The organism is Pseudarthrobacter kochi, from assembly GCF_055412805.1.
In genome coordinates, this window is the sequence record NZ_JBVAYV010000013.1 from 1 (window position 1) to 56,439 (window position 56,439).

The 56,439-nt window shown below is 67.8% G+C and carries 54 protein-coding genes and 2 pseudogenes (1 of these 56 only partly in view); 35 read left to right on the top strand and 21 right to left on the bottom strand.

What is annotated here, in order from left to right:
- Both ACZY0Y_RS08600 and ACZY0Y_RS08605 read right to left on the bottom strand, forming a co-directional pair.
- Positions 1-388: pseudogene (locus ACZY0Y_RS08600) on the bottom strand (HNH endonuclease signature motif containing protein); the annotation flags it as partial.
- A 138-nt stretch (positions 389-526) separates the two neighbouring features.
- Complete coding sequence (locus ACZY0Y_RS08605; RefSeq protein WP_463957457.1) at positions 527-1,864, bottom strand: uracil-xanthine permease family protein; 1,338 nt, start codon at positions 1,862-1,864, stop codon at positions 527-529.
- Between the two features lie 215 nt (positions 1,865-2,079).
- Between ACZY0Y_RS08605 and ACZY0Y_RS08610 the strand changes: the two genes are divergently transcribed.
- Positions 2,080-2,685 (top strand): malonic semialdehyde reductase, encoded by a 606-nt coding sequence (locus ACZY0Y_RS08610; RefSeq protein WP_160668482.1) that lies wholly within the window; start codon positions 2,080-2,082, stop codon positions 2,683-2,685.
- A 323-nt stretch (positions 2,686-3,008) separates the two neighbouring features.
- A complete protein-coding gene (locus ACZY0Y_RS08615; protein WP_463957459.1) occupies positions 3,009-4,169 on the top strand; it encodes a GGDEF domain-containing protein in 1,161 nt (386 codons plus the stop codon).
- 9 nt (positions 4,170-4,178) lie between these two features.
- Here ACZY0Y_RS08615 and pgm read toward each other — a convergent pair whose 3' ends face one another.
- The gene (gene pgm, locus ACZY0Y_RS08620; protein ID WP_463882924.1) at positions 4,179-5,852 is read right to left on the bottom strand and encodes a phosphoglucomutase (alpha-D-glucose-1,6-bisphosphate-dependent); all 1,674 of its coding nucleotides are present in this window, start codon (positions 5,850-5,852) and stop codon (positions 4,179-4,181) included.
- Positions 5,853-5,978: 126 nt separating this feature from the next.
- Here pgm and ACZY0Y_RS08625 point away from each other — a divergent pair, with 126 nt between their 5' ends.
- Positions 5,979-6,524 (top strand): DUF4190 domain-containing protein, encoded by a 546-nt coding sequence (locus ACZY0Y_RS08625; protein WP_463957461.1) that lies wholly within the window; start codon positions 5,979-5,981, stop codon positions 6,522-6,524.
- 1 nt (position 6,525) lies between these two features.
- On the opposite strand, the gene ACZY0Y_RS08630 is transcribed toward ACZY0Y_RS08625, so the two are convergent.
- The 4 genes from ACZY0Y_RS08630 to ACZY0Y_RS08645 form a co-directional block, all read right to left on the bottom strand.
- Positions 6,526-7,371, bottom strand: coding sequence for an aminoglycoside phosphotransferase/kinase family protein (locus ACZY0Y_RS08630; RefSeq protein WP_463957463.1), 846 nt, complete (start codon positions 7,369-7,371; stop codon positions 6,526-6,528).
- 4 nt (positions 7,372-7,375) lie between these two features.
- The gene (locus ACZY0Y_RS08635; protein ID WP_463882928.1) at positions 7,376-8,845 is read right to left on the bottom strand and encodes a peptide MFS transporter; all 1,470 of its coding nucleotides are present in this window, start codon (positions 8,843-8,845) and stop codon (positions 7,376-7,378) included.
- 58 nt (positions 8,846-8,903) lie between these two features.
- Positions 8,904-10,061: an alcohol dehydrogenase catalytic domain-containing protein gene (locus tag ACZY0Y_RS08640; protein WP_463957529.1), complete on the bottom strand. Its 1,158-nt coding sequence runs from the start codon at positions 10,059-10,061 to the stop codon at positions 8,904-8,906.
- Positions 10,062-10,166: 105 nt separating this feature from the next.
- Positions 10,167-11,612 carry an amidase gene (locus ACZY0Y_RS08645; protein WP_463957464.1) on the bottom strand — a complete coding sequence of 482 codons (1,446 nt, stop codon included), beginning with the start codon at positions 11,610-11,612 and terminating at the stop codon, positions 10,167-10,169.
- Positions 11,613-12,092: 480 nt separating this feature from the next.
- Here ACZY0Y_RS08645 and ACZY0Y_RS08650 point away from each other — a divergent pair, with 480 nt between their 5' ends.
- The 3 genes from ACZY0Y_RS08650 (at position 12,093) to ACZY0Y_RS08660 (ending at position 13,745) form a co-directional block, all read left to right on the top strand.
- Positions 12,093-12,419: a rhodanese-like domain-containing protein gene (locus ACZY0Y_RS08650; protein WP_463882931.1), complete on the top strand. Its 327-nt coding sequence runs from the start codon at positions 12,093-12,095 to the stop codon at positions 12,417-12,419.
- Positions 12,420-12,437: 18 nt separating this feature from the next.
- The gene (gene pheA, locus ACZY0Y_RS08655) at positions 12,438-13,418 is read left to right on the top strand and encodes a prephenate dehydratase (protein WP_463957466.1); all 981 of its coding nucleotides are present in this window, start codon (positions 12,438-12,440) and stop codon (positions 13,416-13,418) included.
- A 93-nt stretch (positions 13,419-13,511) separates the two neighbouring features.
- On the top strand, positions 13,512-13,745 hold the full coding sequence (locus tag ACZY0Y_RS08660) for a hypothetical protein (RefSeq protein ID WP_463882933.1): 234 nt from the start codon (positions 13,512-13,514) through the stop codon (positions 13,743-13,745).
- On the opposite strand, the gene ACZY0Y_RS08665 is transcribed toward ACZY0Y_RS08660, so the two are convergent.
- Positions 13,742-14,806, bottom strand: coding sequence for a diacylglycerol/lipid kinase family protein (locus ACZY0Y_RS08665; protein WP_463957468.1), 1,065 nt, complete (start codon positions 14,804-14,806; stop codon positions 13,742-13,744). The two genes, ACZY0Y_RS08660 and ACZY0Y_RS08665, sit on opposite strands and share 4 nt — an antisense overlap.
- A gap of 89 nt (positions 14,807-14,895) precedes the next feature.
- On the opposite strand from ACZY0Y_RS08665, the gene serS reads away from it, so the two are divergent.
- On the top strand, positions 14,896-16,176 hold the full coding sequence (gene serS / locus ACZY0Y_RS08670) for a serine--tRNA ligase (RefSeq protein ID WP_463882935.1): 1,281 nt from the start codon (positions 14,896-14,898) through the stop codon (positions 16,174-16,176).
- A gap of 100 nt (positions 16,177-16,276) precedes the next feature.
- Positions 16,277-17,149: an HAD family hydrolase gene (locus ACZY0Y_RS08675; RefSeq protein WP_463957470.1), complete on the top strand. Its 873-nt coding sequence runs from the start codon at positions 16,277-16,279 to the stop codon at positions 17,147-17,149.
- Positions 17,150-17,167: 18 nt separating this feature from the next.
- On the opposite strand, the gene ACZY0Y_RS08680 is transcribed toward ACZY0Y_RS08675, so the two are convergent.
- The 4 genes and pseudogenes from ACZY0Y_RS08680 to ACZY0Y_RS08695 form a co-directional block, all read right to left on the bottom strand.
- Positions 17,168-17,767 (bottom strand): MarR family transcriptional regulator, encoded by a 600-nt coding sequence (locus tag ACZY0Y_RS08680; protein ID WP_463957472.1) that lies wholly within the window; start codon positions 17,765-17,767, stop codon positions 17,168-17,170.
- 190 nt (positions 17,768-17,957) lie between these two features.
- Positions 17,958-18,302, bottom strand: a pseudogene (locus tag ACZY0Y_RS08685) (DUF429 domain-containing protein); the annotation flags it as partial.
- Between the two features lie 53 nt (positions 18,303-18,355).
- Positions 18,356-19,681: a carboxylesterase family protein gene (locus tag ACZY0Y_RS08690; protein ID WP_463957474.1), complete on the bottom strand. Its 1,326-nt coding sequence runs from the start codon at positions 19,679-19,681 to the stop codon at positions 18,356-18,358.
- 135 nt (positions 19,682-19,816) lie between these two features.
- Positions 19,817-20,305, bottom strand: coding sequence for an inorganic diphosphatase (locus tag ACZY0Y_RS08695; RefSeq protein ID WP_024366620.1), 489 nt, complete (start codon positions 20,303-20,305; stop codon positions 19,817-19,819).
- 154 nt (positions 20,306-20,459) lie between these two features.
- Between ACZY0Y_RS08695 and dacB the strand changes: the two genes are divergently transcribed.
- The 14 genes from dacB (at position 20,460) to panC (ending at position 34,202) form a co-directional block, all read left to right on the top strand.
- A complete protein-coding gene (dacB, locus tag ACZY0Y_RS08700; RefSeq protein WP_463957475.1) occupies positions 20,460-21,956 on the top strand; it encodes a D-alanyl-D-alanine carboxypeptidase/D-alanyl-D-alanine endopeptidase in 1,497 nt (498 codons plus the stop codon).
- A 143-nt stretch (positions 21,957-22,099) separates the two neighbouring features.
- The gene (locus ACZY0Y_RS08705; RefSeq protein ID WP_463957477.1) at positions 22,100-23,212 is read left to right on the top strand and encodes a zinc-dependent metalloprotease; all 1,113 of its coding nucleotides are present in this window, start codon (positions 22,100-22,102) and stop codon (positions 23,210-23,212) included.
- Between the two features lie 110 nt (positions 23,213-23,322).
- Positions 23,323-24,360, top strand: coding sequence for a tRNA lysidine(34) synthetase TilS (gene tilS, locus ACZY0Y_RS08710; RefSeq protein WP_463882944.1), 1,038 nt, complete (start codon positions 23,323-23,325; stop codon positions 24,358-24,360).
- A 29-nt stretch (positions 24,361-24,389) separates the two neighbouring features.
- Positions 24,390-24,941: a hypoxanthine phosphoribosyltransferase gene (gene hpt, locus ACZY0Y_RS08715; RefSeq protein ID WP_463882946.1), complete on the top strand. Its 552-nt coding sequence runs from the start codon at positions 24,390-24,392 to the stop codon at positions 24,939-24,941.
- Positions 24,942-25,167: 226 nt separating this feature from the next.
- On the top strand, positions 25,168-27,234 hold the full coding sequence (gene ftsH, locus ACZY0Y_RS08720) for an ATP-dependent zinc metalloprotease FtsH (protein WP_463882947.1): 2,067 nt from the start codon (positions 25,168-25,170) through the stop codon (positions 27,232-27,234).
- 9 nt (positions 27,235-27,243) lie between these two features.
- Complete coding sequence (gene folE / locus ACZY0Y_RS08725) at positions 27,244-27,882, top strand: GTP cyclohydrolase I FolE (RefSeq protein ID WP_463882948.1); 639 nt, start codon at positions 27,244-27,246, stop codon at positions 27,880-27,882.
- Between the two features lie 11 nt (positions 27,883-27,893).
- Positions 27,894-28,868, top strand: coding sequence for a dihydropteroate synthase (gene folP, locus ACZY0Y_RS08730; RefSeq protein ID WP_463957479.1), 975 nt, complete (start codon positions 27,894-27,896; stop codon positions 28,866-28,868).
- The gene (gene folB, locus ACZY0Y_RS08735) at positions 28,850-29,218 is read left to right on the top strand and encodes a dihydroneopterin aldolase (RefSeq protein ID WP_463882952.1); all 369 of its coding nucleotides are present in this window, start codon (positions 28,850-28,852) and stop codon (positions 29,216-29,218) included. The genes folP and folB overlap by 19 nt, the downstream gene beginning before the upstream one ends.
- Entirely contained in the window at positions 29,215-29,742 is a 528-nt protein-coding gene (gene folK, locus ACZY0Y_RS08740; RefSeq protein WP_463957481.1) for a 2-amino-4-hydroxy-6-hydroxymethyldihydropteridine diphosphokinase, read from the top strand. Before folB ends, folK begins: the two co-directional genes overlap by 4 nt.
- Positions 29,742-30,263, top strand: a complete 522-nt coding sequence (locus ACZY0Y_RS08745) for a DUF3180 domain-containing protein (protein ID WP_463957531.1) — start codon at positions 29,742-29,744, stop codon at positions 30,261-30,263. The genes folK and ACZY0Y_RS08745 overlap by 1 nt, the downstream gene beginning before the upstream one ends.
- Positions 30,244-30,756, top strand: a complete 513-nt coding sequence (locus ACZY0Y_RS08750; RefSeq protein ID WP_463957482.1) for a PH domain-containing protein — start codon at positions 30,244-30,246, stop codon at positions 30,754-30,756. The genes ACZY0Y_RS08745 and ACZY0Y_RS08750 overlap by 20 nt, the downstream gene beginning before the upstream one ends.
- A gap of 96 nt (positions 30,757-30,852) precedes the next feature.
- Entirely contained in the window at positions 30,853-32,403 is a 1,551-nt protein-coding gene (locus ACZY0Y_RS08755; RefSeq protein ID WP_463957532.1) for a PH domain-containing protein, read from the top strand.
- Entirely contained in the window at positions 32,396-33,301 is a 906-nt protein-coding gene (locus tag ACZY0Y_RS08760; RefSeq protein ID WP_463957484.1) for a Rossmann-like and DUF2520 domain-containing protein, read from the top strand. The genes ACZY0Y_RS08755 and ACZY0Y_RS08760 overlap by 8 nt, the downstream gene beginning before the upstream one ends.
- A 1-nt stretch (position 33,302) precedes the next feature.
- Complete coding sequence (gene panC / locus ACZY0Y_RS08765; RefSeq protein ID WP_463882959.1) at positions 33,303-34,202, top strand: pantoate--beta-alanine ligase; 900 nt, start codon at positions 33,303-33,305, stop codon at positions 34,200-34,202.
- Between the two features lie 39 nt (positions 34,203-34,241).
- On the opposite strand, the gene ACZY0Y_RS08770 is transcribed toward panC, so the two are convergent.
- Positions 34,242-34,697 (bottom strand): SRPBCC family protein, encoded by a 456-nt coding sequence (locus tag ACZY0Y_RS08770; protein ID WP_463957486.1) that lies wholly within the window; start codon positions 34,695-34,697, stop codon positions 34,242-34,244.
- Positions 34,698-34,902: 205 nt separating this feature from the next.
- Between ACZY0Y_RS08770 and ACZY0Y_RS08775 the strand changes: the two genes are divergently transcribed.
- Entirely contained in the window at positions 34,903-36,369 is a 1,467-nt protein-coding gene (locus ACZY0Y_RS08775) for a DHA2 family efflux MFS transporter permease subunit (protein WP_463957488.1), read from the top strand.
- On the opposite strand, the gene ACZY0Y_RS08780 is transcribed toward ACZY0Y_RS08775, so the two are convergent.
- From ACZY0Y_RS08780 to ACZY0Y_RS08795, 4 genes are all read right to left on the bottom strand, one after another.
- The gene (locus ACZY0Y_RS08780; RefSeq protein WP_160668432.1) at positions 36,366-37,199 is read right to left on the bottom strand and encodes an alpha/beta fold hydrolase; all 834 of its coding nucleotides are present in this window, start codon (positions 37,197-37,199) and stop codon (positions 36,366-36,368) included. The two genes, ACZY0Y_RS08775 and ACZY0Y_RS08780, sit on opposite strands and share 4 nt — an antisense overlap.
- Before the next feature lie 63 nt (positions 37,200-37,262).
- Positions 37,263-37,889 carry a thymidine kinase gene (locus tag ACZY0Y_RS08785; RefSeq protein WP_463882965.1) on the bottom strand — a complete coding sequence of 209 codons (627 nt, stop codon included), beginning with the start codon at positions 37,887-37,889 and terminating at the stop codon, positions 37,263-37,265.
- Between the two features lie 173 nt (positions 37,890-38,062).
- Positions 38,063-38,260 (bottom strand): alpha/beta fold hydrolase, encoded by a 198-nt coding sequence (locus tag ACZY0Y_RS08790; RefSeq protein ID WP_463957490.1) that lies wholly within the window; start codon positions 38,258-38,260, stop codon positions 38,063-38,065.
- Between the two features lie 304 nt (positions 38,261-38,564).
- Positions 38,565-38,846 carry an alpha/beta fold hydrolase gene (locus ACZY0Y_RS08795; RefSeq protein ID WP_463957492.1) on the bottom strand — a complete coding sequence of 94 codons (282 nt, stop codon included), beginning with the start codon at positions 38,844-38,846 and terminating at the stop codon, positions 38,565-38,567.
- Between the two features lie 76 nt (positions 38,847-38,922).
- Between ACZY0Y_RS08795 and lysS the strand changes: the two genes are divergently transcribed.
- From lysS to dhaM, 9 genes are all read left to right on the top strand, one after another.
- Positions 38,923-40,455, top strand: coding sequence for a lysine--tRNA ligase (lysS, locus tag ACZY0Y_RS08800; protein ID WP_463882970.1), 1,533 nt, complete (start codon positions 38,923-38,925; stop codon positions 40,453-40,455).
- 2 nt (positions 40,456-40,457) lie between these two features.
- On the top strand, positions 40,458-40,646 hold the full coding sequence (locus tag ACZY0Y_RS08805) for a hypothetical protein (RefSeq protein ID WP_160668425.1): 189 nt from the start codon (positions 40,458-40,460) through the stop codon (positions 40,644-40,646).
- 137 nt (positions 40,647-40,783) lie between these two features.
- Positions 40,784-41,110, top strand: coding sequence for a histone-like nucleoid-structuring protein Lsr2 (locus ACZY0Y_RS08810; protein WP_024365541.1), 327 nt, complete (start codon positions 40,784-40,786; stop codon positions 41,108-41,110).
- 410 nt (positions 41,111-41,520) lie between these two features.
- Positions 41,521-44,013 carry an ATP-dependent Clp protease ATP-binding subunit gene (locus ACZY0Y_RS08815; RefSeq protein ID WP_024365543.1) on the top strand — a complete coding sequence of 831 codons (2,493 nt, stop codon included), beginning with the start codon at positions 41,521-41,523 and terminating at the stop codon, positions 44,011-44,013.
- Between the two features lie 176 nt (positions 44,014-44,189).
- Complete coding sequence (locus ACZY0Y_RS08820) at positions 44,190-46,319, top strand: S9 family peptidase (protein ID WP_463957494.1); 2,130 nt, start codon at positions 44,190-44,192, stop codon at positions 46,317-46,319.
- An 82-nt stretch (positions 46,320-46,401) separates the two neighbouring features.
- Positions 46,402-46,911 (top strand): amino-acid N-acetyltransferase, encoded by a 510-nt coding sequence (locus ACZY0Y_RS08825; protein WP_463957496.1) that lies wholly within the window; start codon positions 46,402-46,404, stop codon positions 46,909-46,911.
- A 546-nt stretch (positions 46,912-47,457) separates the two neighbouring features.
- Positions 47,458-48,459, top strand: coding sequence for a dihydroxyacetone kinase subunit DhaK (dhaK, locus tag ACZY0Y_RS08830; protein WP_463957498.1), 1,002 nt, complete (start codon positions 47,458-47,460; stop codon positions 48,457-48,459).
- A 1-nt stretch (position 48,460) separates the two neighbouring features.
- Complete coding sequence (gene dhaL, locus ACZY0Y_RS08835; RefSeq protein WP_463882978.1) at positions 48,461-49,087, top strand: dihydroxyacetone kinase subunit DhaL; 627 nt, start codon at positions 48,461-48,463, stop codon at positions 49,085-49,087.
- Positions 49,084-49,758, top strand: a complete 675-nt coding sequence (gene dhaM / locus ACZY0Y_RS08840; RefSeq protein WP_463882979.1) for a dihydroxyacetone kinase phosphoryl donor subunit DhaM — start codon at positions 49,084-49,086, stop codon at positions 49,756-49,758. Before dhaL ends, dhaM begins: the two co-directional genes overlap by 4 nt.
- Before the next feature lie 9 nt (positions 49,759-49,767).
- Here dhaM and ACZY0Y_RS08845 read toward each other — a convergent pair whose 3' ends face one another.
- From ACZY0Y_RS08845 to ACZY0Y_RS08855, 3 genes are all read right to left on the bottom strand, one after another.
- Entirely contained in the window at positions 49,768-50,460 is a 693-nt protein-coding gene (locus tag ACZY0Y_RS08845; protein WP_463882981.1) for a hypothetical protein, read from the bottom strand.
- Between the two features lie 24 nt (positions 50,461-50,484).
- A complete protein-coding gene (locus tag ACZY0Y_RS08850; protein WP_463957500.1) occupies positions 50,485-50,982 on the bottom strand; it encodes a hypothetical protein in 498 nt (165 codons plus the stop codon).
- 65 nt (positions 50,983-51,047) lie between these two features.
- On the bottom strand, positions 51,048-51,992 hold the full coding sequence (locus ACZY0Y_RS08855) for an iron-sulfur binding domain-containing protein (RefSeq protein WP_463957534.1): 945 nt from the start codon (positions 51,990-51,992) through the stop codon (positions 51,048-51,050).
- 138 nt (positions 51,993-52,130) lie between these two features.
- On the opposite strand from ACZY0Y_RS08855, the gene ACZY0Y_RS08860 reads away from it, so the two are divergent.
- Positions 52,131-52,862 carry a hypothetical protein gene (locus ACZY0Y_RS08860; protein WP_463882986.1) on the top strand — a complete coding sequence of 244 codons (732 nt, stop codon included), beginning with the start codon at positions 52,131-52,133 and terminating at the stop codon, positions 52,860-52,862.
- 69 nt (positions 52,863-52,931) lie between these two features.
- Here the strand turns inward: ACZY0Y_RS08860 and disA are convergent, their stop codons facing one another.
- Positions 52,932-54,008 (bottom strand): DNA integrity scanning diadenylate cyclase DisA, encoded by a 1,077-nt coding sequence (gene disA / locus ACZY0Y_RS08865; protein WP_463882988.1) that lies wholly within the window; start codon positions 54,006-54,008, stop codon positions 52,932-52,934.
- Positions 54,009-54,470: 462 nt separating this feature from the next.
- On the opposite strand from disA, the gene ACZY0Y_RS08870 reads away from it, so the two are divergent.
- Both ACZY0Y_RS08870 and ACZY0Y_RS08875 read left to right on the top strand, forming a co-directional pair.
- The gene (locus ACZY0Y_RS08870) at positions 54,471-56,084 is read left to right on the top strand and encodes a peptide chain release factor 3 (RefSeq protein WP_463882990.1); all 1,614 of its coding nucleotides are present in this window, start codon (positions 54,471-54,473) and stop codon (positions 56,082-56,084) included.
- Positions 56,085-56,290: 206 nt separating this feature from the next.
- Positions 56,291-56,439 carry the 5' portion of a protein kinase domain-containing protein gene (locus tag ACZY0Y_RS08875; protein WP_463957502.1) on the top strand. The gene runs 1,210 nt beyond the window's last position, so the window shows 149 of its 1,359 coding nt (coding positions 1-149); the start codon lies at positions 56,291-56,293; the stop codon falls past the right edge of the window.

The window sequence follows — 56,439 nt, forward strand, 5'->3', positions numbered from 1 at the left end:
CGCTCACCGTCAGGACACACGCGACCTCCGCCGTCACCGCCATCTCCTGGCACTTAGCGTCATGCGGTGCCACCGCCGGGGCCGCCATGGCATCGGTGGCCCGCAGATAGGTCGCGCCCAGCCGCACCTTTAACGACGCGGCCCGCGCCTCCCACCGGGCGACCTCTGCCAGCCCGTCCAGGCAATCATCGGCCAGCTCCCGCAACGGATCGTCCCCCAACGGACCAGCACCCCGGCCGACACCGGCCACGGACGGACCCCCGCGATCAGTGCCCGAGGGATCCTCGTGATCAGCGCCGACAGCGGTAACGGAGTCCATCGCTGCGGCAAACGTCGTGACAGCCGCCAGAGCCTCCCAGCCCTCCGCAATCCAGCCCGAACCTTCCATAAACCCAGAATATCGAGGGTCCGCGACAACCAGTCGACCGGAAACAGGCTATGTGGATAACTCGACCGCGGAGTTTGCGGAGGCCTGTCTCAGCGCCGGCAAAAGCATCCCCAGTAAGTCCAGCGGACGGATTTAGCCTTAGCGGCGTTTTTTCGTGGCGCGCGTCACGGCGGACGTGGCCGCGGCTGCGACGCCTTCCGTTTCCGGCTCGGCAACGGTGCCCCGGGCCTTCGCGATCGCCTTCATGCCGTGGTAGATCACCAGGGCCGCGGCGGAGCCGAGGGCGATGCCGGTGAACTTCAGGTCGCCGATGGTCCAGGTGTAGTCGGCGATGCCGACAATAAGCGCGACGGCGGCCGTTGTCAGGTTGATCGGGTTGGAGAAGTTCACCTTGTTCTGCACCCAGATCTTGACGCCCAGGACGCCGATCATGCCGTAGAGCATCGTCGCCGCGCCGCCCAGCACGCCGGCCGGGACGGTGGCGATGAGTTCGCCGAACTTCGGCGAGAAGCTCAGCACCACGGCGAAGACACCGGCCACCCAGTAGGCCGCCGTCGAATAGACCTTGGTGGCAGCCATGACGCCGATGTTTTCCGCGTAGGTGGTGGTGCCGGAGCCGCCGCCCAGGCCGGCAAGCACCGTGGCCGCACCGTCGGCCATCAACGCGCGCCCGGAGACGCCGTCGAGGTTCTGGCCGGTCATGGCTGACACGGATTTCACGTGGCCGATATTCTCCGCCACGAGCACCAGAACCACCGGCACGAAGAGGCCAACGACGCCGAGGTGGAATTCGGGGGTCTGGAAGAACGGCAGCCCCACCCAGGCGGCGGAGCCCATCTTGGAGAAGTCCACCTCGCCGCGGATCATCGCCACGAAGTAGCCAAGCACGACCCCGACCAGGATGCTCAGCCGGCCCAGGATGCCGCGGAAGAAGACGCTGACCACGATGATCGTGGCCAGAGTGATGAGGGCGGTGATCGGGGCCGCGTCGAAGTTGTTCTTCGCTGCGGGGGCGAGGTTGAGGCCGATCAGCCCCACGATGGCGCCCGTGACGATGGGCGGCATCAGCCGGTTGATCCAACCGGCGCCGAACTTCTGCACCACCGCACCGATGATCGCCAGCCCGACGCCGGCCAGCACTACGCCGCCGAGGGCGCCGGCGACGCCGTACTGCTGCTGCGAGGCCATGATCGGCGCGATGAACGCGAAGCTGGATCCAAGGTAGCTCGGCACCTGGCCCTTGGTGATGACCAGGAACAGGAGGGTTCCGATGCCGGAGAAGAAAAGGGTGGTGGCCGGCGGCATGCCCGTGATGATGGGGACCAGGAAGGTCGCGCCGAACATGGCGACAACGTGCTGCATTCCGATGCCAATGGTCAGCGGCCACGCAAGACGCTCATCCGGCTTCACGACCTCGCCCGGGCGGATCGATTTGCCGTTGCCGTGGAGCTTCCATTTGGTTCCGAGCATGCTCATTGCCGGGGGCCTTTCAGAGAATGTGTGGCGGGCGGGAAGGAATCTTCCGGAGCAACTTTACCGCGCCGGTGTTTCCGGCATGCTTCGCGGGCGGCGCCCCTGTGCCGGACGTCACGGGGCGTTACGGGAAGCAGGGGACACAAGTTGAAGTTGCAACCATAGACAGTAACGAGTGGCCGCCGCCCCGGCGGGTACGCCCAGCGAAAGGGATGCTCATGACCATCGCCCATGACGAAGCAGTAATCGACGCCGCCGCAGTGGACGCCATCTTTGCCGAGGCCCGCACCGCCAACACCTTCACGGGCGAGGTCACCGACGAGCAGGCCCGGGCCATCTACGAACTCACCAAGTTCGGCCCCACCGCGTTCAACTCGCAGCCGCTGCGCGTGACCTACGTCCGGTCCGCGGAAGCCCGCGCCACCCTGGTCGAAACCCTCGCCAACGGCAACCGCGCAAAAACCGCCTCCGCACCGCTCGTCGCCGTCCTCAGCTACGACACATCCTGGCAGGAACAGTGGGATAACTTCCTGCCCGGCTACAACGCGCCCAAAGCCATGTACGACGCCGCCCCGGACCTCGCCGCGGCCACCGGCAACAACAACGCCCACCTGCAGGCCGGCTACTTCATCCTCGCCGTCCGCTCCCTCGGCTTTTCCGCCGGACCCATGACGGGTGCGGATTTCACCGCGATCGATCAGGCATTCTTCCCCGACGGCAGCCAGAAGAGCTTCCTCGTGGTCAACATCGGCCGGCCCGCTGCCGACGCCTGGGGTGCGGCGAAGCCGAAGTTCGCCTACGAGGACGTCGTCCGCACGGTCTAACGGCATTGCTTCGCTGACACGGAGGTGCCTCCGGCGCCATTTTCACGCGGAGGTGCCTCCGGCGCCATGGGGGACAGGCCGGAGGCACTCGGGACGCAATTCTGCGGTTGAGCGCACGGCCGCATCCGGGGCCGCTTCCCAGTTTAGTCCGCTTTGAGGCCGTAAACACAGGGGCCGCGGGCTTCGACCGGGCCTGTCCCGGCCCGGGACTCGTATTCGAGACCGTGGTCACACTTTCTGCCGCGGGGTGCGATACTAAGGTCACCTGCGGCGCGTAGTCGACGCAATTCGGGCTATTGCGAGCGGACCTGGGGGGCCACTACATGATGCTTGACACCGCAACCCTGCGGGTCGCTTTGGCGGTGGTCGACCTGACCCTGCTGCTGCTTTTCTATTTCATCACTTTCCGCCGGACGCGGTCGGCCTACAGCGGCTGGTGGTGCCTGGCACTGCTGCTGTTCCTGTCCGGCAATGCGGCCTACCTGCTGGACGGCACGCCACACCAGGTCTGGTCCAACCCGCTCGGAAACGTGTTTCTCGTGGCGGGCGCGGCGAGCATCTGGGCGGGAGCCCGTTCGCTGCGGACCACGGTTCCCAAGATCTGGTACCTCGCCGCCGGGCCCGGCATCACCGCCGTGGCATCGGTGCTGGACCAGCCGGCCACCAATGTGTGGTCCGGCGGCCCGGCCTATCTTGGGTTCATGGGCCTCCTGATCGGGCTCGGCTGCCGGGAACTGTTCCTGCTGGACCGGCACTTCTCGCGCGTGCACCTGACGTTGGCCGTTGGCTCCGGCATCCTGGCCGCCTTCTATCTGGGCCGATTTGCCGCCTTTGTTCTCGAAGGGCGCGACGGGCCCGTGTTCCTGACCGTCTTTGGATCCGTCACGATGACGGTCTTCTCCGCCGTGATCATGGTGGTGGCGTCCTTCACGATGGCGGAGCTGAGCTACGAGCAACAGACCCAGGACCTCCGCGCCCGGGCCACGGTGGACGGGCTGACGGGGCTGCTGAACCGTGCGGCCTTCCTGGACCTCGCCGAGGACGAACTGTGCCGCCTCAGCCGGGCCAGGGCCGCGGCGTCGCTGATCCTGGCGGATCTGGACCACTTTAAGGCCATCAACGACGAGTCCGGCCACTCGGCCGGCGACGCCGCTCTGCAGGCGTTCGCGGACGCCTGCACGTCCACGGTTCGCTCCAGTGACCTCGTCGGCCGCTACGGCGGCGAGGAATTCATCATCCTCCTGCCGGGCGTGACACCCGAACGGGCCGGGGAAATCGCCGCCGACATCAGTGCGAAGCTGCAGGCCTCGGCGTCGTCGGTGATCCCGCGCCTGCCTACCTCCAGCTATGGCATCGCCTCGACGGCGCCCGGCCGCGTGGACCTGGACGCCATGATCGCCTCCGCGGACGCTGCCCTCTACCGCGCCAAGACCCTGGGCCGGGACCGTTCCGTGCTCGCAGGGGTCGAGGAAGACCCGGCCTGAGCGTGGCCGCTAGGAAATGACGCCGTCCACCAGCGCCTTGGCCTCGGCCTGGACCTGCTTGAGGTGTTCGGCCCCCTTGAAGGACTCGGCGTATATTTTGTAGACGTCCTCGGTGCCTGAGGGGCGGGCCGCGAACCAGGCGTTCTCGGTGACGACCTTGAGCCCGCCGATCGCGGCACCGTTGCCCGGCGCTTCGGTCAGTTTGGCGGTGATGGTTTCCCCGGCCAGTTCCGTGGCAGTGACGTCCGACGGCGACAACTTGCCCAGGGCGGCCTTCTGCTCCCGGGTCGCCGCTGCGTCGATCCGCGCGTAAACCGGGTCGCCGAACTGGTCGGTGAGGCCCTTGTACAGCTGCGACGGCGACTTGCCCGTGACCGCCGTGATCTCAGACGCCAGCAGCGCCAGCAGGATGCCGTCCTTGTCGGTGGTCCATACGCTGCCGTCCATCTTGTTGAACGAAGCGCCGGCAGATTCCTCGCCGCCGAAAGCCCCTTCACCGGACAGCAGCCCGGGAACGAACCATTTGAATCCGACCGGCACCTCAACCAGCTTGCGGCCCAGGCTTTCGGCCACGCGGTCGATGATGGACGAGGAAACCAGGGTCTTGCCGATCACCGACTTCGGGTTCCAGCCCGTCCGGTGCCGGTACAGGTAGTCGATGGCGACGGCGAGGTAGTGGTTCGGGTTCATCAGCCCGCCTTGTCCGTCAACAAAAGGTGTGACGATGCCGTGCCGGTCGGCGTCGGCGTCGTTGCCGGTGGCAATGTCGAAGGCTGCGGACCCGTCCGCACCAACAGCCATCCGGTTGATCAGCGAGGCCATCGCCGACGGCGAGGAGCAGTCCATCCGGATTTTCTCGTCCCAGTCGAGCGTCATGAAGGCCCACTGCGGATCGACGGTGGGGTTGACCACCGTGAGGTTCAGGTGGTGGCGTTCACCGATCTCGCCCCAGTAGTCCACCGAAGCGCCGCCCATCGGGTCGGCGCCGATCCGGACGCCTGCCTCGCGGATGGCGTTGAGGTCCAGGACGGAGGGGAGGTCGTCCACGTAGCTGCTGAGGAAGTCGAACTTGCCCGTGGTGCCGGCGCTGAGCGCCTCGGCGATGGGAATCCGCTTGACGCCGCGCAGGCCGTTTTCCAGCAGTTCGTTGGCGCGGTTGGCGATCCAGCCGGTGGCGTCCGTATCAGCGGGGCCGCCGTGCGGGGGGTTGTACTTGAAGCCGCCGTCGCCGGGCGGGTTGTGGCTGGGGGTCACCACAATGCCGTCTGCCTGCGGCGCCCCGGCGGGGGAGTTGTTGTTGTGCGTCAGGATGGCGTGGCTCAGCGAGGGAGTGGGCGTGTAACCGTGGCGGGCGTCGATCAGCACATTGACGCCGTTGGCCGCGAGGACCTCCAGGGCGGAATTCTGGGCCGGTTCGCTCAGGGCGTGGGTGTCTTTGGCGAGGTACAGCGGCCCGGTGATGCCCTGGCCCGCCCGGTACTCCACGATCGCCTGGGTGATGGCCAGGATGTGGGGTTCGTTGAAGGAGGCTTTCAGGCTCGAGCCCCGGTGCCCGGAAGTGCCGAAGGCCACCCGCTGGCCGGGGTCGCCAAGATCCGGGGAAACGTCGTAGTACGCATCCAGGAGCGCAGTGAGATCAACAAGGTCTTGGGGTTGGGCAACAGTGCCCGCGCGGCTAGCCATGGCACCAGCATGCCAGACCGGCGGGGAAGGCAACATGATTACGGCCCCTGTGACGGAAGAAATATCCTGCCCATCGCAACGGGACGGCGGTAGGCTGAACCGAGAGACTTCCAGAGGGGGAAAACCATGACTGACCAGCCGAAACCGGAGAAAGACGAGACTCCGGAGGGCTACCAGCCGCCGTCGTTCATTCCTGGGCAGGAGTCCGGCGAGCAGTACCGCCCGCCGGCCGCCGATTACAGCCCGCCCACGGAGCCGTACGCCACGCCATATGGCACAGCACCGCAGCAGGCGCCCGGTGCCGGAGGCCAGCAGCAGTACGGGCAGCAGCCGTATGGTGCGCCGCCACAATATGGCCAGCCGGGCGGCCCGTTCAATGCCTATGGCCAGCCGGCCTACTATGGTGTTCCGCCGGAACCCAAGGGCCTGAGCATCGCCAGCATGTGCTGCGGCATCGCCGCCTTCGTGGGGCTGGGCATCTTCCTCTTGCCGCAGCTGGCGGCGGTCATCCTCGGCCACCTTGCCCTCAGGCGCGAGCCGTCGGGCAGGGGCATGGCGATAGCTGGCCTGGTATTGGGTTATGTGGGGATTGCGCTGACCATCCTGGTTATCGTGATCATCGCGCTGGGTCTGGCCATCGGCACCTCCACCCGTATGCGCTACGGGGCCTAGATTATCCCGTAAGAGCCGCGACCAGCCGTCCGGCGTTGGCCTGGAGCCAGTCGCCGCGGCGCCGGATCTGGCCGCCGACGCCGTCGTCCCACATCCGGGCCCAGCCGCCGCCGAGTGCGCGCGCGTTGTGTTCCATCCGCTCGTAGCTCAGCGCCGTGGCCTCGATCCCGAAGGCCGGCAGCCGGCGTCGTTCCCCGGCATCCCAGCCGTAGGCGTCGGCGAAGATCCGGAGCCGCCGGAACGGGTCCGTCGCCTCCCATCCCGGCCACCCATCGGCCGGGTCCCGGAGCGGAACCCAGTGCATGGCGGTGTTGAAGGAATCGTTGAAGGCCGTCGTCGGGCCGGCGAGGTCGAAGTCCACCAGACCGGCGGCGAGGCCGTCCCGGACCACGACGTTCTGCGGGGGGACGTCCAGGTGGCAGACGAGCTCCGCCGGATCCTGGCGGACCGGGCGCGGCGGGAAGGGGTGCCCGTCCGGCACGAACCCGGCCGAGGCCCCGTGCAGCCGGCGCAGGAGCTGCGCCACGGAGGCCAGGAGCTCCTCGGACTCGACCCACGCCTCCGGGACCGGACCGGCGCACTGCCCGGGCAGGAAAGTCAGCACGTCCCGGCCTTCAGCGTCCCGGCCCAGGAACCGCGGGGATCCGACGAAACCGGCGTCTTCCAGCCAGTCGAGATACGCGGCGACGGCCAGTGACTGCGGCTGGTGCGGGCGGCGGATGGTCCCGCCGACCCGCACCACACCGTCGGTGACATCGCCCGCCGGCATGAGTTCGACGTCGGACGCCTCGCCGGCGGCGGGGACGTAGACGCGGGACTCAATCGGCGCGCGGTGCCTGGAGCTCATCGGGTCAGCGTACGCCGCCCATGAGCTTCTTGATCGCCGGGGAGGCCGCGGCCAGGCCAACGGCCAGGAGCATCGCGGTGCCGCCGATGCCGATGAAGTACGGCAGCTCGTCCTCCGGGTTGTACAGGCCGGACAGGATGCCGGCCAGAGTGGTGCCCAGCGAGACGGACAAGAAGAACAGCGCCACCATCTGGGTGCGGAAGGCCTCGGGAGCCAGCTTGGTGGTCACGGACAGGCCGATGGGGGACAGGAACAGTTCCGCGAGGGTGAACAGGAACAGGATCCCGACCAGTGCCAGCAGCGGGGTCTTGCCGTCCCCGGCCAGCGGGATGAACGCCAGGAACGCCAGGCCCATCACAAAGAGGCCGATCGAGAACTTCAGCGCCGAACCGGGCTGCTTGCGGCCCAGACGGGTCCAGAGCGCAGCCAGGACGCCGGCGAAGATGATGATGAACACCGGGTTGATGGACTGGACCCAGGCGGCCGGCATTTCCCAGCCGAACAGGTTCCGGTCCAGCTTCTCCTCCGAGTACACCGCGATGAAGGTGAACTGCTGCTGGAAGAGCGCCCAGAAGGCGGCCGAGGCGATGTACAGCGGGATGAATGCTGCCACCCGGCGGCGTTCAGTGCCGTTGACCTTCTTGCTGCTGAAGATCAGGGCGAAGTAGAGCACGGAGGCGCCGATTGCCGCATAGGCCATGGACAGGGCCAGGTTTTCGGCATTCACGATGCCGGTGGCCAGCAGCACGGCGATCACGGCGGCGATGCCGGCGAAGCGCAGGCCGTACTTGGTGCGCTCGGCGGCGGGCAGCGGGTTGTGCACCCGGTGCGCCTCCTCCGGCAGGTTCTTGCGGCCCGGAGCGTAGATGACCAGGCCCACTGCCATGCCGACGGCGGCCGCGCCGAAGCCCCAGTGGAACCCCTGGCTTTCCTGCAGCCAGCCGGTGACCAGCGGGCCGATCAGTGCGCCCGCGTTGATGCCCATGTAGAAGATGGAGAATCCGGCATCGCGGCGTTCGTCCTTCTCCCGGTAGAGGCTTCCCACGAGGGCGGTGGCGTTGGCCTTCAGCCCGCCGGAGCCGACGCCGACCAGCACCAGGCCGGCGATCAGCCCGGGAATACCCGGCACCAGGGCCAGGGCGATGTGGCCGGCCATGATCAGGACGGCGGAGCCAAAAAGCACCTTTTCGGAGCCGAAGAGCCGGTCCGCGAGCCAGGCGCCCAGGATGGTGGAGAGGTAGACGCCGCCGCCGTAGGCGCCGACGAGGCCGGCAGCCAGGCCCTGCTCAATCCCCAGGCCGCCCTCGGCGGCCGTGAAGTACATGTAGTAGAGCAGGATGCCCTGCATGCCGTAGAAGGAGAAGCGCTCCCACATCTCTACGGAGAAGAGGCTGGCCAGCATCTTTGGGTGGCCAAGAAAGGACGTATCGCCCGGCGTTGTAACGGGGGGATCGGATAAATGAGTAGTGCTCATTTACTTAATGCTGACAGTGTGACGCGCAATTGTCACATTCGCGGCGCCGCGGGGCAAGTCATTCGCCGGGTGTTTTGCCCTCGGTTTCCGCCCCCGCGCCGGCCTGGCCGGCGTCGAACATAATGACCTGGCGGACCGCTTTCCCGTCGGCGAGCTGGTCCATGGCCTGGTTGATGTCCGCCAGGGCGATGCGGGACGAGATCAGCTCCTCGACCGGCAGTTTTCCCTCCCGCCACAGCTGCGCGTACTTCGGGATGTCTCGAGCCGGCACTGCGGAGCCGAGATAGCTGCCGACGATCGTCCGGGCCTCGGCAGTGATGGTCAACGGCGAGATCTGGGCCCGCGCGTCCGGGTGCGGCAGGCCCGCGGTGATCGTGGTGCCGCCCACCGCAGTGGCGGCGAAGGCGGTTTCGAAGGCGCGCGGGTTCCCGGCGCATTCGATCACGTACCTGGCCTTGACGCCCTCCGCCAGGACCTGCTGCGGGGTGTAGGTTTCGTGGGCGCCCAGGCGGCGGGCATGTTCGAGTTTTTCGTCGAGCGTGTCCACGGCAACGATCCGCGAGACCCCCTGGGAGACCGCCGTGATCAGCGCGGCCATACCGACGCCGCCGAGTCCCACGATCATGACGCTGTCCTGCGGCCTGGGCCGGGCCGCGTTCAGCACGGCACCGCCTCCGGTCAGCACGGCGCAGCCGAGGACGGCGGCGACGTCCGCCGGGATGTCATCGTCCACCGGCACGGCCGAGGCACGGTCCACCACGGCATGGGTGGCGAAGCCGGAGACGCCCAGGTGGTGGTAGATCATTTCGCCGCCGCGGCCCAGGCGCATCGATCCGTGCAGGAGGGTTCCTTCGCCGTTGCTCTTGGAACCCGCGGTGCAGGGGAGCCGGCCGTCTTCGGCGCAGTTCACGCACCGTTCGCAGCGCGGCAGGAACGACATCACCACGCGCTGGCCCGGCGCCAGGTCCAAAACGTCCGAGCCGACCTCGACGACGCGGCCCGCAGCCTCATGCCCCAGCAGCATCGGTACCGGGCGGACCCGATTGCCGTCCACCACGCTCAGGTCCGAGTGGCAGATGCCGGCGGCCTCGATCTTCACCAGGATCTCGGTGGGGCCGGGTCCCTCCAGTTCCAGCTCGGAGATGGTGATGGGCCTGGAGTCCGCGAACGGACGGGGGCGGCCGATTTCCTCAAGTACTGCACCGGTGATCTTCATCGATCCCTCTCGTGTGGTTTCCGGACGGGTCATGTCCCGACCTTGCTCAGCTAAACCGTATCGGCACCGTCCCGCGAATCCACCGACGGCCCGCGGGCCGTGGGGCTAGAACCCCAGCTGCGCCGCAAGTTGCAGCAGCAGAGCCTCGGAACCCATCGGCCCGACCAGCTGGATGCCCATCGGCAGCCCCGCACCCTTCGCCCCGCCGGTCCAGAACACCGGAACGCTGATCGCGGGCAGCCCGCACACGTTCACCATGGACGACCAGGGCGCGTACTCGCACTGCTTGCGGTAGTCGCCGTCGGCATCCCCGGTCCATTCCGCCGCCGGCCAGTAGCCGTCGCCATGGGCCGCCCCGGTGAACCAGCCCACCGGACGGGGCGTCTGGGCCAGTGCGGGCATGAGCATCACGTCCCAGACGGCGTACTGGGCGATGGTGTCACGCTGGAACTGGCGCAGGAAGCTGAGGGATTCGGCGCGTTTCGCGGGCCCGCGCTGCTGCGCGCGGCGCCTGAACGTGCGGGTCAGCGGCGTCAGGAGCGCCTCGCGCTGGGGAGCGATCCGGGCGTCCCCGACGGCGGCGGTCCAGGCCGTCGTGAAGGCGTCCGGGTAGCGGTTGTCGTAGCGGATGGAGGCATCCGCGGTTTCGTGGCCGGCCGCCTCCAGCAGCCGGATGCCTTCGGCGAGTGCGTCGAGGGCTTCGGGGGCCGGGGTGAAGGGGAAGATCGTCTGCCACGGGCTCTCCAGGCTCACCCCTATCCGCAGCTTGGGCGGATCCTGGGCGGCCAGTTCAAGGTAGCTGGGGGAGGGGGCTGCGGGCCCACCGGTGTCGGGTGGGCCCGGCACCAGCGCATCGAGCAGCAAGGCAGCGTCCGCCGCGGACCTGGCGAGCGGCCCGGACACGACCAGGCCCGCGGGATCGCCGGTGCTTTCGCCCGCGGGGACCAGGCCGCGGCCCGGCTTCAGGCCCACGAGCCCGCAGGCCGCGGCCGGGATGCGGACCGAACCGCCGCCGTCGGACCCGGGCGCGAAGGGAATCAAGCCGGCGGCCACCGCCGCGGCGCTGCCGCCGGAGGATCCTCCCGAGCTGCGGCTGAGGGCATACGGGTTCCGGGAGGGCGGCGCGATCCGGTTCTCGCTGTACGCCGTCAGTCCGAACTCCGGAACCTGGGTCTTGCCCAGCGAGACCACGCCGGCCCGTTTAAGCGTGGCGACGAGGGCTCCGTCGACCAGTGCGGGTTTGTGGTCCAGGGCGGCGCTGCCGTGGGTGGTCAAGACCCCGGCGACGTCCGTCAGGTCCTTGAAGGCCACCGGCATGCCGTGCAGCAGCGCCGGTTCGGTCTTGTCCCGGGCGGCGCGGGCGCGGGCCTCGTCTACTCCGGCCGCGTCCAGCAGGGCCTGCTCCGCGGTGACGGTGATGAAGGCGCCAAGGTGCCGGTTCTCAGCGGCAATGCGGTCCAGGAAATGCCCTGTGGCCTGCCGGGACGACAGCTCGCCGGAGCGCAAGGCATCGCGGAGCTCCACGGCGGAGAGCTCATGGATTTCAGCCACGCCGGCGCCGCCCCCGCGGTTCCCCTGTGGGACATGTCCAGTGGTGGTGCGGGCGGGTGGACATGGTGGGATTGTGCCCAGTGGTGGCGGCCGGGGGAGGGCATGTCCCGCTGGCGGGGGTGGGGCCCTCCGGGGGACATGCCCAGTCCTGATGCGGGCGGGTGGACATGGTGGGATTGTGCCCAGTGGTGGCCGCCGGAGGAGGGCATGTCCCGCTGGCGGGGGTGGGGCTCTCCGGGGGACATGTCCAGTGGTGGCGCGGGCGGGTGGACATGGTGGGATTGTGCCCAGTGGTGGCCGCCGGAGGAGGGCATGTCCGGTGGGCGGGGAGGGTGCGGGCCGCCGGAATCGCGCGTCGGTCAGCTGCCGGGGGTCTCCTGTGCGCCATCCCAGAAGCGTAACCTGCTGCCGGGTAAGGGTGCGGCACCGGCGGCTGGCGATACGCTGGAGGCAGACCATGCATTTTGCGGAAGGACGACCATGAGCGACTTTGACACCGTGACCGTGTCCGACATCCCCGAAGGGGCCAGCATCCTCGACGTCCGCGAAGACTACGAGTGGGTCGCAGGCCACGCCGCCGGTGCGCTCCACATCCCGTTGGACCACCTCCCGGCCCGGCTCGATGACCTCGATCCCGACGAGGACCTCTACGTCATCTGCCGCACCGGCGGCCGTTCCTTCCGCGCCGCCCAGTGGCTTTCCGGACAGGGGTATACCGCCCTGAACGTGGCCGGCGGCATGGACCAGTGGCTGGAAACCGGCATGCCGCTGGTGTCCGACAACGGACTCAAGCCCGTCATCCTGTAGTTGAAGAGAGAAACGCCCATGCCCGCAGCACCTGTCACGTATACCTTCCTCGGACCCGCGGGCACCTTCACCGAGGCAGCCCTGATGCAGGTTCCCGATGCGGCGGAGGCCATCCGCGTTCCGTCGTCGAACGTCAACGCGGCGCTGGACAAGGTCCGCGACGGCTCGGCGGACGCGGCCATGGTGCCGATCGAGAACTCCGTGGAGGGCGGCGTCACCGCAACCCTGGATGCGATCGCCACCGGACAGGAACTGCGTATCCTGCGCGAAGCCCTCGTGCCGATCAGCTTCGTGCTGGTGGCCCGGCCCGGGACCCGGATCGAAGACATCCGCCGGATCTCCACCCACGGCCATGCCTGGGCACAATGCCGTCTCTGGGCCGAGAAAAACATTCCGAACGCGGAATATATCCCGGGATCCTCCACAGCCGCGGCGGCCATGGGGCTGCTGGAAGGCGACATCCACTACGATGCGGCAATCTGCGCCCCGATCGTGGCCGCCGAGCAGCCCGGGCTCAGCGTGCTGGCGGAGAACATCGGCGACAACCCGGGGGCGGTCACGCGCTTTGTGCTGGTCGGCCGGCCCGGCCAGCTGCCGGAGCCCACCGGCGCGGACAAGACCACCGTGGTGGTTCCGCTGCCGGAAGACCGCCCCGGCGCCCTCATGGAGATCCTCGACCAGTTCGCCACCCGCGGCGTGAACCTCAGCCGGATCGAGTCACGGCCCACGGGCCAGTACCTGGGCCACTACTTCTTCAGCATCGACGCCGACGGCCATGTGGCCGACGCCCGGGTGGCGGATGCCCTGGCCGGCCTGCATCGGATCAGCCCGGCCACCCGCTTCCTGGGTTCCTACGGACGCGCCGACGGGCACCGGACCAGCGTGGAGCCGCACACCTCGGACCAGGCGTTCCGCGCGGCGCACGCCTGGGTCAAAGACATACTGTCCGGAGCATCTGTGGTGCCGGAATATACGGCCAAGGCTTCGCCCACAGCGTAGACAAATGCCACATGAGGCACTTCCGCCCCTCTGAAACTGTGCGTATGCTTGCCTGATCCATATTGGGGAAGTCCTCTACCGAGGGAGCAGGTCATGGCAGATACCAGCCTTGAAAATGACGGCCAGGGAATGATCGTGAATCCCAAGCCGACCGCTGACAACCAGGACTGGGACGGCGACGACGCCGACCGTGCGGACCGGCTGCGCTTCGAAGAGGAGCAGGCAATGATCCGCGAGCAGTCTGAAGCGCGCGCCGCCAAGGCGGCCGCGGAAGCGAAGAAAACCGCCGCGGATAAGGAAGCCGCGAAGAAGGAAGCCAGCGCCTAGTCTCCCGCGGTGCCGTCCTTGACCCGGACGAGCAGCGAGCCGGGGGCAACCTGCACGGTGACCTTTGTGGCCTGGCCGGTCGGATCGCCGTCGACCTGTGTGGGCATCGGCTCCGCACAGCGGATGGTGATTTTTCCGGAGCGGTAATACGTCATCACCGGCAGGTTTCTCTTGTGCTTCAGCACGATCTTCCAGTACATCGCCAGCCAGCCGATCGCGCTGCGCGGGCTCATGACCACAACGTCGAGCATTCCGTCATCAATCATGGCCTGCGGGATGAAGTCGATCCCGCCGGGAATCAGGCCGCAGTTCGCGAACAGGACGCTGCGGATCTTCCGGCTTTGCTCCGGCTGGTCGTCCAGCGCTATGGAGACCTTCTTCCGGCGGCCGGGGAGGTGCCGCACCCCCGCTTCGGTGTAGGCGAGCCAGCCCACTGCCTTCTTGAGCCCGTCATTGGTGTCGCCCACCACCTCGGCGTCCATGCCAATACCGGCAATGACCAGGAATGTGTGCTCCGCTGACGCGTTGGTGCGGGAGTTCTCCACCCTCATCCGCGCCGTATCGATGAAGCGCTGGTGCCCGAACAGTGCGGTTTCGATGCTTCCGTTCAGGTCGCCCACGTCAAGGTGGATGTTGCGGGCCAGCAGGTTGCCGGTGCCCAGCGGGATCAGGCCCATGGCGGTGTCGGTGCCGGCGAGGATGTCCGCCACCACCCGTACGGTGCCGTCACCGCCGCCCACGAGTACGACGTCCGCCCCGTACTCGACGGCGGCACGCGCCTGCGAGAACCCGGGGTCCTCGGCGGTGGTGTCGAAAAACCGCGGCGGTGCCCAACCGGCCGCGGCGCACGCCTTCTCGATCAGGGTGCGGGCCTCGTCCGACCGGGACTTGATCGGGTTCATCACCACGGCCACTTTCTGCTGGCCAAGGCCCGGGCTGTGCGTTTCCTCCCACACGGCGCTGCGGGTGTGCCTGGCCTTGAGCTTGCGCACTCCCCACCAGCTGGAGACGGCAAACGCCAGGACTCCAGCGATGACGAGGTACAGCAGCCAGTCGCGCATTGTGCTCCAACACTATCCCGCCGCTGGCCGGAGACCGGATTGCCCGACGAGTGCCCGGTAATGCTGGCCGGATTGGATACTCTTGTCAGGTGATCGACGTAAAAGACCTCAGCGAAAATCCGGACAAGTTCCGGGCCAGCCAGCGCGCCCGCGGCGCCGATGAATCCGTGGTGGACGCGATCATCTCCGCGGACTCGGCCCGGCGTGCCGCTCTGATCCGCTTTGAAAACCTGAGGGCCGAGCAGAATGCGTTCGGCAAGAAGGTGGCGCAGGCCAAGGGCGAGGAGAAGCAGGCCCTGCTGGCAGAGGTCAAGGTCCTCGCCGGAGAGGTCAAGGCCGCCTCCGCCGAAGCCGACGTGGCGCAGGCCGAACACGAGGAACTGTTGCGCGGCATTCCCAATCTCATCGAGGACGGTGTCCCCGAGGGCGGCGAAGACGACTACATCGTGGTCAAGACCGTCGGCACCCCCCGCGAATTCCCCGATTTCGAGCCCAAGGACCACCTGGAAATCGGTGAGCTGATCGGCGCCATCGACATGGAGCGCGGCGCCAAGGTGTCCGGTTCACGCTTCTACTTCCTGCGCGGCGCCGGAGCCCGGCTGGAAATGGCGCTCCTGCAGATGGCCATGGAGCAGGCGATCGACGCCGGCTTCGTGCCGATGATCACCCCGACCCTGGTGCGCCCGGAAACCATGCAGGGCACCGGTTTCGACGTCAAGCACGACGCCGAGATCTACCGGCTTGCCGAGGACGACCTGTACCTCGTGGGCACCTCGGAGGTGGCCTTGGCCGGCTACCACGCGGACGAGATCCTGGACCTCTCCGCCGGCCCGATCCGCTACGCCGGGCAGAGCTCCTGCTACCGCCGCGAGGCCGGCTCGCACGGCAAGGACACCCGCGGCATCATCCGTGTCCACCAGTTCAACAAAGTGGAGATGTTCATCTACACCACGGTTGAGGAGGCTGCGGCTGAGCACGCCCGGCTGCTGGCATGGGAAGAAGAGATGCTGGCCAAGTGCGAACTGCCGTACCGGGTGATTGACACCGCTGCCGGAGACCTCGGCAACTCCGCAGCCCGCAAGTTCGACTGCGAGGCCTGGGTTCCGACGCAGGGCGCCTACCGCGAGCTGACCTCGACGTCCAACTGCACCACATTCCAGGCGCGCCGGCTTAACATCCGCGAACGTGTACTGAACGAGGACGGTGCACCCAAGGGCACCCGTGCGGTCGCCACGCTCAACGGCACCCTGGCCACCACCCGCTGGATCGTGGCCATCCTGGAGCACCACCAGAACCCGGACGGTTCCGTCAACATCCCGCAGGCACTGCAGAAGTACCTCGGCGGCATGACCGTCTTCCCGGTTATCTGAGCCGCAGCCGCAAGGGCGTCAACAGCTGTTCACCCCGGATTCACCGCGCGCTGTGCCCTGCGTCCTAGCGGCTGTCGGGGGTGTCTGCTCTACTTATTGGATGACAACATTGACTGAAACCTCAGTCGCCGGCAACGATGACCGGCGAGAGAACAATCCGAACAACCACAACACCACAGCCCGCAAGCTGATGGTCGCGCTCGACGTCGACGGCACCCTCGTGGACCATGACGGCCACATGTCCGTCCCCGTCCGCGAAGCCGCCCAGGACGTTGTGGCTGCGGGCCACCACGTCACCATCGCGACCGGCCGCTCGCTTAACGCGACGCTGCCCATCATTGAGCACATCGGCATCGAAAACGGCTATGCCGTGTGCTCCAACGGCGGCGTCACCCTGCGGCTGGATTCCAGCCTGTCCGATGGCTACGAGATCGTGCACAAGGCAACGTTCGACCCCGGCCCCGCGCTCCGCGCCCTGCGGAAGCGGCTGCCGTCGGCCAAGTACGCGTTGGAGGACGAGGACGGCAACTTCCTCTCCACCGAGCGCTTCCAGGACGCCAGCTTCGGCGTGGAGGCCATCGGCGTCGACTTCCAGACCATGCTGGAAGCTACCGCAGTGCGCGTCGTGGTCTTCAGTTCCGAGAACACCCCAGAGGAGTTCAACACGGCCATCCGCCACATCGGCCTGGCCGGCGTGACCTACTCGGTGGGCTGGACGGCGTGGCTGGACATCGCCGCCGCCGGCGTGACCAAGGCGAGTGCGCTCGAGCACCTCCGCGCCCGGCTGAGCATCGAGGCGCACCACACGGTCGCCGTCGGCGACGGCCGCAATGACATCGAGATGCTCACCTGGGCCGCCCGCGGTGTCGCCATGGGCCAGGCGCCCGAGGAGGTCATCGCCGCAGCGAACGAGGTCACCCACTCCGTTTACGACGACGGTGCGGCGCACGTCCTGCGCAGCCTGCTGCTCTAGCCAACGCCGGGCGTGGTCTCAGCGGACCTCGAGAATGAGGCCCAGAAGCCGCGCCGCGGCGGGCCTCGCCGCGTGCTCCTCATTCCACTGGGCCCGCGCCACAGCCTTGCTGACAGCCTGGGTGGTGATGCCGAGTTCCTCGGCCACCGCCTTCTGCTGTCCGCGCACCCCCGGGGTCAGCAGGTCCAGCACGCGCCATTCGGCAGGGCTGCGGTCGTGCACGATGTGCCCCAGGAGCCGCAGCACGGCCTCGGCTTCCGTGGCGAGGTCAGCCAGCGGGCCCTCTACGGCCACCGGAACCCGGTCCTTGCCGTTGCGCAGCCGGTCGACGGCCCGGCGGGCATAGATCAGCCCGTGGCCGGAGGCGTCCTTGATCTGGTTCGGCAGGGGCTCATTGACCGGCCCGACGCCGATGCCGACGTACCAACTGCCGGTCCGCAGGGCGATCATCGCCGCGTCCACGGCCTGCCGGGGGCTGTCCACGATGCCCTGGACCTCGTCCTCCACGGAGCGGTCGAAATCGAGGCGCGCCGGGATGTGCCGCAGGTCCTTGAGGAGCTGCGGCACGCAGTCGCCGTCGCGCCGGCTGTCGGTTTGGTTGATGGTCAGCGTGAACATTCTGGATCCACACTACCCGGTGGAGGCAGTCAGGCAAGCGCCCCGGCCCAGGGCCCCGGCACAGTCCCAGCCGCAGCTGACCGGCGGTCAGGGGTGCTGAATCTGGTGCCGGAGCGACCCGCGGAAGGCCGGAATTCGGACGCCCGGCCGGCCGGCCTCAGCCGGACTGGCTCGGCCCCCGGAGCCCGTCCAGCCGGTCGGCGGACACACTGAGCGGGATCAGCCCGGTCCGGGCGGTGACGAAGCGGTCGGTGTCCCGGTAGGCCAGCAGCCGGCGGCCTTCGATCCCGTCATGGTCCAGGACCGGGTGCGCATCGAAGGCCAGGTGCCCTGCAATGAAGGGCAGGAAGGCGTCGGGCCAGCCCACGGGGCAGTCGATCCCGGTCATGTCGCTCGCGCCGAAGAGCCGCACAATCTCCTCGTCGCCGACATCAAGGGCCAGGTGCACCAGACGGGCGGTGCCGCCGCTCCATTCGAGGACGGCGGCAGCAGTTTTTCTGGTGGCGGCGGCGAGGTCGACGCCGAGGGTCAACACCCGCGGCCTGCCGGGCGTAGCCGGGGACGTGTTCATGTGAGCGTTCCTTCGACTCAGACCGAGCGGTACCGGAGGGCGCCGGGAATCCCGCCGCGGCTGTCCAGACCCTTCCCGGAGGCAAAGCGGGCCCAAATGGCGCGGAGTTCACGGCCCGGGGCGTTGATTTCCTCCCAGCTGGCGCCCGCGAGCAGCCCGGCTCCTGCCCACGTGCTTTCGTTGCCGAACAGCAGCGGCAGGTCCACGGTGTGCGCGGCGCCGTAGAAGTTTCCCGGCGCGGCCCAGGACAGCACGTAGCTGTACGCCGTGCCACCGGCCCGGGCGTGCCGCCGGGCGAATTTCCTGGCGGCCCTGCCGTACACCGCCTCGGTCACGCCCCAGTTGATGGCACGGACGACGGCGGTCCCGATTACCGGGACCGTGGCCAGCCGGCTGACGGTGCGGTTGCGCGGCAGGAACATCCGGGCTTCCTCGGACGTGTGTCCGATCAGGACGTCGATCCCGGGGGCCGTGGCGTTCCAGGCGTCCTCAATGCCGGATTCGGGCGGCAGGGGGGCGTGCCCGTACTGGGTGCCGAACGGCATGGCAGCTATCAGCCCGAACTTCCGGGCCACCTGCGATACGTGCCCTTCGATTTCCACAACGTCCATCGCCGGGGTGTCTTCGGTGACGGTTTCCGCGGCGATGCCCATGGCGGTGCTCATCTTTTCCCTTCCCCGGGTGATGCCCAGGGGTGCGCTTTGAATGATGGCGCGCTGGAAGAGGGCCGGGGCTTCCGGCGTCGCCATGAGGTGGGCGACGGCGTCGCCTCCGGCGGACTGCCCGAAGGCCGTGACGTTTCCCGGGTCGCCGCCGAAGGCGCTGATGTTGCGCTGCACCCAGCGGAAGGCCTCCAGCTGGTCCAGGAGGCCGAGGTTCCCGGGCCGGCCCGTGCCGGTTGCGAGGTAGCCGAACAGGCCCAGACGGTAGGTCACCGACACCACGATGACCCGGTTTTCTGCCACGAGGGCCTTGGGGTCGAAGATCGCCAGGTCCCCGGAGCCGGAGGTGTAGGACCCGCCATGGAGCCACACCATCACGGGGAGGCGTTCGTTGCCTGCGAGGCCGGCCGGCATGGTGATGGAGAGCCGCTGGCAGTCCTCACTGCCGGGTAGCTCCCCATAGCGGGTGCCGAGGATGTCGTCCAGGAACGGCACCGGGCCCTGCGGGCACGCTGGCGAAAGGGACGTGGCGGCGAGGACTTCGGTCCAGTCGGGCGGACTGGCCGGGGGCTGGAAACGTCCCGCCGTGGCGTAGGGGATTCCGGTGGCGCGCACCACTTCACCGTCATGCCATCCGGTGACCGGACCGCAGGGAGGACTAAAAGCAGGCACGTCATTCATGAGACAACGATTTCACACATTCCTGACCCGGCACTGACAACCGCCGTCGCGCCTTAAACAACAACGCGGGGTCACTTCCGGCCCATGTCCGGCGGCCGGATGGGCGGTAAGCGACCCCGCGTTGGAGCTGGGAGGTTAGTGCGTGTGCGGGACGAAACGCTTGATGGATGCCTCAAGCTCGGCCTCGGCGGCGGCACGGTCGCCCCAGCCCTCGGCCTTGACCCACTTGCCCGGCTCCAGGTCCTTGTAACGGGTGAAGAAGTGCTCGATTTCCTTGATCAGGTATTCGCTGACGTCGCTGATCTCGTTGATGTGATCGAAGCGGGCGTCGGCCGGCACGCAGAGCACCTTGGCGTCTCCGCCGCCGTCGTCGGTCATGTTGAACACGCCGATGGGGCGGGACTCGACGATGACTCCGGGGTGCAGGTCGAAGTCCTGCAACAGCACGAGGGCGTCCAGCGGATCGCCGTCTTCACCCAGGGTGTTCTCGAAGAAGCCGTAGTGCGTGGGGTACTGCATCGAGGTGAACAGGACGCGGTCCAGGCGGACGCGGCCCGTTTCGTGGTCGACTTCGTACTTGACGCGTGATCCCTTGGGGATCTCGATGGTCACGTCATGCTTCATGGAATGCTCCTCGACGAATTCAGGGGGTTCGCGGCACCCGTGACAACCACAAAAAACAGTGCCGGTGCCGCCGACTACTATTGAGGATATAGCGAGAGGCCCAGGTTTCAGGAACTAGTGGGGACATTTTCAGGACTAAAGGACCAGCAGCAGCATGAAACGCAGAACGAGCCGCCCGGGCGCGGACCCGGCTCCCGGCCCGTTGCGGCGGAGCCTCCCGCTGCTGCTGCAGACCCTGCTGGTCGTGGCGCTCGCCCTCCCCGCCGGCATCGCCATCGCCCCGGCTTTCCTCGGCCCCGCCCCTTCCGGAACCGCCGCGCAGACCGCCCCGCCCTGGCACCAGGTCCCGGGCACACTGGCCCCCCGCATCGGCGCCGGCGGCGCCACGGCCGGCATCGAACCGCTCACGGACACCGCTCCCGTCCCGGCGGCGGATCCCCTCTCGGCCCAACTCAACGAAACCCTGAAGACCGACGCCGGAAGCTTCACCGGAGTGGTGCAGGACGCCCTCACCGGGGAGGTGCTCTTCGACCGGTCCGGCGACACGGCCCGTGTGCCGGCCTCCAACATGAAGCTGTTCACGGCCGTCGCGGCCCTGCGCACCCTCGGCCCGGAGCGCCGCTTCAACACCAAGACCGTGGCGGGGGCCGCCCCCGGCTCCGTTGTGCTCACCGGCGGCGGGGACGTGCTCTTGGGCTCCGGCGAATCGGTCCCCGATGCCGTGCTGGGCCACGCCGGGCTCGCCACCCTGGCCCAGTCAACGGTCCGGGCCCTGCAGGACGACGGCGTCTCCGCCCCCTTGACGGTGCTCCTCGACGACTCACTGTTCAACGGGCCCGCGCTGAACCAGGCCTGGAGCCCGGAGGATGTTGCCGCCGGCGAGGTCGCGCCGCTGTTCCCGCTGGCACTGAACTCGGCCCGTTTCGACCCCGCCAAGACCACGGGCCCCCGCCCCCAGGACGCCGCGATGAGCGCCGCCGAGGCGTTTTCCGCCCAGCTCTCCACCGCGGCCGCCGCCGCCGGAATGACAGTGACACCCGGCGTTGTCCGGGTCCCGGCAGGGGCGCCCGGCGGCGCCGGAACTAGGGTCCTGGCCGAGGTCCAGTCCGCCACGGTAGGCCAGCAGGTGGACCTGCTGCTGCGCACCTCGGACAACTACCTGGCCGAGACGATCGGCCGCATGACGGCGCTCGCGTCCGGAAAGCCCGGCAGCAATGAGGGCGCCGTGGCAGCAGTGCTGCAGCAACTGGAAGGCCTGGACATCCCCGCCGCCAACCTGCGCGCCGCGGACGTCTCGGGACTGGCGCTGGCCAACCAGGTTTCCGCCCGCCAGCTTGCCGGAGTGGTCCGGGCCATCACCTCCGGCACGGACACCCGGCTGCGCGCCGCCCTGGCCGGGTTCCCCGTCGCCGGGCTCACCGGAACCCTGGGGGACCGGTACGTGGACGCGGCGACGGCGCGCGGTGCGGGGCTGGTCCGGGCCAAGACCGGCACGCTGAACACGGTGATCGCCCTGAGCGGCTTCGTCGTCGACGCGGACGGACGGCTCCTGGTGTTTTCCTTCATCGGCAACGGCCTGACCCCGGGGGCGGCGAACAAGGCCGCGCTTGACCGCACCGCCTCCGTCCTTGCCGGGTGCGGCTGCCGCTGACGCCTGCGGCAGCCGTCGAACCGTCGACTGCTCCGTAAACGCCCTTTAGAACCCCCAAAACGGCAGTTACGGAGCAGCGGATGGCCCGGACGACGGCGATGGTTTAAGGCGGATTGTCAGTCCCCTGTGATCTGATGGAGCCTATGGAGTCCTCTGCCAGCGAGACATCAGCCCAAGCCCTGATCAACTGGGAGCTTGCCGCTTCCACCGCCGCCCGGCTGACACCGGCCGGGCCCACCCTGGGATCGGCGGAAATCGGTGCCGCCGTGGACAACCTGCGGCTGATGGCGGACATTTCCGTGCCGCACGTCCATGACATCACCGGCCTGGAAGCCGCCCGCGACCTCCGCGACTCCTCGGTCCTGGTGGTGGACCGGGCGTCCTGGTCCAAGGCCAACACACAGAGCTTCGCCGTGATGCTCAAACCGGCGATGGAAAAGATGCCCGAGGGCCGCCGCGGCACCCTGAACCCCGGCGCGGCCAGCGTCAGCGGGGCCATCACGGGCAGCCAGCTCGGCGCCATCCTCGCGTTCCTCTCCAGCAAGGTCCTGGGCCAGTACGACCCCTTCTCCGCCCTTGCCGAGAACTCGACCGCCCCCGCCGCCGGGCGCCTGCTCCTCGTGGCGCCGAACATCATCTCCGTCGAGCGCGAAATCAACGTCGAACCCGAGGATTTCCGGCTCTGGGTCTGCCTGCATGAGCAGACCCACCGGGTGCAGTTCGCTGCCGCGCCCTGGCTCCGGCACCACATGCTGGACGAGATCGAAAGCCTCAGCGGCCAGCTGCTCGGCAACGTCGACTCCCTGATGGAACGGGCCTCCGCCGCAGCGAAATCACTCAAGGACCGCACCGCGTCCGGCGCCGCCCCCAGCCGGGGCGTCATCCTTGACCTGCTGCAGAACCCCGAGGAAAAGGCCGCGATCTCACGCCTGACCGCCCTGATGAGCCTGCTCGAAGGGCACGCCAACGTGGTGATGGACGCGGTGGACGCGAGCATCGTGCCGTCCGTGAAGACCATCCGGCAGCGCTTCAACACCCGGGCCACGGACCGCGGCGTGATCGAAAAATTCATCCGCAACCTGCTCGGGCTGGATGCCAAGATGCGCCAGTACAGCGACGGGTCAAAGTTTGTCCGTGAAGTGGTGGATGTGGCCGGCATGGAGGGTTTCAACAAGGTCTGGGAGTCCGCAGACCACCTGCCCAGCGAGACTGAAATCCACAACTCCAGGCTCTGGCTCGAACGGATGGGGCACTAGTTCCCGTGACATCCAGTCCCGTTTCCAGTGGACGGCTTTCCAGCGGTCAGGTTTCCAGCGGCCGGCGCCGGCCCGGCCGACTGGCGCCCGTCGTCGGCGCGGCACGGAAAATGCTGCAGGACGCGCTCGCCGGAGCGGGCTACCCGGCACGGATCCTGGTCGCCTGCAGCGGCGGCCCCGACTCGCTGGCCCTCGCCGCCGTCGCCGCCTACTTCGCCCGCCGCGGGCACGTGGACGGCCACCCCGTCTCCGTGGGCGCCGTTGTGGTCGACCACCAGTTGCAGCCGGGTTCCGCCGACGTCGCCGCCGCTGCTGCGGTGGCCTTGCGGGAACTGGGCCTGTCGCCCGTGCAGGTCAGGACTGTCGAGGTCGCCTCCACCGGGATCGGTCCGGAGGCCGCTGCCCGGGACGCCCGGCACGCCGCCCTGGAAGCCGCCGCCGGCGACGCCGGTGCCACGGCCATCCTGCTGGGCCACACCCTTGATGACCAGGCCGAACAGGTGCTGCTGGGGCTTGCCCGCGGCTCGGGAACGCGTTCCCTGGCAGGGATGCGGCCCGCCCGCGGCCACCTGCTGCGGCCGTTCCTGGGGCTGCGCCGCGCCGACACCCTCGCGATCTGCGAGGCCGAGGGCCTGGACCCGTGGCACGATCCGAGCAACGCGGATCCGGCGTTTGCAAGGTCCCGGACCCGCGTCGAGGTGCTGCCGCTGCTTGAGGAGAAGCTTGGTCCGGGCGTGGCGGAATCGCTCGCCCGGACTGCCGCGATCCTGCAGCTGGACGCCGACTACCTCGAGGACGTGGCGAATGACACCTTCCTTGAGCTGCGGGAACAATCCGGTGCCACGATCAGCCTCCCGGAGGCGGCCCTGCGCGGGCTCGCGCCGGCCGTCAGGTTCCGGGTCATCGCAAAGGCCGCGGCCGCCGTCGGAGGCCAGCAGCCCAGTTACCAGCGACTGCTCGCCGCGGAGGCACTGCTCCGCCGGCAGGGATCAGCGGGTCCCGTGGAGCTTCCCGGCGGGGTGAGTGTCTACCGGCTCTCACTCGCGCAGCTCCTCGCCGAGGGGCAGTCCGGCCCCGGCGGTGTTCCCCGCGAGGCGGCCCGCTGTGGGAAGCTTGTATTCCGGCCTCAAAAACCGCCCAAGATATAGTCGACCCCGCATCTACACAGGAGTTATTGGTGGATTCAAACGACGTCCAGTCAGATCTCAAGCACGTTCTGTACTCCAAGGAGCAGATCCAGTTACGGATCACTGAACTCGCTGCCCAGATCGACAAGGACTACGAAGGCCGCGATCTGCTGATCGTCGGCGTGCTCAAGGGCGCTGTGATGGTCATGGCCGACCTCGCCCGCGCCCTTCACAGCCACGTTTCAATGGACTGGATGGCTGTCTCGTCCTACGGGTCCGGCACGCAGTCCTCCGGCGTGGTCCGTATCCTCAAGGACCTGGACACGGACCTCATGGGCAAGGACGTCCTGATCGTCGAGGACATCATTGATTCCGGCCTGACCCTGTCCTGGCTCAAGACCAACCTGGAATCCCGTGGCACCGCTTCGGTGGAAATCTGCACCGCATTCCGCAAGCCCACCGCCGCGAAGGTCCAGATCGACGTCAAGTACGTCGGCTACGACATCCCCAACGAGTTTGTGGTGGGCTATGGACTGGACTACGCCGAGAAGTACCGCAACCTGGACTTCGTCGGCACCCTGGCACCACACGTCTACGAGTAGCAGACGGCCGCTGCGTCCGGCAGGACAAGCCAGGCAGGACAAGCCCGGCACAGGCACGGCACGGGGCCGGTCCTGCCCGGCCCCGCTACGCCCTCAGGGAACTTTTGGACTTCACCGTGCGTGAGCTACTGCGACGGTGTATAGCTAGACACTGACGCAGCACCACACGCGCGCAGATCGGTCGCCGTGCAGCACTACCAGGAGGGACGGGGCCTGCCCCGAACAGATGAAAGCTAAGAGTTTCTTCAAGGGCCCGGGCATCTGGATTGTCGTTGTTGTTGGCATGCTCCTGCTGGCCTTTGCGACCCTGTCTCCGGGCGGTTCGTCCCGGATCGACACTGACAAGGGTCTTGCGCTGCTGACCGACGGCGGCAAGGTTGAACAGGCCAAGATCTTCGACGCCGAAAACCGCGTGGACCTGGTCCTGAAGGAAAACCTGCAGGTGGACGGCCAGGACAAGGGCAAGAACATCCAGTTCTACTACGTCAATGCCCGTGCCGCTGACGTGGTCAAAGCCGTCACGGACTCCCGCCCGCCGAGCGGCTACACCGACCAGCCGGTCGAGAACAACTGGTTCGCCGGTCTGTTCTCCCTCCTGATCCCGGTCATCCTTCTCGGCGTCCTCTTCTGGTTCCTCCTCTCCCGCATGCAGGGCGGCGGCTCCAAGGTCATGCAGTTCGGCAAATCCAAGGCCAAACTGGTCAATAAAGACATGCCGCAGGTCACCTTCGGCGACGTCGCCGGCGCCGACGAAGCCGTCGAGGAACTCGAAGAAATCAAGGAATTCCTCCAGGAACCGGCGAAGTTCCAGGCCGTGGGCGCCAAAATCCCCAAGGGTGTGCTGCTCTACGGCCCTCCCGGCACCGGTAAGACCCTGCTGGCCCGGGCCGTCGCCGGCGAGGCAGGCGTTCCCTTCTTCTCGATCTCCGGTTCCGACTTCGTTGAAATGTTCGTCGGCGTGGGCGCGTCCCGCGTCCGCGACCTTTTCGAGCAGGCCAAGGCCAACGCGCCGGCCATCATCTTCGTGGACGAGATCGACGCCGTCGGACGACACCGCGGTGCCGGCATCGGCGGCGGCAATGACGAACGCGAGCAGACCCTCAACCAGCTGCTGGTCGAAATGGACGGCTTCGACGTCAAGACCAACGTCATCCTGATCGCCGCCACGAACCGGCCCGACGTCCTCGACCCGGCCCTGTTGCGGCCGGGCCGCTTCGACCGCCAGATCTCCGTCGAGGCACCCGACCTGATCGGCCGCGACCAGATCCTGAAGGTCCACGCCAAGGGCAAGCCGATGGCTCCCGGCGTCGACCTGCGGGCCGTGGCCAAGAAGACCCCCGGCTACACCGGTGCGGACCTGGCCAACGTCCTCAACGAGGCCGCCCTGCTGACAGCCCGCTCGAACGCCAACCTGATCGATGACCGCGCCCTCGACGAGGCCATTGACCGCGTGATGGCCGGCCCGCAGAAACGCAGCCGCGTCATGAAGGAACACGAACGCAAAGTCACCGCGTACCACGAAGGCGGACACGCCCTGGTGGCGGCGGCGCTGCGGAATTCGGCTCCGGTCACCAAGATCACCATCCTGCCCCGCGGCCGCGCCCTCGGCTACACCATGGTGGTTCCGGAGAACGACAAGTACTCCGTCACCCGCAACGAGCTGCTCGACCAGATGGCGTACGCCATGGGCGGCCGCGTCGCGGAAGAACTCGTGTTCCACGACCCGTCCACCGGCGCGTCCAACGACATCGAAAAAGCCACCGGGATCGCCCGCAAGATGGTCACCGAGTTCGGCATGAGCGAGCGCGTTGGCGCCGTGCGGCTCGGCCAGGGCGGCGGCGAGCCCTTCCTGGGCCGCGACGCCGGCCACGAGCGCAACTACTCCGACCAGATCGCCTACATCGTCGACGAGGAAGTGCGCCGCCTCATCGAGGGCGCCCACGACGAGGCCTACGCCATTCTGACCGAGAACCGCGACGTCCTGGATGAGCTTGCCCTCGAACTGCTGGAACGCGAAACGTTGAACCAGGCCGAAATCGCCCAGGTCTTCACCCACATCCGCAAACGCGATTTCCGCGAGATCTGGCTGTCCAAGGAGACCCGCCCGATCCAGGACGTCGGCCCCGTCGAGTCCCGCCGCGAGAAGGCCGAACGCGAAGCGCAGGAAGAAGCCAAGGAAGCCCGCCTCGAGGAACCGCTGGACACCTTTCCGCCGCACGCCCAGGGAGTCTCCGGACAGGAGCCGTTCCAAGGCGGTGTAACGGATCTCGGGCCTGACGGCCATCCCGGCTAGGCTTCTTCCGTGACTTCTTTCTTCAATGACGACGACGACACTCCCGCCACCGTTTCTTCCGCGGCGGGAGGGCCCGGCCCCGCCCCCGTGGACCAGGCGCGGATCAGGGCGGCTGTCCGGGAGATCCTGATCGCCATCGGCGAGGACCCGGACCGCAGCGGCCTCCTGGACACCCCGAAGCGGGTCGCCAAGGCCTACACCGAGATGTTCGCCGGGCTCCACCACGACCCGGCGGAAATCCTGGCCACCACCTTCGACCTGGACCACGAGGAACTCGTCCTGGTCAAGGACATTCCCTTCTACTCCACCTGCGAGCACCACCTCGTACCGTTCCACGGCGTCGCCCACGTGGGCTACATTCCCTCCCACGACGGAAAAGTCACCGGGCTGAGCAAACTGGCCCGGCTGGTGGACCTGTTTGCCCGCCGCCCCCAGGTCCAGGAACGCCTGACCACCCAGATCGTCGAAGCCCTCGTCACCCATCTCAAGCCGCGCGGCGCAATCGTCGTCGTCGAATGCGAACACCTCTGCATGTCCATGCGCGGCATCCGCAAGCCCGGCGCCAGGACCGTCACCAGCGCGGTACGCGGGCAACTCCATGACCCGGCCACCCGTGCCGAAGCCATGAGCCTCATCATCGGAAGGTAAGAACACAGACTATGGACTCCCTAGCCGCAGCCCCCGGAACCGGACCCGCGACTTCGCCCCTGCCCGTGCTCCGCAAGGCCCGTCCGGCAGCGAAATTCAAGGATCTCCCCACGGACCGGACGCTTGTGATGGGGATCCTGAACGTCACCCCGGACTCCTTCAGCGACGGCGGCCAGCACGCCACCGCGGACACCGCCATCGCCGCCGGCCTGCGGATGTTCTACGGCGGCGCCGACATCATCGACGTCGGCGGCGAATCCACCCGCCCGGGAGCGACCGAAGTGGAGCCTGACGAGGAACAGCGGCGGGTGCTGCCCGTGATCGCTGCCCTGGTCAAGGCCGGCGCCCTGGTCAGCATCGACACGACCCACGCCGCCACCGCAGCGGCGGCGCTGGAGGCCGGTGCCGTGATCATCAACGACGTCTCCGGCCTCAGCATGGAGCCGGAGATGGCCGAGCTCGTGGCCCGCAGCAAGGCCCCGTACGTCCTCACCCACCGCCGCGGCAACGCCTGCACCATGGACACGCTGACCGAATACGGGAACGTGGCCGTAGACGTCGCCGCTGAACTCGCAGGCGTCCGCGACAAGCTCTACGCCGCCGGTGTCACCCCGGAGCAGATCATCGTGGACCCGGGCCTGGGCTTTTCCAAGACCGACGCGCAGAACTGGGAGCTGCTGAAGCACCTGGACGTGCTGCAGGCAATGGGGCACAAGGTCCTCGTCGCCGCGTCCCGCAAACGGTTCCTCGGCAGCCTCCTGACGGTCGCCGGCAAGGCAGCCCCGCCGGTCGAGCGCGACGCCGCCACCGCAGCTGTGACCGCCATCAGTGCCCACCGGGGCGCCTGGGCCGTCCGGGTGCACGACGTCGGGCCCAGCCTCGACGCCGTCAAGGTCGCCGCCCGCATGACTGCGGCGCAGAGACCAGCTGTACCCGCCGTCGGCGACAACGGAACCGGCAGGGCACCATGGACCAGATCACGCTGAGCGGCGTCACCGCCGTCGGCCATCACGGAGTGTTTGATTTCGAGCGGCGCAACGGCCAGCCGTTCGTGGTTGACGCCGTCCTGCACCTGGACTTCAGCCGCGCCGCCGCCTCCGACGACGTGCTGGACACCGCGCATTACGGTGAGGTGGCCGAATGCATCCGGAGCTGGATCACGGGGGAGCCGCTGAACCTGATCGAGGCACTGGCCGTGCGGATCGCCGACGACGTGCTGCGGAAGTTCCCCGTCTCCGCGGTGGACATCACCGTGCACAAACCCAAGGCCCCGATCGAAGTCGAGTTTGGCGACGTCTCCGTGAGCGTCCGGCGGACCCGGCAGGAACAGCCATGAGCTACACCCGCGCCGTGCTTGCGCTCGGCAGCAACCTGGGCGCGCGCAGCGACACCCTCTCGTCGGCCGTGGCGGCCATCGTCGACCCGCCCGACGTCCGTCTCCTGGCCATCTCCCCGATCGTCCAGACCAAGGCGGTCGGCGGACCGGCCGGCCAGCCGGACTTCCTCAACATGGTGATCGCCGTGGACACGACATTGACACCCCATGAACTGTTGCAGCACTGCCACGCTGTGGAACAAACGCACCTCCGGGTCCGCGACGTCCACTGGGGCCCGCGCACCCTCGACGTCGACATCATCACCTACGGGGACCTGGTCAGTTCCGACCCGGAACTCACCCTTCCCCACCCGCGCGCCGCCCAGCGGGCATTTGTCCTCTACCCGTGGTCGCTGATTGACCCGGCGGCGGAGCTGGACGGCGAACGCGTCGGCGAGCTGGCCGCGAAAGCCGCCGACTTTGCCGACCTCGTGCCGTTCGACGGCTTCGAGAACCTCCATGGCGTGGCCGGAGCAGTGGAATGATGAAGCTGACCAGCCCCCTGGTGCTCTTTATCATCGGCCTGGCCGTAGGGGTCCTTGGCTGGCTCGCCGCCCTGCTGACCACCCGCTACAGCCTGAACACCCCGGTCCTGCCGCTCAACGGGCTCATCACGATGGGCGTAATCGTTGTGCTCACCCTCGTGCTGGGCGTGCGGGTGCTGCGCTGGCGGAACGGCAACAAAAAGAAGATGCTCAACCCCATCCTGGCCGCCTGGACGCTCGTCCTCGCCCAGGCCTGCGCCTACACCGGCAGCGTCCTGCTCGGCTGGCACGCCGGGATCTTCATCGACCAGCTGCGGCTCTGGAACCTGCGCAGCGACCAGACCCTCGCCTGGCAGGCCGTGGCCATGGCCGGCGGCGGCCTGGCCATGATCGTGGTTGGCCTGGTCGTGGAACGCTTTTGCCGGATACCCCCCGAGGATTCAGAGGGCGAATCGGCCCTTGGCCTCCAGGAGAAGCGCAAGCCGAAATCGGAAGGCGAATATGCATACCGAGGCGATTGACCCCCCGGGCATCACCTGGCTGCGCGTCTCACCGAAATACGTCACGGTGCGCCTCGCCAGCTGGGCGCTGGCAAACCTCCTCATCGTCGCGCTCCTGTGCTTTCCCCTGCTCCTCGTCGTCACCGGCTGGTGGCAGTCCTTCCCGCTCTGGCTGGCCCTCGCACTCCCGGCCGTGATGCTGGTCCTGGCACTGTGGCGGCTCCTGCTCATTCCCCGCCAGGTGCGGGCCATCGGCTACGCCGAGCGTGAAGATGACCTGCTCATCCGCCGCGGCATCTTCTTCCAGCGCACCCTCGTTGTCCCCTACGGCCGCATGCAATACGTGGACATCGGCGCCGGGCCGGTGGAACGCGCACTGGGGCTCTGCACGCTGAAACTGCACACCGCCTCTGCCGGCACCAACGCGGAGATCCCGGGCCTGCCCGCCGGGGAGGGCGCCCGGCTCCGCGAGCAGCTCTCCGCGCGCGGTGAAGCCCGGCTGGCCGGACTGTGATGGGGCCGCTGTGAGGGCCGTGCCGTGGACCGGGCCGTGAGCCGTGCCGTGAAGCCCGGCCCCGCCCCGGAGGCGTCCGCCGACGCCGATCCGGGAATGCCCGACGGCGCGTGGCTGCGCGTGCACCCTGCCTCGCCGTTCGTGCGCGGCTGGGTGGCGCTGGCCGCCATCGGATTCTTTTTCTTCCGGGACACCTTCGAACGGATGCTCCGGGGCGGCCCCCTCGTCGATGAGCAGCTCGCCGGTCGGGCCCCGTGGCTGTTGCTCGGCGGCGGCGCGGTGCTGCTGCTCACCGTGCTCGGCTACATCCTCAGCTGGTACTTCACGCGGTACCAGGTGGCGGAAGGCTATGTCCGGCTCAACACCGGATTCCTCTTCAAGCAGCAGCGCCAGGCCCGGCTGGACAGGGTCCAGGCGATCGACATCGTGCAGCCGCTGCTCGCCCGGATCTTCGGGCTGGCCGAGCTCAAGTTCGAAGTGGCCGACGCCGGCGAGTCCGCGGTGCGGCTCTCCTATCTCCGCATGGACGAAGCGCGGCAGCTGCGGGCCACCATCCTGGCCCGGGCCTCCGGTGCTGTGCCGGACCCCGCGGACCCCGGGGCCGCCGCCGCGGAGGCGCCCGAACACGCCGTGCTCACCGTCCCGCCGGGGCGCCTGATCGGATCCCTGATCCTGAGCGAACAAAGCGTGGTCGTCGTCGCCGGCGGTGTGGCGTCTGTCGTACTGTCCGCCAGCACCGAGAACCGCAGCTTCTACCTCTTCCTGATCCCTGCCGCGCTGGGCATGGTGGCCGCGTACTGGAACTCCATCAACAGGGGCTACAACTTCACCGCAGCCATTTCCCCGGACGGCATCCGGCTGCGCTACGGACTGCTGGACACCCAGGCGCAGACCCTGCCGCCCGGCCGGATCCAGGCGCTGCGGGTCAGCCAGCCGCCGCTCTGGCGTTTCTTTGGCTGGTACCGGATCCAGGTCAACGTGGCAGGCTACGGCGCCGCGGGAGACAACGGCGAGGGCTCAGCCCGGACGACGCTGCTGCCGGTAGGGACCTTCGCCGAGGTGTTGACCATGCTCTCCCTGGTCCTGCCTGACCCGGGTACCGCGGACCCCGTGCGGGTCTTCACCGCCGGCGTCAACGGCGTGGCCGGCCCCGGCGGTCCGGCTGTGGGCCAGGCAGGTCCGGCGGGTCCTGCGGTTCCTGTGCGGGACGACGGCGGCTTCGTCACCACCCCGCGGCGGGCCCGGCTGCTGGCACCCCTGGGCTGGCGTCGGAACGGGTTCACCGCCACAGACACGGCCCTGCTGATCCGCTCGGGCCGCTGGTGGCGGCACCTCGTGGTGGTCCCGCACCAGCGCACCCAGTCGATGGCGCTGGAGCAGGGCCCCCTGGCCCGTCGCTTCCGGGTAGTTGACCTGGTGCTGCACACCACGGCCGGACCGGTGTCACCCCGGCTGGTCCAGGCCGGCCTGGACGAGGGGCGTGGACTCCTGGACGCCCAGGCGGCCCGCGCCCGGGCCGCGCGCAAACGCCAGACCAGCGAGCACTGGCTGGACCAGGTCCGGCCGCTCGTGGTTGGGCCCTCCCACACCGAAGAACCGTCCCACACCGAAGATCCCAACAGGCAGGAAGACCGGCAGCATGGCTAAACCAGGACGACTCGGCATCGGAATCATCGGCGCCGGCAAGGTCGGCGCCGTCCTGGGGGCGGCGCTGCGCGGCGCGGAGCATACGATCATCGGGGTCTCCGCGGTCTCGGATGCCAGCCGCGAACGTGCGGAAGCCCTGCTTCCCGGTGTACCGGTGCTGGACGTGCAGGACATCGTCGAGCGCGCCGAACTAGTGCTCCTGGCCGTCCCGGACGACGCGCTCGGCCCGCTCGTGGAAGGCCTGGCGAAGCTCGGCGCCTGGCAGCCCGGCCAGCTCGTGGCACACACCTCCGGCCGTTTCGGCGTCGGGATCCTGCATCCTGTCCGCGCCGTGGGCGCCATCCCGCTGGCGCTGCACCCGGCCATGACCTTCACCGGGATGAGCCTGGACCTGACCCGGCTGCTGGACTGCACTTTCGGGGTCACGGCCGACGCCGCCATGCTGCCCATTGCGCAGGCCCTGGTGGTGGAGATGGGGGCGGAGCCCGTTGCCATCGCCGAGGCCGACCGCACGCTCTACCACGCGGCCCTCGCCCACGGCTCAAACCACCTCGTCACCCTCGTGGCGCAGGCCTCGGAGCTGCTCCGGGAGATCGGCGTCGAGGCCCCCGAACGTATGCTGGGACCGCTGCTGCGCGCCACCCTGGAGAACGCGCTCGCCTCGGGCGAATCTGCCCTGACCGGGCCGGTGGCCCGCGGCGATGTGGGCACCGTGGCAGCGCACGCCGAGTCGCTGCGGGAGCACGACGGCGGCTCTGGCGGCGATATTCTGGAGGCGTACCTGGCCATGGCCCGGGCGACCGCCCGACGGGCAGGACGCCGGGGACTGCTGAAGCCGGAGCAACTCGACGGCGTCACCCAGGCGCTCGACGGACCGAACCCTACGGAAGGCCCATAACTTGGCGATCCAACTCGTGACCACGGCTGCCCGGCTCCGGGCCGAAAGCGCCCGCCTGCTCCAGGAAAAGGGCGGGTCCTCGCAGGGCCTGTTGCCCACCATGGGCGCCCTGCATGAGGGCCACGCCGAGCTGGCGCGCACCGCCGTCGCACAAAACGACGTGGTGGTGGTGAGTATCTTCGTCAACCCGCTCCAATTCGGCGAGGCCGTGGACCTGGAACGGTACCCCCGGAGCCTGGACGCGGATCTCGCGCTCCTCGACGCCGTGGGGGTGGACCTGGTCTTCGCTCCGGAGGTGGAGGAGGTGTATCCCGGCGGGGAACCCCTGGTGCGGATCAGCGCGGGACCGATGGCCGGGAAGTGGGAGGGCGCCTCCCGCCCCGGGCACTTCGACGGTGCGCTGACCGTGGTGGCCAAGCTGCTGCACTACGGAATGCCCGGGGCGGCCGGTGGCGCGGAGCTACCGATGTACCGGGCGTATTTCGGCCAGAAGGATGCCCAGCAGTTGGCCCTGGTCCAGCGCATGGTGGCGGATCTGAACTTCCCGGTGGAGATCGTCCCGGTGCCGATCGTGCGCTCCGCGGACGGGCTGGCGCTGTCCAGCCGCAACCGCTTCCTCTCCGCCGAGGAGCGCGAGGCGGCCCTGGTGCTCTCGCGGGCGCTGCGCCTGATCGAGGAACGGGCCAACGCCCACCAGCCGCTGGACCTGGAGTCCGCGCAGGCGCTCGTGGAGTCCCAGCCGCTCGTGGAACTGGACTATTTCGACGTGGTGGATCCCCGCACCCTCGAACCGCTGGCTGAAAACTGCCGGGACACCCCGTTCCGCGGCGAGGGCCTGGCAATCATCGCGGCCAAAGTCGGCCCGGTCCGGCTGATCGACAACTTCCCGCTGGACTCCTGACCCGCTGGCGCCCTGAACCCCTGGGATCCGAGTCGCCTCCTAGTCGGCTCCGCTCTCGGCCATGAGCTTCAGATTCTCAAGGGTGTGCTCCCGGGCCCTCTCCTGGAGCCGTTCCACGAGCACGCGGTCGGCGAATTTCCCGACCGCGGCCCCGGGAACGTTGTATTCGATCTCCACGGACACCTTGGTGCCGTGGCTTTCCGGTTCATAGTCCCAGGTCTGCCAGCCCTTCAGCGGGCCTTCAAATTCGATGCGCACGTGCTTGCCCCCTGAGCCGGTCGGAGTGTTCTCGACCACCCGCGTGGTGACCGGGAACGGCACGCCGGCCATCAGGTAGCTGTGCTTGACGACGGTCCCGGCACTGCCGTCGCCGTCCACGTCCTTTGCCTCACTGAGGTTCACCCACCAGGAGGCCCAATGGTTGGGGTCCGTGGCGATCTCCGTGACGCGGTCCACGGGCGCGTCGATCTGGATGCTTTGTTTGATGTGGCCCATCGAAAACTCCTCTGATCCTGGGTGGGAGGCAGCATTCAGCCTGCGACGGCGGTGCTCCCTGCCCTCTAAGGCAACCCCGTTGCGGGGTCCGGGAGCAGGACTTCTTCTCCAGAGCCGGGAATTACCGTGGCGCATTCCCGGTTGGCACCTTCAGTAGCGGCCGAGGCCGCAAGACCCCACTTCAAAACTCCCCGAGGGAACCCCTATGCGTTCAGACGTCTCTTCAAAGCCCCCCGGCGATCCCGCGCAGACCCAGGTTGCCGGCGGGGCCGCTGCCCCGCCGGCGACGATGTCCCGGGAATCGGTCACCATCATCGCGACCCTGCTGGTGGCCACCTTTGTGGTGATCCTGAACGAGACCATCATGAACGTCGCGTTGCAGCGGCTGATGGTGGACCTCGGGGTCACAGCCCCCACCGTGCAGTGGCTGTCCACCGGCTTTATGCTCACCATGGCCATGGTGATCCCCACAACCGGCTTCATTCTGCAGCGACTGTCCACACGCGCCGTCTTTATGCTGGCCATGGGACTGTTCTCCGGGGGCACGCTGCTCGCGGCGCTGGCACCCGGATTCGAAGTCCTCCTGCTCGCCCGGATCATCCAGGCCGGCGGTACGGCCATCATGCTTCCGCTGCTGATGACCACCATCCTCACCCTGGTCCCCGTGTCGCGCCGCGGTTTCGTGATGGGCAACGTGAGCATCGCCATCTCGGTGGCGCCGGCCATGGGCCCCACAGTGTCCGGACTGATCCTCGAGCATTTCTCCTGGCGCTTTATGTTCGTCTTTGTCCTGCCGATCGCGCTGGCCGCTTTCGCCATCGGCGCCAGGTTCCTGACCAACATTGGCGAGCAAGAGAAGACCAGGCTTGACGTCCCGTCCGTGCTGCTGACCGTTCCCGCCTTCGGCGGCCTGGTTTACGGCCTGAGCCAGGTCGGCGGCGGCCAGGGCGGCCCGGGCTCGCCCGCCGTCATTGCGCTGGTCGTGGGCATCATTGCCATGGCGGCGTTTGTTCTCCGGCAGGTGCGGCTGCAGAAGTCCGAGGCGCCCCTGCTGGACCTGCGGGCATTTAGCTTCCGGATGTTCACGGTGTCAGTGCTGCTGCTGGTGGTTGCCATGATCGCGCTGTTCGGCGCCGTGATTCTGCTGCCGTTGTACCTGCAGGAAATCCGCGGGCTCACGTCGTTGGAAACGGGGCTGTCGCTGCTGCCCGGGGGCCTCGCAATGGGCCTGCTGGGACCTTTCATTGGGCGGCTCTTCGACAAGGTTGGCCCGCTGCCGCTGACTGTCACCGGCTCAACCCTGCTGGTGGTGGCCCTGTTCCAGTTCTCCCTGCTCGACGCGGGCACTCCGGTCGGCTGGATCATCGCGCTGCACGTGGGCCTCAGCCTGGGGCTCGCCCTGATCTTCACGCCCGCGTTCACCACCGGGCTGAACCCGCTGCCGCCGCACCTGTATTCGCACGGCTCGGCCATCATGAGCACCCTGCAGCAAGTGGCGGGGGCGGCCGGAACGGCGCTGCTCGTCTCGATCTACGCTGTTGTGTCCGCCGGTGCGGGAATCGTCGCGGGAATGCATGCGGCGTTCCTCACCGCATCGGTCATCGCCGTCGCCGCCGTCGTGCTGGCCGCCATGATGCGCAAGACCGCCGCGGCCGAACACCCCGCCGGTTAGCTGGCGAAGAACTCACTGAGTTCGGAGATGAGCTTGTCCGGCGCCTTGTTGACGCCGTCGTGCCCCATGCCGGGCAGGATCGTGTAGCTGGACCCGGAGAGCACCTCGTGGATCTGGGCGCAGGCCACACCGAAGTACGCCGGGCTCTTCTCGCCAACAACGATCAGCGTTTCCAGCGGCAGTTCCAGGAACGGCTCGGCCGGCATGTCGGCGGCGATGATGGCCTTGATCTCCCGGACGCCGGTCTTCATCAGTTCGCGCATCTGCTTGCCGATCGGGGTGCCGGCGGCCAGCTTGTTCGCCAGGGTCAGCATGGACAGCGGCATCCTCGACAAGGCGCTGCCGGTCTCGAGGCCTTTGAGCAGGACGGCGAGGGCGCGGTCGTCGTCGCCTGCCGCCGTCGCCTTCTCGTATTCGGTGGTCCAGTCCGCGGTGACGCTGTGGTTCACGGAGACGGCCGGGTCGTACACGGCGAGCCGTTCCACCGGCAGGGTGCGTGCCGCGTGCAGTGCCACCGCCCCGCCGAAGCTGTGCCCAAAAACGTCCGTGCTGGACGTGTGCTTCATCACCGCATCGAGGTCGTGGATGTCGACGTCGAGGGTGTAGTCCTCGGGCTGCGGCGAGGAGGAACCGCGTCCGCGCCGGTTGAACGTGTGCACCGGGCGGCCCAGGGAGGCGCTGAGCTTCTGGGCGAAACGGGTGTAGTCGGCGGCGGTCACCATTGAGGCCGGAACGACGACGACGCCGGAGCCCGCCGACGCAAGCTCGGCACCCGTGCTGAAAAGCTCGATCGTTCCACCGTCGGGGGTCCTGATGTTCTCGCGGGTCATGCTCCGAGCCTAGCCGAGGCTGCAGCTACGGCGTAGTAGGGGTTCCCCGGCGGCCCGTGAGGGCTAGTTTCCCAGCCTGCCGCCGGAGACCTCGAGGTAGCAGGAACCGCAGAGCGATTCGTACCAGACGTCCTGGCCGTCGATCGCAACCTGGTCGCCGTCGAACACCACCTGGTTGCCGACCCGGCGGGTGTTGAAGATCGCCTTGCGGCCGCAGCGGCAGATCGTCTTGAGTTCCTCAAGGGTGTGCGCGATCTCCAGCAGCCGGAGCGAACCGGGAAACGCCCGCGTGCGGAAGTCCGTGCGGATGCCGTAGGCCAGCACAGGGACGTTGTCCAGGACGGCGACGCGGAAGAGGTCGTCCACCTGGGCCGGTTCGAGGAACTGGGCCTCGTCCACCAGCAGGCAGGCCACCGGCTGGGTGTCCACATGCTTCAGCAGGGCATCTGGGTCGTCCCCGTGGGCCTGGGCGGTGAACAAGGTGCGGGCGGAAGCCCCGGCAGGGATGAGGAAGTCCACCGAGCGGGTCATACCCAGGCGGGAAACGACGTCGGAGTCGCCCTTGGTGTCCACATCCGGCTTCGCCAGCAGGACCCGCTGGCCGCGCTCCTCGTAGTTGAACGCCGCCTGCAGCAGACCCGTCGACTTGCCGGAGTTCATGGCGCCGTAGCGGAAGTAGAGCTTGGCCAAGGGGGTCCTTTCGAAAGGGTCGCCCACCGATTGTAAGGGTGCGGCCCCTAGTGGCCCAGCTTGAGCCGGCGCCTGCGCGCCGGGAGGGGCCGCAGGCTCCCTTCGCCGGCAAGGAGGAACCGCGCAACCGTCAGGGGCAGCCGGATTCCGGGACGGAGCGGGCTTTCGTGGAGTTAACCTGGCAGGACAGCAAATTCGATGGAAGGGACGGCGGCAGCGAGTTGCCGTCCCGTTTCGGCGAAGTACGCCGGGCTCCAGCTGCCGGCGAGCATCAGCGCCGGGGTGGTCACGGCCGCGAAGTCGGCCAGTTCGAGGTCCGCGTCCAGCACCGCCCGCATCTCCGCGACGGCGGTGGGCAGGAGTTTGCGCATTTCGGCGCGCCCATGGTGGTCCGTGCGGAGATGATGCTGAGCATCCGCAGCGCGCCCAGCGGGAGCTTGGATACGGGCCCGTCCACCTCAATCCCCTGGACCAGGTGGGCCCAGGCATCGTCGAGTTCCCCGGCGGCCACCGAACGCTCCGGCTCGGGCCGCCAGCGGTGGGTGAGGTTCCCGGAGAGGGACACGGCCGCGTCATAGGTCACCATCCTGCGGATCGGCACCGTCCGTGCCGCCTGCAGGGCCACGAATCCGCCGTAGCTGTGCGCCACCACGTCGCTCGATCCCGTTTTCCGCATCACCGCAGCCAGATCATCGACCTCCGTGGCCGCCGAGTAACCGGCCGGTTGCGGGAGGACCCGGCGCGCCCGCGCCGGTTGTAGCAGTGCACCGGGCGACCCAACAGGCGGCTGATCTTCCGCGCTAACGGGCGGTACAGTGCGTCGGTAAGCATGGTGCCGTGGACGACGACGATACCCGTGCCGGACGGCGAACCCGGGGCCGGGCCTGTAGCCGGGCGGAAGGAGTGCAGCTCGAGGTGCCCCTCGCCGTCGTCGGTGCTGATGGTCCGCGTCTCCACAGCCCTGAGTCTATTCCTCGGTGACCTTCGCCGGGCGGGACCCGCCCCCGTCGAATCCCCGGTAAACTTGGGGATTGTGACTTCCCAAAACCCCCCCGCCCCGATTACCGCCGCCGAGCACCACGACGCCAGCGAACAGACGCGCATCCGCATGGAGAAGCGCGCCAGGCTGATTGAGCGGGGCATCGAGGCGTATCCGGTGGGTGTTGAGCGCACGCACTCGCTGGCCGAAATCCGCGAAAAGTACGCCCACCTCGAGGCCGACGAAACCACTGGCGACGTCGTTGGTGTGACCGGCCGCATCGTCTTCATCCGCAACACCGGCAAGCTCTGCTTCGCCACGCTTCAGGAGGGCGGCGGCGATGGCAAGGCCGTCCGGCTGCAGGTCATGCTGAGCCTGGCCAACATCGGCGAGGACGCGCTCGCGGACTGGAAAGCCCTCGTGGACCTTGGCGACCACGTCTTTATCAAGGGCGAGGTCATCTCCTCGCGGCGCGGCGAACTCTCCGTCATGGCCGAGTCCTGGTCCATGGCGTCCAAGGCGCTGCGCCCGCTGCCCGTGCTGCATGCGGAGCTCAACGAGGAGACCCGCGTCCGGCAGCGCTACGTGGACCTTATTGTCCGCGACGAAGCCCGTGAAATGGTCTACACCCGGGCCGCGATCACCCGTTCCATCCGCGAGACCCTGCACCGCCAGGGCTATGTCGAGGTGGAAACCCCCATGCTCCAACTGGTTCACGGCGGCGCCACCGCCCGCCCGTTCGAGACCCACATGAACGCCTTCGACCAGAAGATGACCCTGCGGATCGCCACTGAGCTCTACCTCAAGCGCACCGTCGTCGGCGGGATCGACCGTGTCTACGACATGGGCCGCGTCTTCCGCAATGAGGGCGTGGACTCCACCCACAGCCCGGAATTCACCACATTGGAGTCCTACGAGGCCTGGGCCGACCAGTTCGTCATGGCGGACCGGATCAAGGAAATCATCCTCGACGCCGCCGACGCCGCCGGTGTGGGCCGCGTCCTGCAGACCGAGGCCGGCGAGATCAACCTCGACGGCGACTGGGCCTGGATGGCTGTCTACCCGGGACTCTCCGAAACCGTGGGCCAGGAAATCACCCCGGAGACCCCGGCGTCGGAACTGCTGGCGCTCGCCGCGAAGCACGAGGTCAAGGTCGACGCCAACTGGGATGCCGAGAAGCTCGTAGTGGAGCTCTTCGGTGAACTCGTCGAGCCGACCCTGCTGAACCCCACCTTTGTCTACGACTACCCGCCCTCCGCCCAGCCGCTGGCACGCCAGCACCGCGAGGACGACCGGCTGATTGAAGCGTGGGACCTCATTATCGGCGGTATGGAGCGCGGCACGGCGTTTTCCGAGCTCATTGACCCGGTGATCCAGCGCGAACGGCTCACCGAGCAGTCCCGCCGCTCCGCAGCCGGCGACGTCGAGGCCATGCAGCTGGACGAGGACTTCCTCCGCGCGCTGGAGTACGGCGCCCCGCCGATGGGCGGCATCGGCCTGGGCATCGACCGGCTGGTCATGCTCTTCACGGGTGCCGGCATCCGCGAGACCATTCTGTTCCCGTTGCTGAAGCCCGAAGGACACTGACCATGGAGTACATCGCCGTATTGCTGCCCTCCGTGGTGGTCGGCCTGATTTTCTGGTTCGCCATGAAATCGATTTTCAATGCCGATAAATCCGAGCGCCAGGCAGAGGCGCGTGCCCACGCGGAAGCCGAAGAAAATGCCGGCGGAACCGATACGCTCCGCCGCGACGGCCATTCCAACGGCCCGAACTAATAGCGGGCTATTCCGCCTTGGGTTTTCCTTTGGAAACTCTTTTTCGCTTTGACTCGTTGCCATAAAGCAGAGGATACTTTTAAGGAGTTACATCCTGCTTTTCCTTAATACTCATCCTTTTTGAAAGCGAGTCTTTAATGGCACAGAAAGTAAAAATCATCCTTGTCGATGATCTGGATGGGGGATCCGCGGACGAAACCGTCCGGTTTGGCCTGGACGGCGTCAGCTACGAAATCGACCTGTCCTCGGAAAATGCTTCCGAACTACGCTCCGCGGTTGAGCGGTTTGTAAGCCACGCACGCAAGACGTCGAGTGGCCGCGCAACGCGCACCAAGATTTCATCGGGACGGAACCAGGACTCCGCCCAGATCCGGCAGTGGGCCCGCGATAACGGCTATGCGGTAAACAGCCGCGGCCGCATCCAGGCTGAAATTCAGGAAGCCTACCAAAAGGCGAATTCCTAGCCGCGAGGCCGCCAGCGTGCGTCGCCGGGGCAGTTCCACGGTGCAATACCAATGATTTGGCCCCCGCTTTTGCCGGGGGCTTTGTCATGTCTGCCGTCGGGCGAGACCAGTGCCGGCGCGTTCCAGCCCAGTTGTCGGCCGAAGAAGCGGCCCGGGGCCCGGGACACGCCGCTGATAGTCCGTTCCGGGGGCAACAACTGGGCAGGAGCGCCGCCGCGCCCGGCACGGATCAACCGCGCCCCCGGCCCGAACCCGGCCCGGCTGGCCTTCGGCGCAAGGGCCGACCGGCCCGAGTTTGCTCCCGCATGTGACGCGGCTGCGGCGTCCCGGTTTCCCCTGTGGCGAACAAGCCCCAAATCTTGAACCCGGACACGTAGCATCGAAGTATTCGTAGCTAGGAGTGTGGCGAAATGTTTGAGCGATTTACGGACCGTGCCCGTCGCGTCGTTGTGCTTGCCCAAGAAGAGGCACGCATGCTGAACCACAATTACATCGGTACAGAACACATCCTCTTGGGTCTGATCCATGAAGGTGAAGGTGTTGCGGCCAAAGCCCTTGAGTCCTTGAGCATTTCGCTCGACGGCGTCCGCGAGCAGGTACAGGAGATCATCGGCCAGGGCCAGCAGGCCCCGTCCGGACACATCCCCTTCACCCCGCGCGCCAAGAAGGTCCTGGAGCTCTCGCTCCGCGAGGCGCTGCAGCTGGGACACAACTACATCGGCACGGAGCACATCCTGCTCGGCCTCATCCGCGAGGGTGAAGGTGTAGCCGCCCAAGTGCTGGTCAAGCTCGGTGCGGACCTCAACCGCGTCCGCCAGCAGGTCATCCAGCTGCTCTCGGGTTACCAGGGCAAGGAAACCACCGGTGCTGGTGTTGGCCCGGGCCAGGCCGAAGGCACTCCTGCCGGTTCCGTCGTCCTGGACCAGTTCGGCCGCAACCTGACCCAGGCGGCCCGCGAGAACAAGCTGGACCCCGTCATCGGGCGCGAATCCGAAATGGAACGCGTCATGCAGGTCCTTTCCCGCCGCACCAAGAACAACCCCGTGCTGATCGGTGAGCCCGGCGTCGGCAAGACCGCCGTCGTCGAAGGCCTTGCCCAGGCGATTGTTCGCGGAGACGTCCCGGAGACCATCAAGGACAAGCAGCTGTACACGCTGGACCTCGGGTCCCTCGTGGCAGGATCCCGCTACCGCGGTGACTTCGAAGAGCGCCTCAAGAAGGTCCTCAAGGAAATCCGCACCCGCGGCGACATCATCCTGTTCATCGATGAGATCCACACCCTCGTGGGTGCCGGTGCAGCCGAAGGCGCCATCGACGCGGCCTCGATCCTGAAGCCCATGCTGGCCCGCGGCGAGCTCCAGACCATCGGTGCCACCACGCTGGACGAGTACCGCAAGCACATCGAAAAGGATGCCGCGCTGGAGCGCCGTTTCCAGCCGATCCAGGTCAAGGAACCCTCCGTCGCTCACGCGATCGAGATCCTCAAGGGCCTCCGCGACCGGTACGAGGCGCACCACCGCGTCACCATCACCGACGGCGCCCTCGCCTCGGCGGCCAGCCTCTCCGAGCGTTACATCTCAGACCGCTTCCTGCCGGACAAGGCGATCGACCTGATCGACGAGGCCGGCGCCCGGCTGCGCATCCGCCGGATGACCGCCCCGCCCGAGCTCAAGGTGATGGACGAGAAAATCGCGGCCATGAAACTGGAGAAGGAATCCGCGATTGACGCGCAGGACTTCGAGGGTGCCGCCTCGCTGCGCGACAAGGAGCAGAAGCTCATTGCCGAGCGTGCCGAGAAGGAACGCCAGTGGAAGACCGGCGGCATGGACGACATCTCCGAGGTGGATGAGGATCTCATCGCCGAAGTGCTGGCGAACTCCACCGGCATCCCGGTCTTCAAGCTGACCGAGGAAGAGTCCTCGCGACTGCTGAAGATGGAAGACGAGCTGCACAAGCGCGTTGTCGGCCAGGACGAGGCCATCAAGTCCCTGTCCCAGGCGATCCGCCGCACCCGTGCAGGCCTGAAGGACCCGAAGCGTCCGGGCGGTTCGTTCATCTTCGCCGGCCCCACCGGCGTCGGCAAGACCGAGCTCGCCAAGGCCCTGGCCGAATTCCTCTTCGGTGAGGAAGACGCCCTGATCACACTGGACATGTCCGAGTACTCGGAGAAGCACACCGTGTCGCGTCTCTTCGGTGCCCCTCCGGGCTACGTGGGCTACGAGGAAGGCGGACAGCTGACCGAGAAGGTCCGGCGTCGTCCGTTCTCCGTGGTGCTGTTCGACGAAGTGGAGAAGGCGCACGCCGACCTCTTCAACTCGCTGCTGCAGATTCTGGAAGACGGCCGCCTGACCGACTCCCAGGGCCGCGTGGTGGACTTCAAGAACACCGTGATCATCATGACCACCAACCTCGGCACCCGGGACATCTCCAAGAGCGTTGCCACCGGCTTCCAGTCGGGCACGGACACGCAGACCGGCTACAACCGGATGCGGGCCCGCGTGACGGAGGAGCTCAAGCAGCATTTCCGCCCCGAGTTCCTGAACCGTGTTGACGACGTTGTGGTCTTCCCGCAGCTGACCCAGGACGAGATCATCGAGATCGTCGACATGTTCGTTGGCCGGCTGGAGAAGCGCCTCAAGGACAAGGACATGGGCATCGAGCTCACGCCCGCGGCCAAGATCCTGCTGGCAACCCGCGGCTACGACCCCGCCATGGGTGCCCGGCCGCTGCGCCGGACCATCCAGCGCGAGATCGAGGACCAGCTCTCCGAGAAGATCCTCTTCGGCGAAATCCACGCCGGCGACATCGTTGTAGTGGATGTGGACGGCGAAGGCGACGACGCCAAGTTCACCTTCGCGGGCAACACCAAGCCGCGCATCCCGGAGATCGCTCCGAGCGTCTAGGCATCGGCTCAACGGCCCCGTCTTCCTGAAAAGGGAGGCGGGGCCTTTGCGTCTGCGCTGCCGGGGGCCATTCCTTGGGCGCGGTCGGTGCCATGCCCCTGGAGGATTGTGAAAGCAGTGTTTCACTCTGGGTGAAATTGGTGTGATCCACCGCACAGGGGGTGTTGAATCGGTGCATGGCTTCCAACGATTCAGAGACCCTGAGCGAAAAACCCGAAACACCCTTCCATGACCTGGACCATTACCTCGCCATCCCGAAGGTGAGCGGCCTGGCCTTGAGCCCCGACGGCAGGCGGCTGGTCACCACCGTGGCCACTCTTAATCCAAAGGGCACCGAATACGGCACTGCCCTGTGGGAACTGGATCCCGAGGGCCAGAAGCAGGCCTGCCGGATCACGCGCAGCGCCAAGGGCGAGGCCGGGGCCGTGTTCGCCGCCAGCGGTGATCTGTACTTCAGCTCCGCACGACCCGACCCGGAAACCCCGGAGGCGGATCCCGTGAACGCCCTGTGGATGCTGCCCGCGGACGGCGGCGAGGCCCGCGTCGTGCTGACCCGGGCCGGCGGAGTCAGTGCACTCCTGGCGGCCAAGGAGGGCGGCGCGCTCTTCGTCAACGCTTCCGTCCTGGCCGGGGCCACGGATGAGGAAAGTGATGAGGAGCGCCGCAAGGCGCGCAAGGACAACAAGGTCGCGGCCATCCTGCACAGCGGCTACCCCGTCCGCTATTGGGACGCCGACCTGGGGCCCGCCCAGCCGAGGCTCTTCGCCGTCGAACCGGGTGAGGAGCAGGAACCGGGCAAACCCGCAACCGTTGACGCTGCGTCGCCGCTCAAACTCCGCAACCTCACGCCCGACGCCGGCGCCGGCCTCCGCGACGCAGAGTCAGTGGTCAGCCCGGACGGCAAGACCATCTACAGCAGTTTCAACAAGCCGCTGGCCCGCGCAAATTCACGGTCAATTCTCGTCGCGATCGACGTCGCCACCGGCACCCGCCAGGTCCTGCTCGATACCGAGGGAATGAGCTACTTCCCGGGGCCGGTCAGTCCCGACAACCGGACGCTCGTGGTGCTCAGCGAGAGCGACACCACGCCGGCGGCGGCCCCGCAGGTCAAGCTGCACCTGTTCGACGTGTCCGGAGCTGCGACCCAGTCGACAGGCGGCGCCGCCCTGACGCCGCTCGCCCACGGCTGGGACCGCTGGCCGCACCCCGCCGCCTGGCTGCCGGACGGATCAGCCCTTCTTGTCACAGCCGATGAGGACGGCGCCTCGCCGGTCTTCCGGATCAGCGTGACGGGAGATGGGGGAGCCGGGCAGGTCACACGCCTGACTGCCGATACGGCCGCGTACACCGACGTCGTCGTTGCCCCGGACGGCCGCACCGCCTATGCGCTGCGCAGCTCCTACGAATTCCCTGCGGAAGGGGTGCGGATCGATCTCGTCGGCGGCGACGTCGTCCGGCTCCCTGCCCCCGCGGCGCGCCCGCATTACAAGGGTTCGCTGGAACGCGTGGAGACGACGGCGGCGGATGGCACCCGTGTGCCGGCGTACCTGGCACTCCCGGAAGGGGCCACGGCCGGAAACCCGGCACCCCTGCTGCTCTGGATCCATGGCGGGCCGCTCGGGTCGTGGAATGCCTGGACGTGGCGCTGGAACCCCTGGCTGCTCGTGGCGCGGGGCTATGCCGTGCTGCTGCCGGACCCGGCGCTCTCCACCGGTTACGGCCAGCACCACATCCAGCGCGGCTGGGGTGAATGGGGCAAAGCCCCGTTCACCGACCTCATGGCCATCACCGACGCCGTTGTGCAGCGGCCGGACATTGATGAGACCCGCACTGCGGCCATGGGCGGTTCCTTCGGCGGCTACATGGCGAACTGGGTGGCCGGCCACACGGACCGGTTCAAGGCGATCGTCACCCACGCCAGTCTCTGGGCGCTGGACCAGTTCGGCCCCACCACGGACGCCGCGCAGTACTGGCTCAAGGAAATGACGGCCGAGATGGCGTTGGAGAACTCCCCGCACCTGCACGTGGAGAACATCAGCACCCCGATGCTCGTCATCCATGGGGACAAGGACTACCGCGTCCCGATCGGGGAGGGCCTGCGGCTCTGGTACGAGCTCCTCTCCAAGTCCCGGCTCGCGGCCGACGAAAACGGCGAGACCGACCACCGGTTCCTCTACTTCCCGGATGAGAACCACTGGATCCTGCAGCCGAGGCACGCCAAGGTCTGGTACGGCGTAGTCGAGCACTTCCTCGCCAGGAACCTGCTGGACAAGGATCTGCCGGTGCCTGAGGAGCTGGGGCTCTAGTCTCCTCCCGTTGGCTCACCTCCGCCTCGTGCATTAGCCACGAAAATGAAGCCACAACAACCAGCCCCCGTAAGATTGGGCTGTGACTGAACCAATCCGCATCCGTCTTGCCCGCACGAGCGATGTCGGGGCGATCAAGACGCTCGTGGCTCCGCTGGCCGATCAGCGGATCCTCATGGCCAAGGAAACCGTGGCCTACTACGAGAGCCTGCAGGAGTTCCGGATCGCCGAGTCGCCGGACGGTGAAGTAATCGGCTGTGGGGCCCTGCACGTGATGTGGGAGGACCTCGCCGAAGTGCGCACGCTCGCGGCATCGGATGCCTGGCGTGGGAAGGGCGTGGGCCACCTGCTGGTTGAGCGGCTGCTGGCGGACGCCCGGGCGCTGGGCGTTTCCCGCGTCTTCTGCCTGACTTTCGAGGTGGACTTCTTCAAAAAGCACGGCTTCGAAGTCATGGCCGACCAGACCGCCGTCGACCCCGTGGTGTATTCCGAGCTGCTGCGCTCGCATGATGAGGGTGTTGCCGAGTTCCTGGACCTCGCCCGGGTGAAGCCCAATACGCTCGGCAACACCCGGATGATCAAAACCCTGTAGGGGCGAGCCCCGAAAAACGGCCCGGGAGATGCCGCCGGACCTGGGGGCGGGACCGGGTCTTCCCATCCATAAATTTGATGGATAAACTGATCCCGGTCCAGGGGGTGGGCCACCTTAATTTCGGAGGCAAGAAATTGCACGAACGCGTGGTTTTTCCGGATTTCTCAGCATTCCAAATGACTATTGCCGGCGGGGTCCCGGCACGCCAAGCCACGGACCCGGGCGCCGGGGAAGATGCGGCTGGGGACCCGGCGCCGGGTCGCCGTCCGGGTCCTGTCTCCGGAGCCGGCCCCGGCTCAGCGTCCGGGACCAACCGGGGGCGTCTCAATGCGCCGCCGTTCTCCTGGCTTGGCAGCGACGCCTGGCCGAACTTCCCGTTGCGGGCCGATAAACCAAGCTGATCCGCCTGCGGAACGCACGGCGGGCTGCCGCCCGACAGCCACCCGATTCCGCGTCCCAGGTTGTGAATCCGGAGCCTACCGCTGGCAGGGGCCCCGGTAGTAGGGTCTAAGCAAGCAGCCAGGACACCATCCAGGGAGCACAGCCATGAAGAAGCTCATCAATGATCCCCGCGCCGTGGTTGACGAGTCAGTGGAGGGCTTCGGGCTTGCCCATGCCGACCTCGTGACCGTCTTTGCGGACCCCAAGTTCATCGTGCGCAAGGACGCGCCGGTGGCAGGAAAAGTCGGGCTGGTCTCCGGCGGCGGCAGCGGGCACGAGCCCCTGCACGGCGGCTACGTCGGCCTCGGCATGCTCGACGCCGCAGTGCCGGGCGCCGTGTTCACCTCGCCCACACCGGACCAGATCCTGCCGGCCACCCTCGCCGTCAATTCAGGCGCCGGCGTCGTGCACATCGTGAAGAACTACACCGGCGACGTCCTTAACTTCGAGACCGCCGCGGAGCTGGCCCAGGCGGAAGGTGTCGAGATCCGGACCGTGCTGGTGAACGACGACGTCGCGGTGCAGGACTCGCTGTACACCGCCGGACGGCGCGGCGTGGGCGGAACCGTCCTGGTGGAAAAGATCGCCGGTGCCGCCGCGGAACGCGGCGACAACCTCGACGCCGTCGCGGCCATCGGTGACCGGGTCAACCAGAACGTACGCAGCATGGGCGTCGCGTTGACCGCCTGCACCGTCCCGCACGCCGGGTCGCCAAGCTTCGTCCTGGAGGAAAACGAAATCGAGATCGGCATTGGCATCCACGGTGAGCCCGGCCGGCACCGGATTGCGATGGAGAACGCCGACGGCATCACGGACCGCCTGCTGGAACCGGTGGTCAGCGACCTCGGGCTGGCCTCCGGGGACAAGGTGCTCCTGTTCGTCAATGGCATGGGCGGCACCCCGCAGAGCGAGCTCTACATTGTGTACCGCCGGGCCGCGCAGCAGCTGGCCGCGCAGGGCATCACCGTGGCGCGCTCACTGGTCGGCAACTACATCACGTCCCTCGAAATGCAGGGGTGCTCCATTACCGTCCTGCGCCTCGACGACGAGATGACCTCGCTTTGGGATGCTCCCGTCCACACCCCCGCGCTCCGCTGGGGCGTCTGACGTGGGGCTGGACGTCAACTGGGCGTTGCGGTGGCTGACCCTCTCAGCCGAGGCCATGGCGGAGCACCGGGAAGAACTCATCGAGCTGGACCGGCCGATCGGCGATTCGGACCATGGCGAGAACATGGACCGCGGCTTCAAGGCGGTGATGGTCAAGATCGCCGAGGCGCCGCCGGAAACGGCTGGAGCGGCACTGAAGCTGACCGCCATGACCCTGATGTCCAAGGTCGGCGGAGCTGCCGGCCCGCTTTACGGCACAGCCTTCCTCCGGGCGGCGACGGCGCTGGGCGAGGCGGCCGACATCGACGCAGCCACTCTAGCCTCGGCGATCCAGGCCGCGCGGGACGGGATCGTGGCCCGCGGCAAGGCGGAATCGGGTGACAAGACGATGGTCGACGCCTGGACCCCGGCGGTTGACGCGGCTGCGTCCGCCGCCGGGGACAGCGACGTGCACAAGGTCCTGGTGGCGGCCGCGGAGGCAGCCGAAGCCGGCGCCGTCTCCACGGATCCGATGCTCGCGCGCAAGGGGCGTGCCAGCTATCTGGGGGAGCGCAGCATCGGCCACCGGGATCCGGGCGCCGTCTCGACCGCCCTGATCCTGCGCGCCGCCGTCGGGGCTGCCGAATGACGGTCAATCTCGTCGTCGTCTCCCACAGCGAAAAGATTGCCGACGGCGCCGTCGAGCTCGCCGCCCAGATGGCACCAGACGTCCTGATCATCCCCGCCGGCGGCACCGACGGCGGCCGGATCGGCACGAGCCTCGAGCGGGTCATGGCCGCGCTGGAACAGGCCGGGGACGCCAACAGCGACGGCATAGTCGTCCTGACGGATCTCGGCTCGGCCGTGATGACAGCCGAGTCAGCGGTGGAGTTCCTGGCGGATCCCTCCTCAGTGCTGCTGGCCGATGCGCCGCTCATCGAGGGCCTTGTCGCGGCCGCTGTGGCAGCCCAGGCCGGAGCTGATCCCCAGGGCGTGAAGCAAGCCGCGGAAGCCGTCTACCGGCCGCCGGCCGCTGTTCAGCACGCCCACGTGCACCGGCCGCCGGAGGCAACAGGGGATTTTGAACTCATCAACCTGGCCGGAATGCACGCACGTCCGGCGGCGAAGATCGCCGGCGGACTGTCCGGCATGGACGCCGAGGTGACGGTCAATGGCGCCGACGGTGCGTCGATGACTGAGCTTATGATGCTCGGGGCGGCAAAGGGCGCGGTGCTGCACGTCGAAGCCAGCGGCCCGGATGCCACCAAGGCCGTGGACTACCTGCGCGGACTTATCACGGCAGGCTTCGGCGAACCTTAGGGCCCGGTCTCAGGCTGTGCCGGCGGCGGTGAGGTCGGGCGCCGCTGTGCTCTGCAGGGGGCCCGTCCACGCGATCCACCCGGCGGCAACTGCCATGAGCACGGCCCCGGCGGGCTGGGTCGGCAGGCTGCTTCCCGTCGTCGCCTGCCCCAGAACGACGCCCAGGACATAGAACACGACGGCGCCGGTCACCCAGACTGCCCCGGCCCAGCGCGGCAGCACGTGGGAATGCCACACCGCAATCCCCAGCAGTACATTGCCGAGGAACGCGAGCAGCAGGCCAACCAGGAACGCCCCCGTCAATGACCCCGGAAAGTCCAGGTGCATCACTTCCTGGTTTCCACCGAGATAGGCCTTTCCTGTCGCGGGAGTCGCAAACGTCGAAATCACAGCCGGCACCAGCAGCCAGGCAGTACCGGCGACGGCGGTCACCATCGCAGCCAGTGCCAGGCGTCCCACCCTGCTGTTCGCCAGGCAACAGCCCAGGGCGAAGGCACCGAAGATGGCAAGGATGGTGCCTCCGGTGCTGCCAAACAGGTGGCTCAACTGATAAGAGTCGGAGCTGACGAACCGGGCCCAGGCCTCCGGGTCCTTCTCCTGGTCCGGCTGCGGCTCCAGCGTGGCCCAGGCGGTGACGAGCCACGAGGCGGCCAGGGCCCACAACCCTGCACGGATCCAGTGGCTGATGTTCTGCGAGTTCACGGCATTTCCCTTTCTCCAGGAGGATCAGCCGGCCTGCCGGAGGCCGTCCGCATCCAGGCGGACTCCGGCTGAGATGAACCTGCCGCACTGCTCGCCGAACGGGTAGGCAATCCGCGGCGTGAACGTCAGGGTGCGGACCGGCAGGGCGAGGCCGCCGGCATCGGTGCCGTTCAAGCTGGCGTCGATGGGGGAGTCCGAGAGGTGATCCAGCATAAGCGTCCCCGTCAGGGTGCCGTCGGGCGAGACGGTCGCCGAGCAGGGACGGTCCCTGCCGTATGTCCCTGGTTCACAGCCCTGATCCACCGTGGTGCTCCCTGGGAACAGCACAAGATCAGCCTCGGCGCAGTTCCCGTCCTGGCATGCCTTGAGCCGGAGCGTTTTCACCGCACCGGCGTACTCTCGGGCCACGGTCAGCGCCACCACCGGTGCCTGCGCGATCGCCGGGCACGCGGTCTGGGGCTGGCACCCGGCGGCCGGCAGCGCGATGAAACCCAGGCCCAGGACGGCCGCGACTGTGCGCATCCTTCAGCGTAGTTCCCGGAGCGCAGTCCAGCTAGGGGGCCGGCCATCGGCGGGGCGGGAGGGGGTCAGGCGGGCAGCCGGAAACCCGCCGGATGCAGCTCGGCGAGTCCATCGCTCAGCAGCCCGGACAGCGCGCGCTCCAGCTGCTCCGGAGCGGAGTTGAGCCGGTGCAGGGCGGCCAGCGGGATGCCGATCCCCGCCGGTTCGAAGCCAAGGTCCGCGGCGGCCTGCTGGAACAGCGCGGGGGCGACCGGGGACTCGGCCATGCGGAGCACCGCCATCACGGCTCCGCGAACCTGGCGGTCCGTTCCGTGCCACGACTGCCCTTTCGGGGTGTACGTCGGCGGCGGCTCACCGGCTGCAAGCCAGGCGCAGGAGCTACTGACCGGACAATCCCCGCATTTCGGCGAACGGGCAGTGCATACCAATGCCCCCAGCTCCATGACGGAGGCATTCCAGCGCACGGAAGAGACGGCGTCGTCCGGAAGCGCCTGCGCGGCAAGCCGCATCTCCGCGGCGTTCAGCGACTGCGAGGGCAGGGCCGCGCCGGAAAACAGGCGGGCGTGCACGCGGCGGATGTTGGTGTCCACCACGGTTTCGCGGCGGCCGAAGGCGAACGCGGCGACGGCCGCCGCCGTGTAGCTGCCCACCCCGGGCAGCTCCAGCAGGTCCGGGTACGTTCCGGGCACCTTTCCGCCGTGGTTGGCGCCGATGGCGCCGGCGGCCGCGTGCAGCCGCAGGGCCCGCCGCGGATAGCCCAGCCGCCCCCAGGCCCGGACCGCTTCGCCGGCAGGCTCCCTGGCCAGATCGGCGGGCTCCGGCCAGCGCCGCAGCCATTCCTCCCAGACGGGCAGCACGCGCACCACCGGCGTCTGCTGCAGCATGATCTCGCTGACCAGCACACCCCATGGCGTGCATTCAGCCGCCCGCCATGGCAGGTCCCGGGCGTTCGCCCCGAACCAGGTGTCCAGGGCCTTGTGCAGGAAGGACAGCGGAACGTCGGCGGGGATGTCTTGCGGGCGCGCTGAGACGGGGACGGCGGGGGAATCGGCTAGAGCTTTGATGGATTCAGCGTAATAGATGAGGGCCACACTCCGCCCGCGGCGTGGGAGGGCCCGATACCCGGTGCGGTTCTCTAGCCTAGAAGGATGGGCAGGCAAGACAATCCAGGAACTCACGGTTCCCGCCCGGGCGCATCCGGCAACGGAGCACGCCCGGGCCGGCCCGTCGTACGTAAACCCGCGCGCGAACCCGTAGGCAAGCCTGCCCGGAAACCGGTCAGCCCCGTCTACCGCCGCCGCCGGCTGTTCGTGGGCGCCGCCCTCCTGCTCGTGATCGCGATCGCCCTTGGGGGGTTCGCCGCCGTCGCAAGTGTCCTGAACGCCGGGCAGTCCCCGTCCGGCGGTGGAGCGGCTCCGTCCGGCCAGGAAACGGGCCCGGCGGGCGCCCCGGAAACCACGGCTTCCCCGTCAGCATCTCCGACGGGCAACGGCTGCGAGCAGAACCTGGTAACGGTCACGGCCTCCACGGACAAACCTGCCTACGCGGCCGGGGAGAACCCGCTGCTCTCGCTCAAAGTGACGAACGGCAACAAGGTGCCGTGCGAGGTCAATATCGGCACCTCACAAATGGAATTCCTGGTCACCAGCGGCTCGGACCGGATCTTCTCGTCCACTGACTGCCAGAAGGACGCCACCGAGCTCGTGAAGACCATCGCACCGGGGCAAAGCGAGACGGCCAACTTCCTGTGGGAGCGCAACCGCTCGGTCGAAGGCTGCAAGCTCATCGAGGCCAAACCGGGAGCAGGCGGCGCGTATTACGTTTTCACCGCACGGCTGGCGACCAAGACCAGCCCCAAAGCCGTGTTCCAGCTCAACTAGTCCCATCGATTGCTCCACAGGTGCCGTTTTGAGGGCTCAAAAGGGCACCTGTGGAGCAACCGATGGGGATTAGAGGAAGCGGTCCAGCAGGCTTGCCTCGGCCATCCGGCTCAGGCCCTCACGGACCGTCCGGGCGCGCTGGTCGCCGATGCCGTCCACCGTCATCAGGTCATCGATCGTGGCGGCCATCAGGAACTGCAGGCCGCCGAAGTGGTCCACCAGGCGGTCGGCGACGGCCTTCGGCACGGCCTTGAGCCCGGATAGCAGCCGGTACCCGCGCGGCTGGACGACGGCGTCGAGGTTGGCCTCGCCGCCGGCGAAGCCCACAATCCCGGCGATCTTGCCCAGGTCGATCAGCTCGGTGGGGCCCAGGTTCACGAGCGACTTCACGGCCTGGTCGATGTCTTCGGCCGAGGTGTCCGGGCCCGAGTAGTCACGGATGATCACGTCGCTGCCGGGGCCGCGGCCCACGGTCAGTTCGTCCAGCTGGAGCGAGAGGAGCCGCCCGTCCTCGCCGAGCTCCAGGACGTACTGCGAAATCTCCTCGGAAATCCGGCGGACCATCTCCTGGCGCTGCAGGGTCACGGCAACGTCGCGGACCGTCACCATGGCCTCGATTTCCAGGGCGGACAGTGAGCTGGTGACCTGGTCCAGGCGCGAGCGGTAGCGTTCCAGGGTTGCCAGGGCCTGGTTGGCGCGGGCCAGGACCTTCTCCGAGCCCTCCAGGACGTGCCGCAGCCCGTTCACGTAGAGCGCGATGATCTGCATGGACTGGCTGACCGAGATCACCGGAACGCCGGTCTGGATGGCGACACGCTCAGCGGTCCGGTGCCGGGTGCCGGACTCCTGGGTCTCGATGCTGGAATCCGGGACCAGCTGGACGGCCGCGCGCAGGATGTTGCTGGCGTCCTTGTCGCAGATGATGGCGCCGTCCATTTTGGCCAGTTCCCGCAGGCGGGTGGGGGAGAAATCGATTCCGATGTCGAAGCCGCCAGAGCAGATGGATTCGATGGTCCGGTCGATGCCCAGCACGATCAGGGCGCCGGTCCTGCCGCGGAGGATGCGTTCCAGGCCGTCGCGGAGGGCGGTGCCCGGTGCCACTCGGCCCAGCGTCGCCTTGAGTGAATCTTCAGGGCTCCGAGCCATAGATCTTCCCTTCAAAGGTGCAGGCCTCAGCCCGCAAGTGCGCCGGTATCCAGTGTTTGCCGGCAGGATCAAAAGTACTCGGTTCCCCGTTCTCACCATAGTAGAGGTAAAGCGGGCCAACTTCCGCACGGACAAGCCCCAAAGTGGTCCATTGAGACGCCGCGGGAACGTCCCCGAAACGCCTCCCGGGCCCCTGTTCCAGCCACGCATTTCTGATCCGCAGTTGTCCTGCATTCATGCGGCGTTCCGCCCACTTCGCGGCGGCAGCCCAGGCTGCGATAAACTTGGACCCTTGGGTGTTCCGTCGGCTGACCGCCGCCGCGCCCGCCCAATCCCCCCGCCGATCCCACAAAGCCCTCACGCAGAACCCCCGGCAGAACAACCCGCGTTCCCACCGGGCCAGCCGGTTCCCCCCGCAAACCCGGGAGCGCAACCATTCAACGCCGCAGCGAAAGTAGCACCGTGTCCCAAGAAGTCCTTAGCCCCGCCCGAGTCCAGGAGATTCACAAGCAGGCGGCCCGGCGTCGGACTTTCGCGGTCATTTCACACCCCGACGCCGGCAAGTCCACCCTGACCGAGGCGCTGGCGCTGCACGCGAAGGTTATCGGTACCGCCGGTGCCTCCAGCGGCAAGGCCAACCGCAAGGAGACCGTCTCGGACTGGATGCAGATGGAAAAGGACCGCGGCATCTCGATCAGCTCCGCGGCGCTGCAGTTCGCCTACCGCGACACCGTCATCAACCTGCTGGACACCCCCGGCCACGCTGACTTCTCCGAGGACACCTACCGTGTGCTGGCCGCCGTCGACTGCGCCGTGATGCTGGTGGACGCCGCCAAGGGTCTGGAAACCCAGACCATGAAGCTGTTCGAGGTCTGCAAGCAGCGGAACCTGCCCATCATCACCGTGATCAACAAGTGGGACCGGCCGGGCCTGGACGCGCTGGCTCTCATGGACGAGATCACCGAGCGCACCGGCCTCCAGCCGATGCCGCTGACCTGGGCCGTGGGCATCTCCGGTGACTTCCGCGGCGTCTGGGACCTGCGCAACGACCGTTTCGCACAGTTCAAGCGCAACAACGCCGGCGCCAACATCGCCCTCACCGAGTACTTCACGCCGGAGCAGGCCGCGGCCAGCCAGGGCGAGGACTGGTCCAACGCCGTCGACGAAGCCGGGCTGGTCATCGAATCAAACCTTGAGTTCGACATCGACGCCTTCCACGCAGGCGAGGCGACGCCGATCCTGTTCAGCTCCGCCGCGCTGAACTTTGGCGTCAAGGAGATCCTCGACGCCCTCGTGGACTTCGCCCCGCCCGCTGCACCGCGGCCCGACGTCGACGGCGCCGCACGGCCCGTCGACGCACCCTTCGCCGGGTTCGTCTTCAAGGTCCAGGCCGGCATGAACAAGGCGCACCGGGACCACGTCGCCTTCATCCGGGTCTGTTCCGGCATCTTCGAGCGCGGCATGGTGGTGACGCAGGGCCGGACCGGCAAGTCCTTCGCCACCAAGTACGCCCAGCAGGTTTTCGGCCGGGAACGCGAGGTCATTGACGAGGCCTTCCCCGGCGACGTCGTCGGCCTCGTCAACGCCTCCTCGCTGCGGGTGGGCGACAGCCTCTTCCTCGAGCAGCCAGTGGAGTTCCCGGCCATCCCGCTGTTCGCCCCGGAGCACTTCCAGGTGGCGCGCTCCAAGGACCCCAGCCGTTTCAAGCAGTTCCGACGCGGCATCGAGCAGCTCGAGCACGAGGGCGTCATCCAGGTCCTCCGCTCGGACGTCCGCGGCGACCAGGCCCCGGTGCTGGCCGCCGTCGGCCCCATGCAGTTCGAAGTCGTGGAGGACCGGATGGCGCACGATTTCAGCGCCCCGATGCGGCTGGAGCGCCTGCCGTATTCCATCGCCAGGATCTCGACGGCGGAGGCCATGCCGGCGCTGGCCAACGTGCCCGGCGCCGAGGTGCTGCTGCGCTCCGACGGCGAATACCTGGCCCTGTTCAACGACGTCTGGGCCCTGCGCCGGATCGAAAAGAACCACCCGGACCTGACCCTGCTGCCGATCGGCACCCACAACCCCGCCAAGTAGCGGCCGATGCCCCGTCTGCGGAGCGGGGATATTGGTCCGTCGCAGGTCTTCCTGAATCCCATTTCCGCGGTATCATAAGTAACCTTGCTACTTCGCGGGCGCCCCACATTTTCGGCTTTTTGGACTGATCCGCGCGATTCCGTCGGCGGGCCCCGCACCTAAGGGACAACGAACACTCTTTGACTGACTACAGCAGAAAACTCGGCATGGAACCAGGATTCCTGCTGAGCGGCCGCTACCGGATCCACTCCCTCATCGGCAGGGGGAGCCAGTCCACCGTGTACCGCGCCTATGACGAACTCCTGCAGCGCGAGGTGGCCGTCAAACTCTTCCGGGACGACGCGGATGATCTCGA

Coding starts and splice junctions, on each gene's coding strand:
- ACZY0Y_RS08605 (WP_463957457.1), bottom strand. CDS start 1,864: ATGAGCATGCTCGGAACCAAATGGAAGCTCCACGGCAACGGCAAATCG.
- ACZY0Y_RS08610 (WP_160668482.1), top strand. CDS start 2,080: ATGACCATCGCCCATGACGAAGCAGTAATCGACGCCGCCGCAGTGGAC.
- ACZY0Y_RS08615 (WP_463957459.1), top strand. CDS start 3,009: ATGATGCTTGACACCGCAACCCTGCGGGTCGCTTTGGCGGTGGTCGAC.
- pgm (WP_463882924.1), bottom strand. CDS start 5,852: ATGGCTAGCCGCGCGGGCACTGTTGCCCAACCCCAAGACCTTGTTGAT.
- ACZY0Y_RS08625 (WP_463957461.1), top strand. CDS start 5,979: ATGACTGACCAGCCGAAACCGGAGAAAGACGAGACTCCGGAGGGCTAC.
- ACZY0Y_RS08630 (WP_463957463.1), bottom strand. CDS start 7,371: ATGAGCTCCAGGCACCGCGCGCCGATTGAGTCCCGCGTCTACGTCCCC.
- ACZY0Y_RS08635 (WP_463882928.1), bottom strand. CDS start 8,845: ATGAGCACTACTCATTTATCCGATCCCCCCGTTACAACGCCGGGCGAT.
- ACZY0Y_RS08640 (WP_463957529.1), bottom strand. CDS start 10,061: ATGAAGATCACCGGTGCAGTACTTGAGGAAATCGGCCGCCCCCGTCCG.
- ACZY0Y_RS08650 (WP_463882931.1), top strand. CDS start 12,093: ATGAGCGACTTTGACACCGTGACCGTGTCCGACATCCCCGAAGGGGCC.
- pheA (WP_463957466.1), top strand. CDS start 12,438: ATGCCCGCAGCACCTGTCACGTATACCTTCCTCGGACCCGCGGGCACC.
- ACZY0Y_RS08660 (WP_463882933.1), top strand. CDS start 13,512: ATGGCAGATACCAGCCTTGAAAATGACGGCCAGGGAATGATCGTGAAT.
- ACZY0Y_RS08665 (WP_463957468.1), bottom strand. CDS start 14,806: ATGCGCGACTGGCTGCTGTACCTCGTCATCGCTGGAGTCCTGGCGTTT.
- ACZY0Y_RS08675 (WP_463957470.1), top strand. CDS start 16,277: ATGACAACATTGACTGAAACCTCAGTCGCCGGCAACGATGACCGGCGA.
- ACZY0Y_RS08680 (WP_463957472.1), bottom strand. CDS start 17,767: ATGTTCACGCTGACCATCAACCAAACCGACAGCCGGCGCGACGGCGAC.
- ACZY0Y_RS08690 (WP_463957474.1), bottom strand. CDS start 19,681: ATGAATGACGTGCCTGCTTTTAGTCCTCCCTGCGGTCCGGTCACCGGA.
- ACZY0Y_RS08695 (WP_024366620.1), bottom strand. CDS start 20,305: ATGAAGCATGACGTGACCATCGAGATCCCCAAGGGATCACGCGTCAAG.
- dacB (WP_463957475.1), top strand. CDS start 20,460: ATGAAACGCAGAACGAGCCGCCCGGGCGCGGACCCGGCTCCCGGCCCG.
- ACZY0Y_RS08705 (WP_463957477.1), top strand. CDS start 22,100: ATGGAGTCCTCTGCCAGCGAGACATCAGCCCAAGCCCTGATCAACTGG.
- tilS (WP_463882944.1), top strand. CDS start 23,323: ATGCTGCAGGACGCGCTCGCCGGAGCGGGCTACCCGGCACGGATCCTG.
- ftsH (WP_463882947.1), top strand. CDS start 25,168: ATGAAAGCTAAGAGTTTCTTCAAGGGCCCGGGCATCTGGATTGTCGTT.
- folP (WP_463957479.1), top strand. CDS start 27,894: ATGGACTCCCTAGCCGCAGCCCCCGGAACCGGACCCGCGACTTCGCCC.
- folB (WP_463882952.1), top strand. CDS start 28,850: ATGGACCAGATCACGCTGAGCGGCGTCACCGCCGTCGGCCATCACGGA.
- folK (WP_463957481.1), top strand. CDS start 29,215: ATGAGCTACACCCGCGCCGTGCTTGCGCTCGGCAGCAACCTGGGCGCG.
- ACZY0Y_RS08745 (WP_463957531.1), top strand. CDS start 29,742: ATGAAGCTGACCAGCCCCCTGGTGCTCTTTATCATCGGCCTGGCCGTA.
- ACZY0Y_RS08750 (WP_463957482.1), top strand. CDS start 30,244: ATGCATACCGAGGCGATTGACCCCCCGGGCATCACCTGGCTGCGCGTC.
- ACZY0Y_RS08755 (WP_463957532.1), top strand. CDS start 30,853: ATGCCCGACGGCGCGTGGCTGCGCGTGCACCCTGCCTCGCCGTTCGTG.
- ACZY0Y_RS08760 (WP_463957484.1), top strand. CDS start 32,396: ATGGCTAAACCAGGACGACTCGGCATCGGAATCATCGGCGCCGGCAAG.
- ACZY0Y_RS08770 (WP_463957486.1), bottom strand. CDS start 34,697: ATGGGCCACATCAAACAAAGCATCCAGATCGACGCGCCCGTGGACCGC.
- ACZY0Y_RS08775 (WP_463957488.1), top strand. CDS start 34,903: ATGCGTTCAGACGTCTCTTCAAAGCCCCCCGGCGATCCCGCGCAGACC.
- ACZY0Y_RS08780 (WP_160668432.1), bottom strand. CDS start 37,199: ATGACCCGCGAGAACATCAGGACCCCCGACGGTGGAACGATCGAGCTT.
- ACZY0Y_RS08790 (WP_463957490.1), bottom strand. CDS start 38,260: ATGCGCAAACTCCTGCCCACCGCCGTCGCGGAGATGCGGGCGGTGCTG.
- ACZY0Y_RS08805 (WP_160668425.1), top strand. CDS start 40,458: ATGGAGTACATCGCCGTATTGCTGCCCTCCGTGGTGGTCGGCCTGATT.
- ACZY0Y_RS08810 (WP_024365541.1), top strand. CDS start 40,784: ATGGCACAGAAAGTAAAAATCATCCTTGTCGATGATCTGGATGGGGGA.
- ACZY0Y_RS08815 (WP_024365543.1), top strand. CDS start 41,521: ATGTTTGAGCGATTTACGGACCGTGCCCGTCGCGTCGTTGTGCTTGCC.
- ACZY0Y_RS08820 (WP_463957494.1), top strand. CDS start 44,190: ATGGCTTCCAACGATTCAGAGACCCTGAGCGAAAAACCCGAAACACCC.
- dhaK (WP_463957498.1), top strand. CDS start 47,458: ATGAAGAAGCTCATCAATGATCCCCGCGCCGTGGTTGACGAGTCAGTG.
- dhaM (WP_463882979.1), top strand. CDS start 49,084: ATGACGGTCAATCTCGTCGTCGTCTCCCACAGCGAAAAGATTGCCGAC.
- ACZY0Y_RS08850 (WP_463957500.1), bottom strand. CDS start 50,982: ATGCGCACAGTCGCGGCCGTCCTGGGCCTGGGTTTCATCGCGCTGCCG.
- ACZY0Y_RS08860 (WP_463882986.1), top strand. CDS start 52,131: ATGGGCAGGCAAGACAATCCAGGAACTCACGGTTCCCGCCCGGGCGCA.
- disA (WP_463882988.1), bottom strand. CDS start 54,008: ATGGCTCGGAGCCCTGAAGATTCACTCAAGGCGACGCTGGGCCGAGTG.